This window comes from Nostoc sp. DedQUE04 (assembly GCF_034530995.1).
In the GTDB taxonomy this organism is placed as follows: Bacteria; Cyanobacteriota; Cyanobacteriia; order Cyanobacteriales; family Nostocaceae; genus Nostoc.
Genome location: NZ_JAVRCA010000005.1, coordinates 173,015 through 217,915, shown reverse-complemented (window position 1 = coordinate 217,915; position 44,901 = coordinate 173,015). Strand labels below are relative to the sequence as shown.

The window sequence follows — 44,901 nt, the reverse complement described above, 5'->3', positions numbered from 1 at the left end:
CATCCACGAGTATCAAAGACTCATCCACGAGTATCAAAGACTCATCCACGAGTATCAAAGACTCATCCACGAGTATTAAAGACTCATCCACGAGTATTAAAGACTCATCCACGAGTATTAAAGACTCATCCACGAGTATCAAAGACTCATCGCCAATGCCCCATGCCCCATGCCCCATGCCCCATGCCCAATCCCCAATCCCCAATCCCCAATCCCCAATGCCCCATTCCCAAAATTTAATCTATGCCAATTACTACTGATTCTCCCTCGCCCCGTATTCCATCTGGAACTCGTGACTCGCGCAAACATACCCCCAAAACAGATATGCGGGGACTTTATCAAAGAGCAATTAGTGAGTCATTTGTCAAGCTCGATCCGCGAATTACTGTTAGAAACCCAGTGATGTTTGTTGTTTGGGTGGGGACAATTGTCACCTTGCTTGTTACCCTTAACCCAAATCTGTTTGGCACAATCCAGGCTGATGTCAATCAACAACGCCTCTTAAACGGGTTGATTACCTTTATTCTCTTTTTCACCCTCGTTTTTGCCAACTTTGCGGAAGCTGTAGCTGAAGGACGCGGTAAAGCACAAGCTGATTCACTGCGATCGACGCGATCGGATACTGTTGCCAACAAAATCCTCCCCGATGGTTCGATAGTAAAAGTCAATTCTACGGAACTGCGACGGGGCGATTTAGTAAAAGTCAGTGCCAATAATATGATTCCCGCCGATGGGGATGTTATTAAAGGCATCGGCTCGGTGGATGAGTCGGCAATCACTGGAGAATCTGCCCCGGTACTAAAGCAACCAGGTACAGATATTGCCAGTTCGGTGACAGGCGGTACACGCCTACTCTCCGACGAGTTGACAATTCGCATTAGTGCCGATCCCGGTCAAGGCTTTATCGATCGCATGATTGCCTTGGTAGAAGGAGCAGAACGCAGCAAAACTCCGAACGAGATTGCTTTGACGGTATTGTTGGCTGTGTTAACGCAGGTATTCTTGATTGTGGTAGCGACAATGCCTCCCTTCGTCGGCTACATCGCCAGCTTTATCAGTACAGCCTTTGGAGTTGAGGCGGGGAACAGTTTGCGGGCGGGTGCTAGCGTTGCTATTCTCATCTCGCTTTTGGTAGCATTAATTCCCACAACTATCGGTGGTTTACTCAGTGCGATCGGTATTGCCGGGATGGATCGGGTTGCTCAATTTAACGTTATTGCAACCTCTGGCCGAGCGGTAGAAGCTTGCGGTGACATCAACACCTTGGTGCTGGATAAGACAGGCACGATCACCTTGGGGAACCGAATGGCTGACGAGTTTATTCCTCTGGATAATCACTCAATCATAGATGTGGCGCGAGTCTCCCTAGCTGCTAGCTTGTTTGACGAAACGCCAGAAGGCAAGTCAATCGTAGTTTTAGCAGAAAAATCTCAGGCTGGGGTAGACTTTAATATTGATAAAGCCGAAGGTGTAGAATTTTCCGCCAAAACCCGGATGAGTGGTACGAATCTACCCGATGGCAAACAAATTCGCAAAGGTGCAGTGGATGCCATTAAAGGATTTGTCCGTTCCCGTGGCGGTAACGTTCCTGATGATATAGATGCAGCTTATGAGCGAGTTTCCCGATTAGGCGGTACACCCTTAGCTGTTTGCCAAGATGACAAAATTTATGGTGTCATCTACCTGAAAGATATTGTCAAACCTGGTTTGCGGGAACGATTTGACCAACTCCGCCGCATGGGTGTTCGCACGATCATGCTCACAGGTGACAATCGAATTACCGCTTCGGTGATTGCCGAGGAAGCTGGGGTGGATGATTTCATTGCCGAAGCAACTCCAGAAGACAAAATTGAGGTGATTCGCTCGGAACAATCTCAGGGTAAACTGGTGGCAATGACCGGGGATGGTACGAACGATGCGCCTGCTTTGGCTCAAGCAAACGTGGGTGTGGCGATGAATTCGGGGACGCAAGCTGCCAAAGAAGCTGCTAACATGGTGGACTTAGATTCAGATCCCACGAAGCTAATTGACTTAGTAACCATCGGTAAACAACTGCTAATTACTCGTGGAGCGTTGACAACATTTTCCATCGCTAACGATATTGCCAAGTATTTTGCGATCATTCCGACAATCTTTGCTGCTGCTGGAATCGGCGCACTGAATATTATGGGATTAAAGAGTGCCCAATCTGCGATCGTCTCGGCGCTGATTTACAATGCTTTGATTATTCCAGCACTAATTCCGCTAGCACTCAGAGGGGTGAAGTTTTTACCTTTAACAGCAGATCAACTGCTACGTCGTAACATCTTTATCTTTGGTCTTGGCGGTATCGTTGCTCCCTTCATTGCCATCAAACTGATAGATATAATCCTACCTTTGTCTTAATTTACTATGAAATTTATTCAGATCCGCCGCACTATTCTTGCATCCCAAGTATTAGAAGAAATAACTGAAATCTGGTGTCAATGGCGTAGACAAAAGCTGCCACTGTATTTGTTCTTGGCGATGTGTTTCAACCTAGTGGTTGCACCTATGGTTTATGCCGCTACTAATGAACAACTTTCCCGCAGTCAATCTTGGGGATTGGGGTTGTTAGGACTGGTGACACTGGGACTTTCCATCTATTTATTTTTTGTAATGTTTGTACCGGAGAAATTCTAATGAGTTTTGCACGCGAAGCCGGTAGAGCTGTTCGTTCTACCTTGGTACTCTGGGTTATTGGAGCGATTATTTATCCTTTTGCGATGATTGCCATTGGGCAGATTGCGTTTCCGTTTCAAGCAAACGGTAGTCTACTGAAAAATAGCGTCGGTCAAGTTGTCGGTTCTGCTTTGATTGGTCAACCTTTTAGTAGCGATCGCTATTTTAACAGCCGTCCCAGTACCACCAGCTACAGCACAGCCGATCCCAAAAAGGACGATGCGGGAGTTTTGAGAACTGGGGTTTCTGGCGCTAGTAACTTGGCTCCCAGTAATCCTGCATTAATGGAACGGATTAAAGGTAAAGATGACCCAGACCCCAGTAAAAAAGTTGAAGGTGACTTCAATCGTTTGAAAAAAGCAGGTGTGCAGCCGACTGGCGATTTAGTTTATACTTCCGGTTCCAGCCTTGACCCGCATATTACCCCGGAAGCTGCGATCGCACAAGTTGCACGAGTAGCCAAGGCGCGAGGAGTTCAACCGAACCAACTCGAAACTTTAATTTCCCAAAACACCGATGGTCGCTTTCTCGGCATCTTTGGCGAACCTGGAGTTAATGTGTTGAAGCTGAATTTAGCTCTAGATAAGATTAAGGGATAAAGGCTTGAGAGAGTGCTGCTGATTCTTGCTATGCCTTCTATTCAAAATAGTTATCTATAGTAATCCTTAATGATTACTTCAAATCTAAATGTTAGATTCTCGGCTTAATTTAATAAGTCGAGAATCTAATTTTTATTAGGTATATATAAAACCTATATCTCTAAACATATACCTGATTAGCTAATTAATAAACATATACTCTATTTATTTAATACATTTTATATATCTTCAAAATATATCTCTGCAACAGCAGATTTTCCTCGTAAAGTATTGGACAATACTATTAGAGTTAAAAAACATTTTGTGCTGAAAAATAAAAAAACTTTAGAACCAAGTCTGTTTGGTGTTTTTATCGAAGATAATAGCGTTTACTGTGGCATTCATTTAAGTAATATTAAATTACCGAGTAAATGCATTTTTCTAGGAGTTTTAAGAGAAACTCAAGTTATTTCAGTAACAGATAATCCTAGTATTTTCGCTGGAGATTACATTTTAGCAATAGCAACCCATCCGATGATGGTTCCCGCTCTCAAAGTGACTCTTAAAAAAATCCATTCTGTTTACTATTCCTTCAATAGTTGCTTATTGGAAGCTCGACTAAGAGAAAGTCAATCTGTTAATTCAAATTACCCAGACCTATCAAGTACTTTCAATTCCACATATTATTAGACAGATGAACATTTCTCGAATAAAGGCAGAAGGCAGTTCGAGCTTGCAGCAAGAGTAAGAAGATATATTTTTGCCTCCTGCCTCTTTAACTTTACTGAATCTGAGTTCGACTAGCTAAAGGTTTTTAATATGCATACTTCGGAGCTTTTCCGACTTTATGTATCCGCTCAAAAAAGCGTTCATCAGTCTACCCTGATTGAAGCTAACCTGTCTAAGACAACACATAGTGATACCAAACCACATAACGGGGACATTCCCTTTGTAGCAGTGTTTTTGGCTCACATTTCCTTTATGATTGTTTGGGCAATTGTTGTTTTTCTAGTTTCATCTGTCTGCAAAGCACTAGAAGATCCCCCAGAAAATGCGGCGCAAGATAAAGATGAAATAGTAAGCATTAAACATTTAGAGCAACATAACTGTAAAAAATGCCAATTTTTTAACAATAACTATTTTCTAAAGTGTGCAGTACATCCTACCACTGCTCTAACGAAACAAGCACTCAATTGTTCTGACTACAGCCCTAAATAGGTGAATTTATGCCTATGCTGCTAATCTCCAGTATGCAAATTTGCAGTGGCAGATATTCTGGAAGCAGTTAGCCTGAAAACTTTCAAACTTTGTTTAAAGGTTAGAAAGTTCATTTGAAAAACCCAAACAAATTTTATGAAACAAAAAGAAACAGTATTTGTTATTCCAACTCATAGACTGAGAGATGTAGCACAAACTATCGAAAAGTATGATGAGAATTTCTGGGCAAATGGTCATGCTTTAAAAATTATCGTTTTTGACGATTCTAGCATTGCCAATCACGAGAAATATTATCCACTTTTAGAGCAGACTAAGACAGTCAATGATGTGTTTTATGTTGGGCCACAACAGAAAGAGCAATTTATTACATTTTTAAACGAAAGACTGCGCGATCGCAAACTAGAATCACTAGTCAAAAACTTATTCCGACCTAGTTATGGCGGAAATCGCAACTTCACACTCATGTATACTCTTGGTCATTTAATGGTTAGTGCAGATGACGATATGCGTCCAGATGCATTAATTGAAACTAGCCCAGAATCTTTATCTGGTGATGAAATATGCCGAGGAAAATTAATTAAATCTAATCAACAAGGTGGCTTCGTTCATAAATCTTTTGATTTACTCACGGCTTTTGGTGATGTTTTAGGTCAAAAAGCCAGTCATGTACCAGAAAACTTCGAGGCTGGAGAATTGGTACTTGATACAGCAATGGATTTAGAAACCAATACAACTAAAGGTTACTTTCGAGAAAACAGCCTTTTATTACAACAGGGGAGAGTCTTGAATAATGCGATCGTTAAGATTGCCCAAACTTTTCGCACAGGAACTAATGATATTGATACCCTTGATTTTATTCACATGTATCTCAATGATGAAAACCAAATTAGTCCCAATGACCTAAATGATTTTTATATTCTTACCAATTTTCGACCCGTTATTACTAACAAAAACTGGAGAATGGATTGTGGAGTTGCTGGATATGATAATCAGCTAGGTTTACCACCCTTTTTTCCAACTCGCCTCAGATTTGAGGATTATATCTACAGGATTTGGATACAGCAAGAAGGGATTGCAGCTGCACACGTTGATGCTGTTCAAAACCATATTAGAAATAACTATATGCGTAATCCTCTAGCTAGCGAACTATTTAATGAAGAAATATGTAGCTTGCTGAAAAAGAAGATTAAAAACAGTGTTTATCATCTTGACGATTTGGGAATCAAGTTTGATTACTCAGGCGAAGTCACTTTACAAGATTCTGAGGAAATCTTGGAAAAAATCTCTGCTATTCACAGGCAGGTAGTCAAAGCCTCAATCTCTACCCAGAATGAAGAACGCAAGCAGTCACTTCAATTATTTGCTGAGAATTTATCGAGAGTCTTCTATGGATTTGAACCAGACTTTTTTCAGCAAAATGTTTCCAGAATTATCGATGATGTTATTAGCCAATTTCACGGCTCTCTAGAAATATGGCCAACTCTAGTAGAAATCTGTTACTTTTACAAAGATAAAAAGGATTTACCACAAATCAGGGTTAAAAACAAGAAGGTAAAGTCTAGAAATGGGACAAAATCGAGCGAAATTCTTGTATAAATGTGACCTTTGGCAAACAAGCCATCATTCATCCAGTAAAGTTTTCTGAAACCCTTTCTTTTTGAAGATGTGCCTATAGAACTTAAGCCAGATCCCCGGCTTCTTGAAGAAGTCGGGGATCTAATTTTTCACGAATGATTTAGGATTGCTATATGTGCTAGTTAAGTAACTATGTATGCAAACGCTAATTATTGATAACTATGACTCTTATACATTTAATCTTTACCAGATGATTGCCGAGGTAAATGGGGAACTACCTTTAGTAATTTATAACGATCGCCTTAACTGGGATGAATTAAAAGAAATTGCATTTGACAACATTGTGATTTCACCTGGCCCCGGTCGTCCAGAGAGATCGGAAGATTTTGGAGTCTGTCGGCAAATAATTGAGAATGTGGATGTACCCTTGCTGGGAGTTTGTCTGGGACATCAAGGACTTGGCTACCTATATGGTGGAAAAGTAATTCATGCACCGGAAGTTCGACACGGCAGACTCAGTAAAATTTATCATAATAATTCAGAATTATTTCAAGGTATTCCTAATCAGTTTTCTGTGGTGCGTTATCATTCATTATTAGTTGCTGATCAACTACCTGAATGTTTAGAAAAAATTGCTTGGACTGAAGAAGGATTGGTGATGGGATTGCGTCATCGGCATTTACCTTTTTGGGGTGTGCAGTTTCACCCAGAGTCTATCTGTACAGAATATGGGCAAAGATTATTAGAAAACTTTCGAGATATTACGCAGCAATTTACAGAGAAATCGTCAATAAGTCCAGAAAAACAGTATCGGATTCGATATGGATCTGTTACTCCTACTGTAGATAAACCCTGCCTTCGCGCAGCGTCTCGTAGAGAAGAACAGGAAGATAAGTTTGAATTGTATACGCGCAAGTTAGATATCTGCCCAAATACAGAACAAATATTTGTGCAGTTGTTTGAGAATGCCCCCAATGCTTTTTGGTTAGATAGCAGCCGTGTGGAACTTGGTCTATCTCGCTTCTCGTTTATGGGTGATGGCAGCGGAGTAAACAGTCTGTTGGTGCGATACCATACCCAAACGCAAGAACTTACGATCGCACAATCAGATACCGTGACTCATCGCACCGAAAGTATTTTTGAGTATTTGAAGCGAGAAATAAACTGCCGATTTTGTCAATCTGATGAGTTACCTTTTGATTTTAACTGTGGATTTGTTGGCTATTTTGGCTATGAACTTAAGGCGGAGTGTGGATCGTCATTGGTGCATTCTTCATCATTACCTGATGCAATTTTCTTACTTGCCGATCGCATGATTGCGATCGATCATCAAGAACAGTGTATTTATTTGCTGCAATTAATCAAAAAAGGACAAACAGAACAAGTAGAAACTTGGTTTGATACTATTCAACAACAACTCGAAACTCTAGATCCTCTTTTTTCTCTTATACCCCAAGAAAATTGTCAGCCAGTTAACTTCCGTTTGAGCCGCACTTATCAAAATTACATCCAAGATATTCAGCAGTGCTTGAACGAAATTCACGAAGGGGAAACTTATCAAGTTTGCCTGACTAATCAGCTGCACACCGATGCAACCCCCGATCCATTGACGTTCTATCGGACATTACGTAAAATCAATCCGGCTCCTTATTCTGCATTTTTACGCTTTGGTGAAATTGCGATCGCCTGCTCATCTCCAGAAAGGTTTTTACGGATCGATCGCCAAGGTTGGGTAGAAACTAAACCGATCAAGGGAACCCTACCACGAGGAGAAACCCCCGAAGCCGATTTCGTCCTCCGTGAGAAGCTACGCAACAGCGAAAAAGACCGAGCTGAAAATCTGATGATTGTCGATCTCTTGCGCAATGATTTGGGACGAGTTTGTGAAGTTGGTAGCATCCACGTCCCAAAATTAATGGATGTGGAAACATACTCAACAGTACATCAGTTGGTAACAACGATACGCGGGCGATTACGTTCGGATTTACAAGCGGTGGATTGCGTGCAAGCTGCATTTCCCGGAGGATCGATGACTGGTGCGCCGAAAATCCGCACCATGCAAATTATCGATCGCTTAGAACAAGAGGCGCGGGGAATCTATTCAGGTGCGATCGGCTTTTTGGGGTTGAATGGTTCAGCCGATTTAAATATTGTGATTCGGACTGCTGTTTTGACTCCCAGTCAAACCTCCATTGGTATTGGTGGCGGAATTATAGCCCTTTCTGAGCCAGAGATGGAGTTTCAGGAAACGCTGCTGAAAGCCAAAGCCTTAATTGACGCTCTGCTTCTGACGATGCACGGAACATCTGAACCAGAAATGTATCCCATTTTGGGATTAGAAGCAACAACTGCCGATAGTTATGAAAAATTATCTGCCTAAATTAGGGGCTTAATCAAGCATTGAGATGTCTTTGGGGTCGCTATCCCAACACAAAACTGGCTACTATTAAAGATTATTTGCCGTTGGTAAAGATTTTTGATACTGATTTTCAAACTGTAAAGACGCGTTAGTGCAGCTGTAAGAAGTAAAATTTTGTGTCTTTACTAAAGATTTGAGGCTTAACTGAACGGTATTGATTAATCTGACTTCGGCAGGTTGGAGGTTCAAAATAATTAATAATCAATAATTACTAATTTGTCATCAAAACCTCATATATAAATACACTTTCTTGATTGAGGAATGAATTTAAAGACAAAAAGTAACTACCGCAGATCGGGATTAAAAACAAGAAGCTAAAGCCCATAAATAGCACAAAATCGAGCGAACTTACCCGATCAACTCAACCTTTGGCAAATAAGCCATTTGCAAAACGTGACGATTCCTTATCTGTAAAAAATTTCTTAGATATATAGCTTAATTAACAACAATCTGATAAGATTCCGAACAAGTAGAATAATCACTTATTCTCTTTTTCTTGAACCAACTGATTTTGGCTATTTTTTGGGAAAGGAAAATAAAAATGTCTCATCTATTGTGGAAAACTCTGGTACTAAGTCCAGTAGTTTTGGGAGTGACGGTGTTGGTTTCCGCTAAGGCTATAGCTGCTGCCGAAGTAGCAAGTTCTTCTGAAGATACAAAGCCAATAGCTGCTAGTGCTTCATCAATATTCATTCAAACAGAGCAACCAAAAGTTAATCAGCAATTGCTTGCCCAAAAGGCTGATGAAAATAAGGTTTTAGAAGAGGTTAATCGCTACAACAACGAAGGCAAGAACCAGAATTCATTGTCTCAAGTCACATCAGTTTCTCAATTTTCTGATGTACAGCCGACTGATTGGGCATTCCAAGCTTTGCAATCCTTGGTTGAGCGCTACGGTTGTATTGCTGGATACCCAAATTCTACTTACCGTGGCAATCGGGCACTGACTCGTTATGAGTTTGCCGCTGGTTTGAATGCTTGTTTAGATCGAGTTAATGAACTAATTGCCACAGCAACAGCTGACTTGGTGACAAAACAGGATTTGGCGACTCTCCAGCGTTTGCAGGAGGAATTCTCAGCAGAACTGGCAACTCTACGCGGTCGAGTAGATTCTCTAGAAGCACGGACTGCGGAACTAGAAGCTAATCAGTTTTCTACTACCACAAAATTGGTGGGTGAAGCTATTTTTGCTGTTAGTGATATTTTTGGCAATAACACTGGCGATGCGAATAATACTGTCTTCCAAGATCGGGTACGTTTAGACTTGCAAACCAGCTTCACGGGTAAAGACGTTTTACACACCCGTCTTGCAGCCGGTAATGCACTATCCTTTACACAAGTAGGAAATGATGGTGTTGGAATCAATACTTCTGAAGGTATACAAACTTTTCAAATCGGCGCCACTGGTAACAACAGTGTGATTATCGACTGGCTGGCGTATTACGTACCAATAGGTCCAGCCCAAGTCTACTTTGCGGGCACCGGAGGTATTCATAGCGATTATGTTGCCACTAATAACCCTTACTTTGAAGACTATGATGGCGGTAATGGTGCTTTGTCTACCTTTGCTTCTGAAAGTCCGATTTATCGCATTGGTGGTGGTGCTGGTGCGGCACTGACTTTACCGTTTGGTAAGGGTGGCAGCTTTTTCAAACCAAGTTCGCTGACTATCGGCTATTTGGCATCAAATGCTGCTAATTCCGTGGCAAATCAAGGTTTATTAGAGGGTAACTATGCAGCCTTGGGACAGTTGAACTTTAGTGTTGGCGATCGCTTATCTATAGCTGCTACCTATGTTCACGGTTATCATGGTGCTGGAAGTGGTAATTTATTCGATCTAGGTGGTGGTTTGGGTAGTACTATCCGCGTTGTAGGTACTAATCAAGCTAATACTCTAAGTACCTTAAACGGATCTTCCAGTAACTCTTACGGTATAGAAGCAGCTTTTAGACCCAGCGACAAACTGTCAGTCAGTGGCTTCGTTTCTTACCACGATATCACAGGCTTTGGTGCTGGTGATGATTATCAAGCTTGGAGTTACGGTCTTGGAGTGGCCTTACCTGACCTCGGTAAAAAGGGTAACGTTTTAGGGATTTTTGCTGGTGCAGAACCTTATGCCCGTAACCGAGGCGGAGTTTTTGCTGGTACTGGTAATGATATACCTTATCACTTTGAAGGCTTTTACAAGTATCGCGTGTCAGATAATATCTCAATCACCCCTGGCGTAATCTGGTTGACCTCTCCTGGTCAAAACAGCAACAACGATGATGCAATTATCGGTACGCTGAGAACAACTTTCACCTTCTAAAGGTTTACGCAATTTGCTTTAGGGACGCATAACTATGCGTCCCTTTGAACTTCCGCCTTACGGTATTAGATTGAGGGCGTTCATAATTCATATCATGTCCGCCAAATTACCCATAATAAAAGAACCCCACCCCCCAACCCCTCCCCGCCTGCGGGGCTACGGTGTATACACAAGTCTTTCTCACCCCCTCTAACTCCCCGATGCCTTGGGGGAGAACCGGGAACCGGATATTTCCCCCAAGGCATCGGGCTACAGTGTACACACAAGTCTGAAATAGCTTACTCATCTGGGTTTTTGCGTCACTTTTACCCCACCCTAACCCTCCCCTTGCAAAGGGGAGGGAACCGGATCTTTAATCTCCCCCCTTTGCAAGGGGGGATTAAGGGGGGTAAATCCGAGGTTTGCGCTTCATTACCAAGATGTGTGTACACAGAAGCCCCGCCTGCGGGGAGGGGAGACAAAGCACAGCTTTGGCGGGGTGGCTTCTTCGGGTTTAATAAGCAATCAAGCGGACATGATATCACGCCTGATATGAATTATGAATTATAAATTTCCGGGTTGACACAATTAGCCAAGCGATCGCCCCTTAATCCTGCGATTAAATTAGCGATCGCCATTGAAGCCATTTTTGAGCGCGTTTGACGGCTGGCGCTGCCAATATGCGGTGCAATAATTAAATTTTCTAAGGTTAACAACAGGCTATCGCTGGGAATCGGTTCGGGTTCAGTGACATCGACAGCCGCAGCCGCGATTTGACCGCTTGCAAGGGCGCGATACAGAGAATCTGGATCTACAATCGTTCCCCGCGCCGTGTTAATCAAAATAGCCGATCGCTTCATCAATTCAAATTGGCGATCGCTAATTAAATGATAAGTATCATCAGCCGATGGTGTGTGCAGTGTCACAAAGTCTGATTCTTGCAGTAAGTGTTCTAACGTAGCAAACTCCACACCTAAAGATTGTTCTAACTCTGGGCTGCATCGTTGCCTACTCGTATACAATATCTGCATTTCAAATCCTTTGGCACGACGAGCAACTGCTTGTCCAATCCGCCCAAAACCAACAATCCCCAAGGTAGCGCCCGTAACATTTGTCCCCAATAACAAATCTGGTTCCCAAGTCTGCCACAAACCTGCACGAGTAAATCGATCTGCCTCCACTAGTCGCCGTGCAGCTGCCATTAGTAATGCCCAGGCAAAATCTGCGGTAGCATCGGTTAACACCCCAGGAGTATTACCGACGGGAATTTGTCGTGCCGTAGCGGCGGCAATGTCAATGTTATCGTAACCCACCGCCATTTGACTGATAACTTTGAGTTTCCCAGACTCGATGAGTTGGCGATCGATTTGGTCAGTCAGCAGACATAGCAATCCATCTATTTCTTTGACTTTTTCTAGTAAAATTTCGTAGGGAGGGGGTTGGCGTTCTGGCCAAACTTCCACCATCGCGAGCGATCGCAGTTGCTCTAATTCGATGGGTAGGCGACGAGTAACGAAGACTTTAGCTTGAAGCATAATTCTTGAACCTTTTATCTCCTCAAAGAGATATATTACTGGTTCATTTTGTCTTTGCTTAGTCTACCCTGAATATAGATGTTTATCCGTGGTGCTGTAGTACCAATTTATGACTAACTCAACTCCAATGGATGACGAGAAAAAGCTCCCCAAGAAGAAAGGTAAGTCGCTTCCTCCCAAGCTGATTATCTGGCTAGGAAAGTTTGTTTGGACGACTATGTGGCAGATAATGATGTCAAACCTAGCTCCTCGCAATCAGTCGGGAGCATATATTCGTCCTAATAGCCAGTTTCGCAAGTTCATTGGTACAGAATCAGGGAATCCACACCCACCAGCAACGGGGCGCTACAAACTCTATGTTGGGCTGGGCTGTCCTTGGGCGCATCGAACTTTGGTTGTGCGATCGCTCAAAAAACTCGAAGCGGTAATATCAGTATGTATCGTCTCTCCTTCGCCCATTGAAGGCGGTTGGATATTCAACGATGAAGTTGAAGGTTGTCGCACACTGGCTGAATTTTATCAAAAGGCAGAACCGGGCTACAGTGGACGCTCTACAGTACCAGTATTATGGGATAACCAAACAAAAGCGATCGTCAATAATGAGAGTTCAGAGATTATCGTTATGCTGAACTCTGAGTTTAACGAATTTGCCAACAATCCGACGCTAAATCTTTACCCAGAAGAACTTCAAGAGAAAATTGACTGGTGGAATGAAAAGATTTATCACGCGGTAAATAACGGTGTGTATCGCTGTGGCTTTGCCCAGACTCAAGAAGCATACAATCAAGCCTGTAATGAACTGTTCGCAACTCTCGATGAGATTGAACTTGCATTGCAGACTAATCGCTATCTCTGCGGTGAACATCTGACACTTGCAGATGTGCGGTTATTTACGACATTATTTCGGTTTGATAGTGCCTACTATGGGCTGTTTAAATGCAATCGGCAGCGAATTCGAGACTATCAGAATCTCGGAGCTTATCTGCGTGATTTGTATCAGCTTCCGGGTGTGGCTGACACTTGTGACGTAGAAACTGTGAAGCGGGACTACTACGGAAACCTATTCCCACTCAACCCCGGCGGAATTATTCCCAACGGGCCTGATATGTCTTATCTTAATCAACCACACGATCGCGATCGCATAGGCAGAGTGAATGCTTCATGAACCAGATTAATCGAGTTGCAATTGTCGGTGGAACTCATGGCAATGAGTTTACAGGAGCCTACCTAATCCAGAAATTTGCTCAGTTTCCCGATTTAATTACTAGACCAAGTTTTGAGACAGTCACTCTGTTGGCAAATCCTCATGCTTTTGCCGCCGGAAGACGATACGTAGAGAAAGATTTAAATCGCTGTTTTCTCAAGCAAGATTTACAAAATCCGACTTTGAATAGTTACGAAGAGTTGCAAGCTAAATCAATTCAGAATACCCTAGTATTAAATAGGGACAAACAAGCCGATTTCATCTTAGATTTGCACAGCAGTACAGCTAATATGGGTCTGACAATTATTCTTGATAACAGTCATCCTTTAAACTTAAAATTAGCTGCTTATCTGAGCCAGATTAATCCTTTAGTTAGAGTTTATCGCTGCTCTTTTAAATCAATTGCAGAAAACCCATTTGTAAATTCTCTGTGCGAATTAGGCTTTGCATTCGAGGTTGGCCCAATTGCCCAAGGACTTTTAAAAGCAACGCTGTTCAAACAAACAGAGGAACTTGTTCGCGCCCTTCTGGACTACCTAGAACAATTTAACCAGGGTAAAATTCCATCAAATAATGAAACGTTGATTCTCTATGACCACTTATCAGTTGTGGACTACCCAAAAAAACCGGATGGTACAATCTTTGGGATGATTCATCCAGAGCTTCAGGATAAAGATTATCAAGCCTTGAACCCAGGAGATCCAATTTTTATAACTTTTGACGATAAAACAATTGTTTATGAGGGAACATCTACTGTTTGGCCAATTTTTATTAATGAGGCAGCTTACTACGAAAAGGGAATTGCCATGTGTTTAACCCAGAGGCAGCAAATCAACATCTAAGATGTGGATAAAGTTTTTAGATAATTGCTTTTGCTCGAAGCGATGATAAAAATTGAAGATCAAAATTATTAATAACTTCATATATCTAGCGCAATTACTAAAAACTATTTATGTAAGTATATATATCTTAGTTATAATATATTAACGATCGGTAATTAAGGATCGGGGTAAAAAGTTGTCAAAAGGTTTGATAAAATCGATATTAAAGGAGCGTTGAGAAACTATTATCTAATTCATCGGTAATATTTTTTAGAAAAGCAAATATAAATCTAACCCACTAATCTAGGCAACGTCTATGAAATACTGCTTTGAAAGTAACTTTTTGTTTTAAAAAGGAGGAAATGCAAACATTCAGGCTTGAGATTTCTTCTAAACTCAGCCCTGAGTTGAACTATGGAACTTGACTGATAAAATTCAAATTTAACAATATAATTTACGTTTAAAATTGTCTAAATACTTGAACTCATAATGAAAATTAAGCAAAAAAGAAACAAACCAATAGCCAGTCTTTCTTTAGATTTAGATAATATTTGGTCTTATTTAAAAAATCAGGGCGCTCCGGGTTGGCAGACTTATCCTTCTTACTTGGATATCGCAGTACCTCGTTTCTTAGATATTCTCAAGCAATGGGATTTGACAATCACAGTATTCATTGTCGGTCAAGATGCAGCGCTAGAAAAGAATACCAAAGCAATACAAGCGATCGCTAGCGCCGGTCACGAAATTGGCAATCATTCATTTTATCACGATCCTTGGCTACATCTGTATTCAGAGAATGAGATTGAAGAAGAGGTGGCACTCGCCGAAGAACATATCAAGCGCGTCACTCATCAACATCCTATCGGCTTTCGGGGACCAGGATACAGTTTTTCTCCAGCAGTATTGAAAGTCTTAGCACGACGAGGATACGAATATGATGCTTCGACTTTTCCGACATTTTTGGGGCCGATAGCACGAGCATATTATTTAATAACTTGTAAATTGAGCAAAGAAGAACGTAAAAAACGGGAAGCGCTGTTTGGCGGTTTTAAAGAGGGTTTGCAGCCTCTAAAACCTTACCAGTGGAAACTAGATAAGGATAAACTGACTGAGATTCCCGTTACTACCATGCCAATTTTTAAAGTGCCAATTCACTTCAGTTACATAATGTTTCTGAGTACATTTTCTTCGGAAGTGGCGTTATTCTACCTACGAATTGCCCTATGGCTGTGTAAAGTTACACGCGTCCAGCCTTCTTTGCTACTCCATCCTACAGACTTTGTAAGTCAAGAAGATGTACCAGAACTCTCATTCTTTCCAGGTATGAGTGTCCCTACTTATAAAAAGCTGGCAATAGTGAACAAAAGTTTAGAAATGATATCCAGTCAATTTAATGTTTTGACTGTTGGACAACACGCTAAATTTGCAGCCGATGCCCTTAAATTACCTGTATTAGTGCCTCAAAAGAGGTAAAAATATCATCTATGCGATTTACTAACAAGAATTCAGAACTCAGGAGTTAGAATTCAGTTGTCGTAGGGGTACAGCATTGCTCATTGGTGTCAACTTCAGCTAAAAGCTAGTTTTAGGCTGGCTTTGGCCCTAAGTTACAATGAGTATTGCTGTGCCCCTACCGCATGGTATATTTACCTGAAAATAGCATCTATTGCACAACAAAATCTGATGCACTCAGAGTTGGCGCACCAGTAACAGTTGCAAATAGACCGCCACTACCAAAACCAGCCGCACTGCCATTTTGATTGTAAAATAACTGTCCATTCACAGCGTCGTAGATAATTTTCGCTGTGCTAGTTTCCCCATTAGAAATGATTTGAAAATCACTCTTGTTACTAAAACCTGTTCCAGCAGTTGAAGTAATAGCACTAAAAGTAATTTTATCTAGGACAATTTTATCACCTTGAGAACTGTTAAAGTCACTAATGGCATCTACACCAACAGCAGTCAGGCCAAAAACTGCATCAGTGTTGTAAACGAAACAGTCCGCGCCAGCACCACCGACAAGAGTATCATTGCCAGCACCACCGACGAGAGTATCATTGCCATCACCGCCTCGCAATAAGTCATTCCCACTCAAGCCATAGATAATGTCATTACCCCCCTGAGCATTAATCACATCCTTAGAGTTTTCAAAACCTGTGATGCTGTTATTCAGGTCATTGAGGAATGTGACTGTGTTTTTGTTAAACAAGCTAGTTTGAGTAGAGTTGGCATCGAAGACATCAAAGCTATCGGCGATGTTAGTTTGCCCATCAAATAGGATATTGCCAATCGCAGGTGTTGCTCCAGAAGCAGGCAGATTATCGAGGGTTTCTAATTTGAAGTTTTGCAGAGTGACTTTGGTAGATGCCACATTTTCAAAGGTAACTTCTAAGTTGTTAGCATTTTGAGTTAATTGCAGATTTTGGGCAGTTAAATCACTACCTGTAAATTGCAAGGTGTCAACATTGGCGATCGCTGCTGCTGTTGGATTTGTGCCTTTACCAACGCCACCAAAATCGGTGATGGTGTCATTACCATCGCCAGGGCGAAATACAAATGTATCTTGACGGCTGTTGCCTGTCGGATTAAGGGTGCCGCCACTGCCCAGATTCGTCCCCCCAAAAACTACATAGCTTTCCCCAACAGTACCTTTGCCGTTGGTGTTGGGACCCGTTGCCCCAATAATCAGGTCGTCAATGCCATCATTGTTGATGTCCCCCGCATTACTAACTGAGTCGCCTGAGAAGTCAGCTTCTGCAATGCCGTTAATTGTAAAGCCATTAGTGCCATTCAAATCAGAGAGGTTGAGGTCAGAAAGGTTTAGGGTGCCGCCACTGCCCAGATTCGTTCCCCCAAACACTACATAGGTTTGCCCAGCAGAACTTTTGTCGTTAGGGGAGGCTATTGGTGTCCCAAAAATCAGGTCGTCAATGCCATCGTTGTTAATGTCCCCCGCATTACTAGCTGATAAGTTTACTAAGGCGTTAATTATAATAAAGCCATTAGTGCCATTCAAATCAAAGAGGTTGAAGGTGCCGCCACTGCCCAGATTCGTTCCCCCAAAAACTACATAGCTTTGCCCAGCATCAGCTTCAGCTCCAATAATCAGGTCATCAATGCCATCGTTGTTAATGTCCCCCGCATTGCTGACTAAGTCGCCTAAATTGTCATATTCAGCAATGCCGTTAATTATAAAGCCATTAGTGCCATTCAAGGAGGAAAGGTTTAAGGTGCCGCCACTGCCCAGATTCGTTCCTCCAAACACCACATAGCTTTGCCCAGCAAGATAGTTGCCGTTGGGGGAGGCATTAGATGCGCCAATAATCAGGTCGTCAATGCCATCGTTGTTGATGTCCCCCGCATTGCTGACTGAGAAACCTGATGCGTCACCTGCTGCAATGCCGTTAATCAAAAAGCCATTAGTGCCATCCAAGTCAGAGAGGTTGAAGGTACCGCCACTGCCCAGATTTGTTCCCCCAAACACTACATAGCTTTGCCCAACAAAATCTTTGCCGTTGCGGTCGGCAGAATATGCGCCAATAATCAGGTCGTCAATGCCATCGTTGTTGATGTCCCCCGCATTGCTGACTGAGAAACCTGATGCGTCACCTGCTGCAATGCCGTTAATTATAAAGCCATTAGTGCCATTCAAATCAGAGGGGTTGAAGGTGCCGCCACTGCCCAGATTTGTTCCCCCAAAAACTACATAGGTTTGCCCAGCAGAATCTTTGCCGTTGGGGGAGGCATTAGATGCGCCAATAATCAGGTCGTCAATGCCATCGTTGTTGATGTCCCCCGCATTGCTGACTGAGAAACCTGATGCGTCACCTGCTGCAATGCCGTTAATCAAAAAGCCATTAGTGCCATCCAAATCAGAGAGGTTGAAGGTGCCGCCACTGCCCAGATTCGTCCCTCCAAAAACCACATAGCTTTGCCCAACATTATCTTTGTTGTAGGGGTCGGCATATCGTGCCCCAATAATCAGGTCGTCAATGCCATCGTTGTTGATGTCCCCCGCATTGCTGACTAAGAAGCTTAAGTTGAAACCTACTACAATGCCGCCATTAATTATAAAGCCATTCGTGCCATTCAAGTCAGAGAGGTTGAAGGAAGAGTTGGCAGCCGCACTACCGACAAGGGTATCATTGCCTACACCACCAACAAGGGTATCATTGCCTGCACCACCTCTCAAAAGGTCATTGCCACTCTTGCCGTCGATGATGTCGTCACCCCCCTGACCATTAATCACATCATTAGAGTTATCAAAACCCGTGATGTTATTGTTGAGTTCATTGAGGAAAGTCACCGTGTTCTTGTTGAATGGCGTAGTTTGAGTAGAGTTAGCATCGAACACATCAAAGCTGTCGGCGATGTTGGTTTGCCCATCAAATAGGATATTGCCAATCGCAGGTGTTGCTCCAGAAGTTGGCAGGTTATCGAGGTTTTCTAATTTGAAGTTTTGCAGAGTGACTTTGGTAGATGCCACATTTTCAAAGGTAACTTCTAAGTTGTTAGCATTTTGAGTTAATTGCAGATTTTGGGCAGTTAAACCCGAACCTGTAAATTGCAAGGTGTCAACATTTGCAATGACTTCTGCTGAAGGATTTGTACCTTTCCCAACGCCAGCAAAATCGGTGATGGTGTCATTGCCATCACCAAGGTTAATAATAAATTTATCTTGACCGCCGTTGCCTGTTAGGGTATCGTCTCCAGTTAACCCATCGATAATATTGTTGCTAGGTGTGCTAAATAAGTTATCTGCATCGGGAGTTCCAGTCAGGTTAAAAGAGGTGTTGCTACTGGCAATATTCGTCCCTCCGAACACCACATAGCTTTGTCCAGCACTAGAGTTGCCGTTGCGATTGGCATCATATGCCCTAATAATCAGGTCGTCAATGCCATCGTTGTTGATGTCCCCCGCATTGCTGACTGAGATGCCTGATGTGTCACCTGCTGCAATGCCATTAATGAAAAAGCCATTAGTGCCATTCAAGTCAGAGAGGTTGAGGGTGCCGCCACTGCCCAGATTCGTCCCTCCAAACACCACATAGCTTTGCCCAGCATCATATTTGCCGTTGGGGGAGGCAGAATATGCGCCAATAATCAGGTCGTCAATGCCATCGTTGTTGATGTCCCCCGCATTGCTGACTGAGGAGCCTGAGTAGTCATCTTCTGCTATGCCGTTGATTATGAAGCCATTAGTGCCATTCAAGAAGGCGAGGTTGAAAATGCCGCCACTGCCCAGATTCGTTCCCCCAAACACCACGTAGCTTTGCCCAGCAAGACTGATACCATTGGGGTTGGCACCACCTGCCCCAATAATCAGGTCGTCAATGCCATCACCATTGATGTCCCCCGCATTGCTAACTGAGGAGCCTGAGTTGTCACGTTCTGCAATGCCGTTAATCAAAAAGCCATCACTGCCATTCAAATCAGAGAGGTAGAGGCTACCATCACTGCCCAGATTCGTCCCCCCAAACACTACATAGGTTTGCCCAGCATTATTTTTGCCGTTGGCGGTGGCACCAGGTGCCCCAATAATCAGGTCGTCAATGCCATCGTTGTTGATGTCCCCCGCATTGCTAACTGAGGAGCCTGGGAAGTCACGTTCTGCAATGCCGTTAATCAAAAAGCCATTACTGCCATTCAAATCAGAGAGGTTGAGGCTGCCATCACTGCCCAGATTCGTCCCTCCAAACACCACATAGCTTTCCCTAGCTTCAGAATTGCCGTTGGGGGACGTACCATATGTCCCAATAATCAGGTCGTCAACGCCATCGTTGTTGATGTCCCCCGCATTGCTGACTGAGTTGCCTAAGAAGTCACCTGTTGCAATGCCGTTAATTATAAAGCCATTAGTGCCATCCAAAGAGGAGAGGTTGAAGATGCCGCTACTGCCGAGATTCCTCCCTCCAAACACCACATAGCTTTGCCCAGCAGCACTAATACCGTTGGGGGAGGCATTTCGTGCCCCAATAATCAGGTCGTCAATGCCATCGTTGTTGATGTCCCCCGCATTGCTGACTGAGAAGCCTAAAAAGTCACCTGCTGCAATGCCGTTAATCAAAAAGCCGTTAATGCCATTCAAATCAGAGAGGTTGAGGGTGCCGCCACTGCCCAGATTCGTTCTCCCAAACACTACATAGCTTTGCCCAGCATCATATTTGCCGTTGGGGTCGGCAGAATATGCGCCAATAATCAGGTCGTCAATGCCATCGTTGTTGATGTCCCCTGCATTGCTGACTGAGATGCCTGTTGGAATGCCGTTAATGAAAAAGCCATTAGTACCATTCAAATCAGAGAGGTTCAGCAGGTTGAATGATGAATTAGCCATGATTTTTTCCTGTGTTTATTTTTTGTTAGTCAGCGAGTGAACTTTAAGGTTCTACGCTTGAAGTTCGCGTTCTAAGTAGGGGCATCCATCTATATGCCCCGACATTTGCACAACAAAATCTGATGTGGTAAGACTGAGCCTACTATTAAAAGCTGCAAATTAACCGCTATTTCCACAATCAGGTAGGCTTTGGGTTTGTAGAATAATCGCTGATTAATTAATTTGTACAGTGCGTCAGTCCTAGTAATATCCAGCAGCTAAAGCACAGTGAGATTCTCAGGAATTTTACTGAACCAATAGAACATTAAATATTACTAATATATACATAAATATTGTCAGGATGCTGAATATGTCAGATATGCCGCTTCAATGCAGAAATTTGAAAGAGCAGGTTGAATCTATATTACAACTATTACAACAAGAACCAACGCTACGTTCCCAAGATATTACACCTGTACGAACTTCTTTAAGTAAAGCGATTTCTCCAAAGTTTGAAATTGTGTTTGCAGGTGCGTTTAGTGCCGGTAAATCAATGCTAATCAATGCACTCTTAGAAAGAGAATTACTCTACAGCGCAGAGGGACACGCTACAGGTACAGAATGCAAAATCGAGTATGCAGAAGTAGATAAAGAACGTGTTGTTTTGACATTTTTAAGTGAAGCAGAAATTCGAGAACAAGCAGTTTCTTTGTGTCAGCAACTAGGATTTAAAACAGTGCCTAATATCAACCAAGCTGAAGTAATTAACCTGCTACGTCAAGGTTCTGAAGCGATTATTCAACAGGAGGGTGGTGAGAGTCAATCAGAACGTGCAAAACAGGCGAAGGCGTTAATGTTGTTGCTAGAGGGATATATCGCAAATAGCGATCGCATCAGCACGGTAACTAATGCTACATATTCAATGGAGCAATTTAACTTTTCCAATCTCAAGGAAGCTGCTGGATATGCGCGTCGTGGTAGTAATAGTGCCGTATTGAAGCGGATAGAATATTACTGTAATCATCCTTTACTACAAGATGGCAATGTCATTATTGACACACCTGGCATAGATGCGCCAGTAGAGAAAGACGCACAACTCACTTATGCCAAAATTCAACATCCTGATACTTCGGCGGTGGTGTGTGTGCTAAAACCTGCTTCGGCGGGTGAGATGACAAAAGAAGAAACAGAACTTTTAGAATTAATGCGGGAGAATGGGGGAGTACGCGATCGCGTTTTCTATGTCTTCAACCGGATCGATGAAACTTGGTATAATACTCAGCTACGGCAACGATTAGACGATTTAATTAGTGGGCAATTTGCCAATTTTAGGAAGGTTTATAAAACCAGTGGATTATTAGGATTTTATGGCAGTCAGATTAAACAAGCAAGTCCACAAGATAGATTTGGTTTAGATTCTGTTTTTGCAGAAAGTATTAAAGGTTTAGATGGTAAAGAAGAAACTCCACAATTTGTCTATGCGTTTAACAACTACTGTGTAAATTCAGGAAAGTTATCTTCCAGTAAATTCCGTGTTTCTGTGAACGGCTTTGAAACTCCAAATCAAAATTATGTGCGGATTCTGGGAGATTGGGAAAATGAATTGATTGAAAAGCTAATTCAAGATAGTGGAACTGAAGAATTTCGCACAGCTATTACTCGTTATCTTACCGAAGAAAAGCGTCCCCAATTATTTAAAAATCTTGCTGATGATTTAGAAGATGTTTGTATTAAGCTCAAAAAACATTATCAGAGTGTCCAACGCGATTTAGATAGTCAGCCCCAAGAAATTGAGACGATGAAGGCGCAAGAGTTGCAACACCTAAATCAGCAACTACAGCAAATTGGGAGAGAATTTAACGAGCATATCAAAGAAGAAGTTAACCATGTAATTAATAATTCTTGTGATGCTTTTGAAGCAGATTTTAAGCAATTGCAATCACGAATGATTCGCCGCTTAGATGAATTGCTAGATACTTTTTCGGTAGCTTCTGCTTATCAACGTGCAACCATCAGCCATCCTCGCAATGCTACTGCACCTTTAATTGCTATTTTAGTAGAGGCATTTTATTACTTAGCAAATCAATTAGAAGATATTTTGGTTGAATCTTCTCAGCAAATAGTTGCAAATTATTTTCAGCGGTTGATTGAAAAGATTCGCAAGTCAGAATATTATCGCCAACTATATCGTTTATTAGATAATGATGGTGGTATTGAACAAGAGATCAGAATTTTAGAAAAAGGAGTTGCTCAAGCATTATTTAGTGCAGCTAGTGTGGAGTGCGATCGCTTTGTACGAGAAAGTCCTAGATTTTACGATGAAGGCACTTTTTCTATATATCAATTTCGCCAAACTTTATCACAAACTTCTCAAGGTTATGACGCTGAAAGTATCGTGGAAGCAGAACCAGCCATTAGGCAATTGTTGAAGTTAGATTTTGAACCAAAAGTTTCCCAAACTATTCGCAAATCTTTCCGTCAAACCATTAATCAAACCCTGAAAAGTCAGTTATTGCCAATGGCAGAACAGCAAGCAGATGAAATTTTGCAACAATATCCACAGGCACGTGCTTATTTAGAGAAAATATTAGAACAAGAAGCCGAAGAAAAAATTGCAAATAATCGCCGCTTGTTGAATATTGTTGAAGAAAATATTGCAGGATATAATTCGGCAGTTTCTAATATTAATAGTTGTTTACAGGCGATGCAATTATACGATCGTCTTTTGCCTGTCATTGGTGATTCATTTGCTACTGATGCTAAGTTCGCTAATAATGGATTTGTGATTTCAGATATGGTACAAAAGGTTTAATTTTATAGCAAGGGACTGGGGACTGGGGACTGGGGACTGGGGACTGGGTGAAAAGCCTTTTTGTGTCTAAGTTTTATCGTCTGTTGATGTCCTAACCACCAAGGCTTGTGCTATACATATCGCAATCCTATTTAATTTGTGAAAATTCGCGGTATCCAGATCCCCGGCTTCGTAAAAGTTGTCGGGGATCTAACTTTTTAGAATCCTAATCCCCAACAAAATAGTTATGAATATCAAGCGTCGGGAATTTCTTACAACCTGTGGGCTGGCTACGTTAGCCACTCAAATACCAACACTTACCGCCCAAGGTAAGCCATCTCTAAACACCATCCGCAAGCCGTCCCGCCTACAACCTGGCGATACCGTAGGGTTGATTTCTCCTGCGGGTATCGTTGACGCTAAAGACATTGAAGCAGCGCAGAAATCAATTTCACAGTTAGGGTTAAAAGTCAAGCTGGGGAAGCATATTTTAGATCGTTACGGCTATTTAGCGGGTAAAGACGGCGATCGCGCCCAGGATGTAAACTTGATGTTTAGCGATCGCACCATCAAAGCAATTATTCCTATGCGTGGTGGTTGGGGCTGCAATCGCATTTTACCTTTACTCAATTACTCGCTAATCCGCTCCCATCCAAAAATTATCATCGGGTATAGCGATATTACAACGTTGTTGTTGGCAATTAATGCCCGTAGTCAAATGGTTACTTTTCATGGGCCAGTTGCTACGTCTACCTGGAATCAATTTACAGTCGATTACTTCAAGCGCATCCTATTTAATGGTGAAGCGGTGACTATGCAAAATCTCAACCCTAGCGAAGTGCGGCTGGAGATAATCGCACCGGGAAAGGCGAGGGGTAAACTGGTGGGTGGAAACTTGTCAGTTCTATCAGCGATGGTAGGTTCACCTTACCTACCTACTTGGAACAAAAGCATTCTCTTTGTCGAAGAAGTTGACGAGGATGTTTATCGTATAGATAGGATGCTGACGCAATTAAAAACTGCTGGGATACTTAATCAAATTGCTGGCTTTATCTTTGGGCAATGCACTAAATGTAGTCTTGGAGATGAACCGTCATTTACATTAATGCAAGTATTGCAACAACACATACTTCCTTTAGGTATTCCTGCTTGGTACGGTTCAATGATTGGTCATATTAAGGATAAATTTACCTTGCCAATCGGTGTGGAAGTAGAAATAAATGCCGAACTTGGGACAATACGAATGTTAGAGGCAGCTGTTAGCCTTGTGTGAATGAGGCAGGAGGTTGGAATAAAAAATAGTGGCTCACATTTTATCTAAATTGCAAGCCACTAAATTGGAGATTTTGGTGTTCTTGACTATCTGTGCAAAAACCTGAAAACTCTTTCGCTCCCTTGCAGTCTTAATGATAAGTCTTTAACCGGACATGATATTACTTATGACGACCAAACCATTTAGAGGCGATCGCTCCTAAAGCTGCTCCTACCATTGGATTACTGAGAAACTTAAGAATCGCTGGTTGTTCAGCCATCACTTCGTGGAAAATGTCAGGATGGCTATGATATGTGAAAGATGCCACCTTACTGAGGTCATCTGCACTCATGTGGTTAGGGTTGTGGGTAGAAAGCCCCAAATCTCGCTCCAGATGGCGCTCGTCTAGACCTCTTTGCTTTAAGTGCTTGAAAAATGCCCGTGCAACATCATCCCGTTCGTTAGGCTTAATCTGAGCGATCGCCTTCTGCAATTCTGGCTCCAGCTGGCTTGGTGGAATGCTGTTATGGTTGAAAGACCGACCAAATAATTGACGACGTTCTTCGTGAGATGAACGCTGGGCAAAATCGTCAAAATTTTGGTATTCCTGAGTTGGGTCAGATGAAACATCATCTAAAGACTCTGTATTACCATGAGCCAACTCGTTGAGAATTTCGCGTTTATACTTGTCACTGCTGCTCATTTTAAATGTCTCCTTTTTTTACTTGCAATCAACTGAATTAACTCAGATTTTCTCCAAAAAATGAGTCCCTATTTATACTCAACTTGCTGAGATTGCACATCATACTGAGCCGTCAAAATCAGTTTTTTGTCTGGTGCATACATCAAAACTTTTAAGTCTTGATTGGGGAAATTTTTGTGAAAACCTTGGAGTAAGGATTTTGCTAATGGTCGCACTTCGGTCGGACGAACTTGAGGCGCAATCACGACACCTAACTTATTGTTGTCACGTACATAAGCATCTTGGACAATTCCTTTGGCTGTGCTGACAACCCAGTTCCCAAAATCTTGACCCTGTACACTGTTACCGCGTGACAACAAGGCATAGTCGGCACTATAACTAGTTCCAGACGGTAATTGAGTTGGTTGTTTAGCTTGAACAGTACCACTACAGGCGGCAGTCGTTGTTAGTACTAATACCAAGGCTAAAGCTGTTAAAACCCGACGAAACTGTTGAATTATTTTCAATTTAACCACCTCATCTAAACTAATGACTCTTTTGGAATATCAATCTTGTGAAAGTAATTTTGAGTAGAAGTAGATAGAAAATCCACTCCTACTAACTCAAAAACAATGACCTTTGTAGTTTAAGTAGGTTAACAAGTGGTGGGGGTTTAAATTGCATAGCTTCTATCAAGCAGGGCGAATAGAACGCCTAAATCTAAATCTAAATCCCCGTCACAAAAGGTAATTGCGTTAGCGACGTAGGAGCGTCATCGCGTTAGCGTAGCGGGGCGAAGCCCATTGCGAATTGTTTTAACCTCGGTCAATTTTATTCTCTATTCGAGTTCCATCAGTATCAACATCTAATTCTTCGCGTCGAATGGTTTCTTGAGCTTCAACGGTTTCTTTGTCTACAACTTTCTGCACTTTGACTTCTTCGCGCAAAAAAGCTTCCTTTCGGATGTCTGGAACTTCTTCATAGAGGTCTATATGCGCTACCTCGCCCTCGGAAAAGTCAGTCGCTTCAGCAGACACAACTTTGCCTGTGTCTTGAGAAGTCACTCGCTCAATCACGACTCGCTCTTTTTCCACCGGAACAGCAACTTTTGCAGTTTCAGTTTCAACATGCTTACTAATCGATACTTCCCCACTTTTCCGGCGCTGTTTATTAGCAACTAACCTTTCTTGGTAAAGTTTGAAGGTTTGATCTTCGTGAGCGCTAACATCATACAGATCCGCGTCGTCTGCGTAGGTGTAGCTGTCAGGACTGGGAGTAGTGCGGCCAACTGTCGATCCAAGCGTAGCTGAACTTTCTACAGACGGTGTGCGATATCTTCCACGCACCTGTTCTTCATAGTCGTAGTCAAGCGTTGTATGCTCTTGATATTCAGGTAAATTTTCCGCTTGCTCTCTTGTTATACCAACGACATATACACGGTTTGCTGTAGAGTCAATACGCGATTTACCTACTGGTAGTAAGATTTTCTTGCCAAAAATCCAAAAGCCTATGTCAACAATTAAATAGCGGAATGCTCCTTGGTCATCTAGTACAGCATCATTTACTGTGCCAATTTTCTCATCAGTTCCTTGAACATACACACCCATTCCTTTGATATCGTTACCTTCAAGAGTATTAAGGTAGTCTTGATCGAATTCACTTATTTTTTGGAGTGGCATTATTTTATTCCTTAAAATTTTGCTGTGTCTTTTTATAAATTACACAATTTAGTTTAAATACATCTTCTCTCCGAAGATTGACTTAAATTATCTGGATATTTAATCAATCGAAGTAATTAAATATATTTTTATAGCCCATAAGTATGATATAAAACAATATTTTAGTATTGGTGTATTACTAATTATAAAAATAATTTAAACTAATTTTTGTAAATAATGTGACTAGTTTCTAGCATTTATGTGACTAGTTTCTAGCAGTAAATTTCAAAACTAAAATTAGCTAAATCAATACATACTATCAAACCTAGCTAGTTTGATATATTTATTAACACCTTACACTTAAATTAAATATCCTCACATTATTAAAGATTTATTTGCTTAAGTTGTAATACTTGTTCCATCCCTCTTCTATAAGACAAAATCTATGCCAAAAGATTGATGAGAAGGAAATTTAAAAATGCCTAAATATTATTAAAGTCCTAACAAATTTGCCAATCAATATTTAGCTGTGCCGCTAAGGATTAAGAAATCTAGTTGCAAAGCAAGTGTTGCAAAAATTGATAATAATAAAGTGTAAACTTTAAAACTGCTCTCATTGCAGAAAATCAGGAGATAATTATGGACACAGAGTTACAGCAAGATCAGTACGTCGATACTGCCTCCCAAAACCAGATAAAAGCACTTAAAGGTTCAGAGTCTGGAAACCTGGCAATGTTGCCACCCGCCTCGGAAAATGAAGAACAATGGCAAAAAATAGGTAGACAGATTTCTATATTTTTGGCAAAAATACCTGAGTACATAGGTAGCTTCTACCAAGAATACAAATTGCTGATTATCAGCTTTGCGTTGCTTGTGATAACAGTTACGGCGCTAAGAATTTTTCTAGCGGTACTCAACGCCATAAATGATATTCCCCTAGTTTCTCCATTTCTCCAATTAATTGGACTTGGTTACACAATTTGGTTTACTTCCCGCTATTTGCTCAAAAATTCGACTCGGCAAGAACTAGCAGAAGAAATTCGCTTGCTTAAAAAACAAATTTTAGGCAGAGAAGAATCAGAGACTTTAAGCTAACTAAAGTATCGTGGCGGATACAGTGTATCTGAACTTTTGGTCAAGTAAAAAGCTGAATTTTGCTTGACCATTGTATAAAACTGTAAACTCTTATACCATATCAGCTAAATTAGCCGGAAAAGAAAATGTATGATCGAGACAAATAGATTAGCTTCGCTGACAACAACAGTATTTCTTTCAACATTGCTAACAATCCCTCTGCTTTCTAGCTGCGGCGGAGGTTCCCAAAATGCTACGCAACCTCCAATTGACGATACTGTTGGGAGAAATTTAAATAATCGCGCCCCCGTAAATCAACCCCAAGCTAAAAGGGGATTAAGTACAGGGCAGAAAGTGGCAATCTTGGCAGGAGCTGCTGGACTTTACTACCTCTACAATCAACGAAAGAATGCCCAAGGAACGGGAGCGCAGGGGAAACACTACCTTTCTAAGAATGGGCGTGTTTACTATCGAGATGCTCAAAATCGCCCTGTCTGGGTAACACCGCCACAAGAGGGCATTCGTGTTCCAGAGGAGGAGGCACAACAATACCGGGACTTTCAAGGATATAACAACAGTCCCACAGGGCGAGACTTAAGGGGTTTGGGTGCAGGTACTGTTCCGACAAATTAATTTTTTTACAGATTATAAATAGATGGCGTTTAACCGTCATCCTATTTTTTAATAGAAACTTTTTTTGGATTTAAAGTTAATAATACTCATAAGTATAATATTAAGTATTATACTTTTTCACAAAAGTTTCTTTTAAAATTTTATACGAGTATATAAAAATCTTATTTAATTGTTGAAAATATTTTGACCTCTAATTTTTGTACAACAGGGTTTTGAGTCTCAGGATGCTTTCAAAATTCAAACCGGAGTTTTATATACTAATAGTTATACTTTTATCAAAGTAAGAGTAACCTTTGATAGATGATTTTTAAAAAATATAACAATTAATATATTGAAAGTAATTACTTTACCGTTGATAGTTTAGTAAAATCACAGTTTAGGAGTCACAAATGAATTTATTAGAAAAAATATTTGGTGGCGGTGAGGTTCCAGAAAATGACTACCGCAATTTTGTCAATCGCTATGAGCAAGGTTTACCTCATGAGGGATACTCAGATGAAGAAGTTTTAAACCGTTATCAGCAAGTATCTAGACAGTTACCTCCAGACCTTTATCAGGAATCTGCACAAGAAGCCTTTAGTCGGATGTCACCACAAGAGCGGATGCAATTTGGTCGCTCTCTTCAACAGCAGACGCGCTCTTCAAACTTGAATTTTCCCGATCTAAACCAAGATGGTATAGACGATCGCTTTCAAGACCCAAATTATCTTGCTCAAACGACAGGCCGGGTTCACCAGCAACAACCAGATATACTCAGTCAAATTATGAGTGGTGCTGCGGGGAGCTTTATGGGTGGTCAAGGTGGTAACATTATGAGCAATCCATTAGCGAAGGGAGCGATGGCTGGTATCGCCGCCCTAGCTATGAAAAAGTTGATGCAAAGAGGCAACCAAGGAAATTACGGGCAGTATGGTAACGTCCGCCCAGCTAGCCAAGACCCCTACGGCGATCCGGCGGATTACGGGCAGTATGGTAACGTCCGCCCAGCTAGCCAAGACCCCTACGGCGATCCGGCGGATTACGGACAGTATGGTAACGTCCGTCCAGCTAGCCAAGACCCCTACGGCGATCCGGCTGACCAACAGTACCGCTAGTAACCTGAAGCAGCAAAGCTGCAATTCGTAATTACAATCAGTGAAAGCTTGAACTCATCACTGATAATTATGGTCAAGTAAAAATCAAATTTTTTTACTTGACCACTTTTTATTAGATTAGTATCACTTAGTAGAAAATCTCTTGGATTGTTGGCGATCGTTTAAAGCGACTCAAAGCGGCTGAGAGTTATATTCTAGCAAGGTCAATTAGAAGAAACTCAGGCTTTATTTATTTCATCATTGTAAATTACCTACATGAGCAGCAAATTGGTAGTAGGAAAATGAAACACTTAGCAAAAACATTATATATTAAACTTCTGCATCTATTTCACCAGGTCATGGGAATTACTATTTCCCGTAATCCAAATCAAAAAGAAACTAACGTTGCTCTTGATGAAGAATTTTTAGAAGACCCAACTACTCAATCATCAAAGCAAATTACTCTTCAAGACAGAGTTAATAAATCTGAGCAAAACTTAGAATTAAATTACCAGGATTCAGCAAAACCTCGGCAATTCAAAAAAGCTTCTTTATTTCCTGATAATAAGACTAATATTGCTGCATTGTCGCTAGTTTTGTATGGAGTTGCCGAAGTATTATCTCAAAAAATGAATCTGTCATGGAAAGGTCAAGTAAATAAGACTTTTAGTTATGAAAGAGAAGCTGAAACTGGAAAAGGAAAAATCTTTTACTATGTGACAGATAATCCCGAAACTCCACAACCAGAAACTCTGGCAGAAGAGGCAGCTTTAGTTGTTATAAACGAATTCGATCCAAGGGCGTGTGCTATTCACCTGATTTACTGTGCCTTAGTAGCTAGCCTAGATAAACCTTGGTCAGGTAATTTTGTAATTGATGATAAGCAACTACTTGAATACACAGGGCTTGTTAAACGCAGGGATTTATGCAAGCATGAAAAATTGAGTATTTTGTACTCCTTGTTACGCCAACCTGCTCAAGTACTAGCTTGTATTGCATCGCCTAAACAGGGTAAAGTAGGAGCTTTTACTGTTGCTGATTTAAAGATTTGGGACATCAGCATAATACGAGATTTTGAAACAGATAAAACTGGCAATAACAAGCTAGTAGGTTTAAAGGTAATAGGTCAAGCTGGAGTATGGACAAAATACTTCCTCAATAAATCTAAATATCACTACCACACTGGAATTATTACCAAGAAAACCGTACAGAAACTATTTAGTATTGGTAAACAAAATGCTGGCGCGGCTAGAATGCTAGTTTGGCTAACCTTCCAAATCAAACCGGAATTCCAGGATTGTGTAATGGGGAAGACTCTGATGGAGATTGCTTACGGTGCAGACAAAGTGTCAACAGCAGAGCAAGACAGACAGCTTAGACGGCAAATGGCTGATGATTTGGAAACTGACTTGAAAGTTGTCAAAGAAGCTGGATGGCAAGCAGAACTCGAAACAGGCCCAGCTTGGTTAACAAGCAGCAAAACTGCTAAAAGACCTATAGGTTACTGGAATCAAATACTCAATTCTAGATGGCGTTTTCATTTACCAGCAGAAGTACAGGAACGCTTGACTGTGGACTCGAATCAACTGAGTGCAAACAATATCCAGCCTCTATCAGGTAATGTCATTAGAGGAGCGAGAAAAGCAAAAGGTTGGTCTAGAGCATTTTTCGCTACAACGATGGAGAAAAGCGTTTCCTGGGTTGATGCAGTCGAGACGGGTACACGTCAGGTTTCTCAAAAGGACTTGCCTAAGTTGCTCAATACATTGGAACTACACCTTAACAGGTATTGATTTCAACTAAACTTTTCTTGTTTCTCTGAGGTAATTATTGCTACGTATTATTACTCGTTGCAACTGTGTCGGGAGGAACGTTAAGTTTTTCCATGACGTGAAAAGTTAGTGTTTATCTAAGGTTTCGGCAAAAGGCAGTATTCGTCATGCTTCCTGCCTCTGTTGTTAATATTTTGATAGACAGTATGCATTTCTCCTCGCTATGTTACGCCTAACAGAAGTAAAGCTCCCGCTCGATCATCCTGAAGATGCCATCAAGACTGCCATCCTCAAAAAGCTGCAAATCACAGACGAAGATTTGATCAGCTATTCCATCTTCAAGCGTAGCTACGATGCCCGTAAGAAAGGAGAGATTACCCTTGTTTATATTCTGGATGTAGAAACGACTCAGGAAACTCATCTACTCAAGCGCCTGAAAAAAGATCCTCATGTGATGATCGCGCCAGACATGAGTTATCGCCCAGTGGCACAAGCACCAAGCAATTTGGCGATTCGCCCCATCGTGATTGGTACTGGGCCTTGTGGCTTATTTGCAGGTTTGATGCTGGCACAAATGGGCTTTTGTCCGATCGTTTTAGAACGTGGCAAACAAGTCCGCGATCGCACTGCTGATACTTTTGGCTTTTGGAAGAAAAAATCAGATTTCAACCCAGAATCTAATGCCCAGTTTGGCGAAGGTGGGGCGGGTACATTTTCCGATGGCAAACTCTACAGTCAAGTCAAAGATCCTCAGCATTATGGACGCAAGGTACTAACCGAACTCGTCAATGCGGGAGCCTCACCAGAAATTCTTTATATCAACAAACCGCATATCGGCACTTTCAAACTGGTGGGAATCGTCCAAAGTATGCGTGCCAAAATCGAATCCCTCGGCGGTGAAATTCGCTTTCAAAGCCTAGTGGAAGATATCAACATCGAAAATGGACAGGTGCGTGGAGTCACCCTCGCCAGTGGGGAATATATCGCCAGCGATTATGTGGTTCTGGCGGTAGGTCATAGCGCCCGTGATACCTTCCAAATGCTATTTAATCGTGGAGTTTACATAGAGCAGAAACCATTTTCTATCGGCTTTCGAGTCGAACATCCCCAGTATCTCATTGACCAATGTCGTTTCGGCGCTCAGGCGGGTCATAAGCTTTTAGGTGCTGCCGATTACAAACTGGTTCACCACTGCCAAAATGGTCGTTCCGTCTATAGTTTTTGTATGTGTCCGGGGGGCTTGGTGGTTGCAGCTACATCAGAACCGGGGCGAGTCGTCACCAATGGGATGAGCCAATACTCTCGCAATGAACGCAATGCCAATAGTGCGATCGTTGTGGGTATCACACCTGAAGATTATCCGGGGAATGCTTTGGCGGGAATTGACTTTCAACGGCGCTTGGAAGAACGAGCATTTGAATTGGGCGGTGGAACTTATGAAGCTCCAGGGCAGTTGGTGGGAGACTTTCTCAACCATCGCCCCTCTACAGCATTTGGCACAGTTAAACCGTCTTATACACCTGGGGTACATTTGGGTGATTTGAGTGAGAGTTTACCAGATTATGCGATCGCAGCCATTCGTGAAGCACTTCCCGCTTTTGACAAACAAATTAAAGGATTTGCAATGGACGATGCCGTGTTGACTGGGGTGGAAACCCGCACGTCATCACCGATTCGGATTAAACGCAAAGAGGATTATCAAAGTTTAAATACCGTCGGTCTTTATCCAGCTGGTGAAGGCGCGGGATATGCAGGGGGAATTCTCTCGGCTGGTATCGATGGTATCAAGGTAGCGGAGGCGATGGCTTTAAGTATTTTGAAGAATTGCAATTAGTAAAATCTAAAATAGTGAATGCGATGCCTACAGTGATAAACTACGCAATCTCAGCATCCGATTTTGAGTTGAAAGGAAGTTTCTAAATGAACGTGAGTTCGATGAACCTCTCCCCAACCCCTCTTTGAGGCACAGAGGGGCAGAAATATTTTTAGTTGACAACGAAAAAATTAGGGTTTCAAAGCCTCTCTCCCTGTGGGGGAGAGGAATGGAAGTGGGGTTTTTAGAGCCGTCGAACTCACGTTAAATGAAGTTGTATTGCAAATACTATTACAACAATTAACAACTTAATTTCAGTCGAACTTTATCCAGCAAATAGACATATACCTGCTTCTACAATTAATTAGCTTACTGAGTATAGATATTCCTTATTTGTACAGAAATGACTTCTATATTGTACTAGCCCTAATATCTTTTTTGAGTCAATGCATTAAGTGCATTTATAATAGCTTGATTTAACTATTGATAAGTTCTGGCAGCTTGCGAACGTAATACGAATTATTTAGCCTTGGGTGTTTTTATTATTATTTGTACCCCCTGAACGTTTACAATTAATTTCATCGCAACCTAACTAATGCCTCACACATTTACAGGTGTAAATTTGCATGTAAACTCCCCATTCACAGGGAACATTAATTTCATGGCAATAGAATTATAGTAATAATGAACAAATTCAAATATTTTTCCATCTTATTTTTATCTATCGTTTTGATGGACGGAGCGACTATAAAGATTTCTGCCCAAGCTGCTGGAACTAAAGTTTTAGTAACGGCTCAAAACGAATCTCTCAACAAATCTGATATTGACAAAGTTATCGCTTTTTACGAATGGGTCTTTTCAGGAAAATTCACTAGCGAGCAGCGTAATGAATATCAGTCAATAAAATTAAATGAGTTTCGCAAAGACCCAGATGGAACTAGAAAAAGCATTGACAATCTAATTTCCAATTATACACAAGCTCTTGCTAAGACCGAAGAGGAACAAAGCCGGATTCGGCAGGCATTTAACGGAGAATTTGTAGGGCAATTACGAAATTTACCGAATGATGCGGAAGCTAAACTTTTGCTGTCTGTTTACGATAGCGCTCACGCGGGCGAAACTGCTTCAAATGATACTGATGATTCATCTGGTAGCGTTGGAGAGATTTCGTCGTTAGTTGGAAAATGGGTTTGGACGCGTACCGGAAACAGTGCTATAAGTACGAATGGTACATATATCGGATCGAACGGTTCGCGTTTCACTTATCAATTTTTGCCGAACGGAACGGTCGAATTTACAGGAATAATGAACGTAATGAACGGCAGCTGCAACCAGCAAATTTTCCAATCTCGAAAAGGAAAAGCCAGTCTGAGCGGCAGTACGATGACAATTAACTGGTCTCCAGCAACTTTCACTCGTGACTTTTCGTGCGACAGAGCGAATAACTACACGAAAACTTTGCCTGCGGAAAACGAAACTTATCAGGTGAAATTCAAAACCGATCTAGGTCAGAAACAGCTTTGTCTGATCGGCAAGGATGAAACCTGTTTCAGCCCGACAAATTAGGCCAAATGACAAACCCAGCTTTATTTGTTTACTCAAGCAGCTAGATTTGAACGCACCACCAACTAAGCTTGCGGCTCATGTCAATTTTAATATCAAGCCCCACCTAGATACTTTCGAGGTAGGGCTTTTATTTTTATGTCTGGAGTCGATATGCAATCATGTATCAAACGCAATGGCGTACACGCCCTTTCCGGTGGCGATCGCAGTGTAGAATTTATCCGATTGTTAAAGCTGGTTCTTCACAGAAGTTAAATAGGGCTGATTCTGTTTCTGATTCATCTTCAAATACAGCAGAGATGTACCATTCACAGGGCGAATCATTCGTATATTCAGCCCAAGCAATTGTTACTGTTTCACCCGATGGAATCCCTGAGTCACTCAAGGTAAATGAAGCCCACTCTTCATCATCGACAGATACCCACAACTCTGTAATTGCTTGTTCGGTATCATTGGTAACGGTAAAGGTGAATTGGTCTGACATAAATAGCCTTGCCTTTTAGCTATAAATAAATTGCAGGTTGTCAGTCACCGATTATACTGCCACTTTTTTAAAGCGTTGTCATGCAAACTCCCACAATATAGATTCAGGAATAGTTTCAATCTTTTTTTGACTAAATTTAATTTTGTTAAAGAGTATTAAAAATATCACAGGTAAGACGCGATGAATCGCCGTCTCTACAATAATTTATCGCGTCTTTACGATCTAACAGAAATAGTTGAGAGCGATCGCTTCCCCAAATAGGCGCAGTCAGGGCGTTTCACAGGCTGTCCCTAACTTCTTCGAGCAACTTCTCTAAAAGGGACATGTTAATTCTAATATCAAGCTGCACTTAGATACTTTCGAGGTAGGGCTTTTATTTTTATGTCTGGAGTCAATATGCAATCATGTATCAAGCGCGATGGCGTACACGCCCTTTCCGGTGGCGATCGCAGTGCAGAATTTATTTGATTGTTAAATCTGGTTCTTTACAGAAGTTAAATAAGGCTGACTCAGTTTCTGATTCATCTTCAAATACAGCAGAGATGTACCATTCACAAGGCGAACCATTCGTATATTCAGCCCAAGCAATTGTTGCTGTTTCACCTGCTGGAATCCCTAACTCACCCAAGTTAAACGAAGCCCACTCTTTATCATCTACAGATACCCACAACTCTGTAATTGCCAATTCAGTTTTATTGGTAACGGTAAAGGTGAATTGGTCTGACATAAATAGCCTTGCCTTCTAACGATAAATAAATTGCAGATTGTCAGTCATTGATTATACTGCCACTTGTTTCAAAAGTTGTTACACTAACTGCTAAAATATAGACTTATACATAGTTTCAAGTTTGTTTGACTTAATTTAAATTTGTTAAAAAGTATTAAAAATATCACCGATTCAGATTGAGTTTATCGAGATAGCCAATGCCATGCAACAGCAGATTTAGGTCGCGGTTCTTACAAACTCCAATAATACAGCACATCCCCAGTGTCACAAAATTTTCAGGCAATGTATTTTTTACTCAGCAGAAGTAGTTGAGAGCGATCGCCTTTAACATACTACAAACCGACAATTTTCTTAATACAACTCATATTTCATTAACTGACAAGGCAGCGTTCCGTTGTACACCGCAATTCGCTGGGATGATTTTAGTCCAATCGATTGAGACAGTTCCTTGTTGCCACTGAGGACAAAGGCAGTCCAGCCTTTGAAGCGTTGTTTCAGCACATCGCCTAAAAGTTTGTAAAATGCTCCTAGATCGCGATCTCGCCCCAGGCGTTCGCCATAAGGTGGATTGCAGAATAAAATCCCACTATCTGCGGGGGCGACAACATCGGCAAGTTCCATTTGAGAAAACCATACATGGTTATCAACGCCGCAATTTTGAGCATTGTTAATCGCTTGCTCAATTATATTTTCATCGCGATCGCTTCCCCAAATAGGTGCGCTCAGGCTATCAAGTTGGCTGTCTTTAGCTTCTTGGAGGAGTTTTTCTAAAAGGGGCAGGTCAAAATCGAGCCAATTTTCAAATCCAAAGGATTCGCGAAACAGTCCTGGTGCGATATTTAGTGCCTTTAAGCAAGCTTCCAGAGGTAAAGTGCCAGATCCACACAGAGGATCGTAGAACATCTGGTTTGGTTGCCAACTTGAAAGTTGAATCAGGGCAGCAGCCAGAGATTCCTTGAGAGGGGCTACTCCCACCGCCGGACGGTAGCCTCGGCGATGCAGACTATTTCCCGAACTGTCGAGTTTAACGGTACAAAAGTCGCGTTCAATATGAACATTAACCCGCACATCTGGTTCATGAAGCTCTACATTTGAACGTTCACCCAGATTTTCTTTTTGTTGATCGACGATCGCATTTTTCACCTGAAGAGATGTGAAGTGGCTGTGGTTGAGGCGATCGTTTTTGCCCGTGACATTCACCGCCAGCGTCATATCTGGCGTGAGATAGTTTTGCCAATCGATAGTTTGGATACCGCGATAGAGATCCTTGGCATCAAGGCATGGAAACTCATCGATATTCACCAAGATTCGGAACGGCAGCCTAGCCCAGAGATTGACGCGATAAAGTAAAGTGCGATCGCCCTCAAAGGCTACACCGCAAAACCCCGGCTCTACGGAATGGGCACCCAGTTGCTCTAACTCCTGAGCCGCAAGGGTTTCTAATCCGCGAGCAACCGTTGCAAAATACTGATTCATCCTCTAATCCAAAGCATTATTTTCAGTGCTTACCCATTGACGCACTTTAGCTTAACTTATATCTTGTAACATTCTCTCTCGTTAAGTCTGCGATTATAACCTGAGTAGGGTAGAGGCAGTAGTCAGGACACAGCAAATATTTTTTCAAAGAGATTATATTTTCTTCAGTTTAAGGACTATCTTAAATCAATTAACCCTGCTAATATCAAGCTGAAATAGCATTCAGGCACTTTGCAATACAACCCATCAATAAAAATAGTCAGAGGGAAAAACTGTGAGTTTAGTATCTGATATTATTCTGCTGCAAGACTTAACATCGTCATCTGACGAGAATTTAGTCCAGCTGAAAACCGTACTTCCGGCGACAGTAAATCGCTTAACCAACCCGGCATTAGCAAATATATTTGGTGATGACCTGAAATTTGGTATTGCCTCTTTCAAGGATAAGCCACTTGCGCCTTTTGGAGGTTACGCTGACTATGTATATCAACCAGAAGTCACTTTGACAAATAATGTCACAACAATTAAAGACAAAATCTTTAACTTTCAAGCTTTTGGTGGCAATGATGGGCCAGAATCACAATTATTTGCACTCTTGTTCGCAGCTTTAAATAGCGGCAGTCTTGGTTACAGAGTAGGTTCATTTCGTGTTATTCTAATAGCCACCGATGGTACTTATCACGTTGCCGGCGATCGCGCAGCAGTTCTTCCAAGTGATACTATTGCCAATAATGGAGATGGAATAGCTGATGCTTTTGAAGATTATCCACAGGTCGGACAAGTAAAAACTGCGCTAGAAGCAAATAACATTATTCCAATTTTTCTAACTACAAGTAATGTTGCAGCCAATTACGAGACACTAGTTACCCAGCTTGGTCGAGGTGGTGTACTAACTCTTGGTTCTACAAGTGAAAATCTTGCTGATGTCATAAAAGAGGCAGTTGCTCGAGCTAGAAATGCGATCGGTACTGATGTCACTACAACCAAGGGAGACGATACCTTTAGTAGAGCGGATTTTTCGGCTGGCGATAAAGTTATTTTTGCTGGGGATGGTGATGACAGTATTTCGCTTTCTGGGGTTATTGGTAATCATTACATTGATGGGGGGGCAGGTTCTGACATCCTTTTTGGTGGAACTGGTGCAGACAAAATAGATGGGGGTAGTGGTGACGACAACCTTCTGGGGGGCAGAGGTGATGATATTCTTTTTGGCAGTAGTGGAAAAGATATTCTGAGCGGGAATCAAGGGAACGATTACCTACAGGGAGATAGTGGGGACGACTTACTAGAAGGAGGCGCTGGTTCAGATAAGTTTGCATTTGCAACAGGATCGAAGTTTAATATTAGGGAACTCGGAGTTGATGTTATTAGTGACTTCAATCCTGAGCAAGACAAGATCCAACTATCTAAATCTACCTTTACAGCTCTAAGTAACTCGGTTTTTCCGACTCAATTAGATTCCGCAGACTTTGCCACAGTGACAAACGATACTTTAGCTGCAAGTAGTAGTGCAGCGATCGTTTATAATAGCGCAAATGGTAGTCTATTTTATAACCCTAATGGTTCGGCGGATGATTTTGCTGAGATTAATTCCGGGGGTAAATTTGCACAATTGGATGCTACCTCTTTTCCTGCTCTAACTACCGCTAGTTTTGAGGTAGTTTTTTAAGGTTTGTGTTTGATTTAGAGTTCTGCATTTTGTAACCCATCTACCTGAAAACTGCTTTCACAAAAAAAGAGGCGATCGCCAGGAGCAAATTAAACGTTATATTTTCAAGATGCCTCTGCTTACCTCAATAGACTACTATCTATTTGAACTATTTTAAAAAGTGAGAGCCTCCCAGATAAACAAATTGAACTAAGATTAATCTATATTTTTCTAAAATCAATCATTGTCTGCCGATAAGTATCTGGCAAACCTGTATCAAAACACTTGCCTTTAACAACATATCCTGTCATTCCCTCTTCCTGACGCAATTGTTCAAGACAAGATGTTAACTGAAATTCACCTCGTTCTCGGAAATTTTGGTTGATATGTTCTGCGAGAAAGTCAAAAATTTTCGGCGTTAGTAAATATAAGCCAAATATACATAAAAAATTATTTTCTGACATTCCTTCTACACGTAAATGCTGTTGTGCATACTCAATAGTCGGTTTCTCATACAGTTGTCTAACTGACAAAATCGAGTTTAACTCTTGCCAAACTCCTGTTACACACCCAGCTTGATGAATAATTTCTGCTGGCATTGTAGTTAAGCCAACAACGTTTTGATTAACTTGTTCGTAAACATCTAAAACTTGACTAGCACAAGACTTTTCAATGTCAGATGCATAAATGTGGTCGCCCAACATGAGCAAAAACGGTTCATTTTGTACCCAATCCTTGGCACAAAATACTGCATGACCATAGCCTAATTGTTCCTCTTGTAACAGAATGGTAATTCTGCTACCTAAATCTTCGAGATATCGGCTATATTCTTGATTTTGTGGTGAAAGTTTCTCTAAAAGCTCTTTTTTGGGTGGGTTTTTCAAGAAATCTGCAAATATTTCTTTGTCATCTGGCTGCACCACAATCCCTACTTCTGTAATTCCAGCACTAATTGCCTCTTCAATAATTGCAAGAATCACAGGTTTTGCCCTACCATCTCGATCGATAATCGGGAAAAGTTCTTTTTTGACAACTTTAGTAGCTGGAAACAAACGAGTACCGAAACCAGCTACCGGAATTACAGCTTTTCTAACTTTATTTTTTTGCATAAACAGTTCGTCAGCCCAACTTCTCAAACAATTCTGCCAATACCACATTAGAAAACAAAAACCCTTGGGGATCGATCAAACGCAATCTTCCCTGTGCAACTTCCACCCAACCTTTTTCAAAATACAATTGCAAACACCGACAAATCTCCTCCACCTTCTCTTCGCCAAACGCCTCTACCAACGCCGCCAAACTCAAACCTTCTGCCAAACGCAACCCCAACATTAACGTTTCTAACAATACTTCCTTTGGGGGGGTTACATCACAATCAATTACACCGCCAGCTTGTACCCACTGGTAATACTCTTTAGTTTTGCGCGGACGAGTGAAGCGTTTCCCCTGAACATAACTCGCCGCACCCATGCCAAAGCCATAATAAGGACGGTTTTCCCAATACACTCGATTATGGCGACACTGATAACCAGGTTGAGCGTAATTGGAAATTTCATAATGCTCATAACCTGCACTAGTTAAAACCTGCTGCCCCATCTGGTACATTTTGACTGTGGCTTCATCCGTAGGCAAAGGAGTATCGCCAGGTTTGTAATAACGACCAAAGGCTGTACCTGGTTCGATGGTAAGATCGTAAATGGAAATGTGAGTGGGTACTATCGCCACGGCTTTTTCTAAGGAATCTTGCCATTGATCTAAAGACTGATGCGGCAACCCAGAAATTAAGTCTAAGCTAAATACGGGAATCTCGACTTGGTGGATTAGTTCCACAGCTGCAAAAATATCTTCAACTGAGTGCGATCGCCCCGCCCTTTGCAATAATTCTGATTGAAAGGCTTGTACGCCCAAACTTACCCGGTTCACGCCTGCATTGCGATAGCCTGCTATGTGGGCTAAATCAAAGGTACCTGGGTCAATTTCCATAGAAATCTCTGCCCCAGACGCAATCCCAAAATGCTTCTGTAGCTCTGTCAGTATTCGTTGTAGCTGCTCTACTGAGAGCAACGAAGGAGTACCACCACCGAAGAAAATTGTCTTCAGAGGTTGACCAAATGCTGGTGTAATGGCAATTTCTTGACATAGCACCTCAACATATTGGGAGATAGTACCAGATGTTTCGCCCCGCAAGCGATCGCCCACAACAGATACCGGGAAATCACAATAAAAACAGCGCCGTCTGCAAAAGGGAATATGCACATAAGCAGAACTCGCAATTCCAGAAATACTAAATGTTTTACTCATTTTGAGAAAAGTTTTAAGTGAATCCAACTGCGAATTAGAGACAATGAAAATGAGATAAGAATTCAGGAGTCAGGAGTCAAAAGCCAGAATAATTGTCAAATCAAGCGTGTAATGACTTCTTGATTTTATTAAACTTATTAAGTTTAGGTATCAAAGTCTTCTTAATTCTGACTTTTAGATTCTGGATTCTGAATTCTTACAAAATAAGTAGTTTATTTACAAGTTTTTGTCTTTTTACAACAAAACAATGAAAAATATTAAGATAAAAACCTTTAGTTATAATAATTGCAGATATTGTCAGCCTAAAACCTTAGTGTAAGTCAATGTTGATAGGTTTATCTTACCGATAAAATAAAAAATACTTAACTTTATCGGTTAACACAGTTACAGGAAAACAAGACAACCATGCTTGACGCCATTATTATTTTCTCATTTATCCTAGCAGCGTCGGGAATAGGGTTCTACAGCATTGAACTACTACCCAATGGGGCGCTAGATCAGGTAACGAATCTAGAAGCTTTACGCTTAGTTGTTGCCGTCTTTGCCGCTATTATTGGTGGTGCGATCGGGCTGAGTTTCCAGACGACATATCGTCGCCTAGAATCACAAGTCAAAGAAATGCCTCTGGAAGCGATTTTAACTCGTGCCATTGGCTTAGTGATTGGGCTATTACTAGCCAACCTGATGCTAGCCCCACTATTTTTGCTCCCGATCCCGGCGGATTTTGGATTTATTAAGCCATTGGTGGCAGTTGTCGGTAGTATCATCCTCTCCGTCACTGGCATGAATTTGGCAGACACCCACGGGCGAGGCTTATTGCGGTTCATTAATCCCAACACCGTTGAATCGATGGTAGTGGAAGGAACATTAAAACCAGCCAATACCAAAGTTCTAGATACTAGCTGTATTATTGATGGTCGTATTGAAGCCTTACTAGAAACAGGGTTTTTAGAAGGGCAAATTCTCGTACCGCAGTTTGTCTTGCAAGAACTCCAACAAGTAGCGGATGCTAGCAAAGACCAAAAGCGGGTGCGGGGAAGGAGAGGACTAGAAATTCTCAATCGTATTAAGGAAGATTATCCCGATCGCATCCTGATTAATACAATTGACTACGAAGATATTCCCACAGTGGATGCCAAGTTAGTACGCTTCGCCCAAGAAATTAGCGGCACACTGCTAACCAACGACTACAACTTGTCTAAAGTCGCCAGTGTTCAAAAAGTACCTGTTTTGAATGTGAATGATTTAGTGAATGCTGTCCGTCCCAGTTATTTACCTGGCGACAACCTGGATTTAAAAATCCTCAAGGAAGGTAAAGAACCCAGTCAAGGCATTGGCTACTTAGATGACGGCACAATGGTAGTTGTTGAAGAAGGTAGCAGTTATGTGGGTGGTGAACTGCGAGTAGTAGTTACCAGTGCTTTGCAAACTACAGCAGGAAGAATGATTTTTGCCAAACCCCAAGCTTCAGCATTGGCGTGAAACAATGGGATGTTCAATTCAAGTGACACTTGGTAATCGGTGTAGGTTGACTGCACCGATTATTTATTGATTGGACTCACTTGCCTGTAAATACTGTAACTGCTCAATTGATAACCCTGTGACTCTGCCAATCTGTTCTAATGGCATACCAGTACTAAATAGATTTTTTGCCACTTCAAGTAAAGCTTCAGCCTTGCCTTCAGCCTTACCTTCTGCCTTACCTTCGGCCTTACCTTCAGCCTTGCCTTCAGCTTTACCTTCTTGTAGAATGTCTTGATAAATCGCTGACTCGCGCATAATATCTGACCTCAAAACTCGTTTAATAACCTCTTTATCTAATACTAAACCAGCTAAAATCGCTGTAGAAGCAGCAATATTACTTTGAGTTCTTAATTCTGTAATCCCGTTAATTTCCCGTGCAACTTCGGTAAGTATAACTTCTGGATCGATTGTATTGCTTAAGACCGCTAAAGGTAAGAGTCCAGGTGTTCTCAAAAATACTTCTGTAGGTTGTTCCCAAAGTCTGATAACTGCAAATTCATGTCGTGTCCCAGGAATTGTAAATGTATTTTGTTGCACCAAATTTGAATTTGTTTGCTTGAGGTAAATTACAACTTGATGCATTGCTTTGTCTGGAAAGCGGCGATATGCTCGTAATCGATAGTCAATCATCCGAAAAGGAATTTCTGCATCGACTTGGGTTTGAAATTCCAAATGCAATATGCTTTGCTCCGACTGCAACAGAATTAGAGCATCAGCCCGAATCGGTTCGAGAGATAATTCTTTTGGACTTAGTTCTGTTAAATTAATAGATTCGCCTAATAACCATGTAGCGAAGTCACTGGAGAAGTTCTCAACTAAAAACTTGCAGATATTGTCAAACATCTGAATTAGTGTAGTTGGTGCAGATGGGTTCGCATGATGCTAGAAACCTATCTAATACATTGTTTGTATATTGTGTACGACTATATGTCCATAATTCTATCAAACTAAAGTCTGCGGCTACACAAACAGAGTTATAGATTAGCAGGCTAATTATCTTATGGTCATTTACACAAACATCATATAACTAAAAGTGACTTTTATTTTAGGGTTGATTTGTTGATTGCGTACATACCAAGTTTCGCAGCGTCGTTTTTTATAATTTATACGGCTTAAAGGTGCTAAGAGCGCAAAAGCGTTAATCCCAAAATATACAGTTGCAGTATTGATTATTCCTATACCAAAACCTGCAACCGATCTCGATCTGGTAGACGACTACGAACTACTGCTATATATTTTGTAAATGGGACAGGATGCTTAACATACGATAATAGTGCTATGCCTTTGTAGTTAAAAATTTTAATAAACCACGAAGGCTTTAAAAAATCACAAAGCCGACTTTTGCAACACAACCGTATTTGATGGCTAAATCAATTGTTTCAACAAAACGGCTCGGCAGTCAGTTAATCCACTGGTTGCTTGAAGAAAACCGACAAGAGAAAAAAGGGCCTTACCGCAAGGAAGAAGCACATCGCCAGCATTCTTGGTGGCAGGTGATGTGCTTAACTGGTGTAGATTATTTCTCTACCCTTGGTTATCAACCTGGGATTGCAGCACTGGCTGCTGGCGCTCTTTCTCCTATAGCTACCTTGATTCTGGTTTTGCTGACGCTGTTTGGAGCGTTGCCAATCTATCGACGCATTGCTGCCGAAAGCCCTCATGGTGAAGGGTCGATCGCAATGTTAGAGCATTTACTTTCCTGGTGGCAAGGCAAATTACTTGTACTGTGCTTACTTGGGTTTGTGGCAACTGACTTTATTATTACTATTACTTTGTCAGC

At 41.6% G+C, this 44,901-nt stretch carries 34 protein-coding genes and 1 pseudogene (1 of these 35 running past the window's edge); 24 read left to right on the top strand and 11 right to left on the bottom strand.

Annotated features, from left to right (window positions below):
- From RM049_RS05555 to RM049_RS05515, 9 genes and pseudogenes are all read left to right on the top strand, one after another.
- A pseudogene (locus RM049_RS05555) lies at window positions 1–240 on the top strand (hypothetical protein); the annotation flags it as partial.
- Between the two features lie 3 nt (window positions 241–243).
- Window positions 244–2,385, top strand: a complete 2,142-nt coding sequence (gene kdpB / locus RM049_RS05550; protein ID WP_322703460.1) for a potassium-transporting ATPase subunit KdpB — start codon at window positions 244–246, stop codon at window positions 2,383–2,385.
- 6 nt (window positions 2,386–2,391) lie between these two features.
- Window positions 2,392–2,661 carry a potassium-transporting ATPase subunit F gene (locus RM049_RS05545; protein WP_322679437.1) on the top strand — a complete coding sequence of 90 codons (270 nt, stop codon included), beginning with the start codon at window positions 2,392–2,394 and terminating at the stop codon, window positions 2,659–2,661.
- Window positions 2,661–3,299 carry a K(+)-transporting ATPase subunit C gene (gene kdpC / locus RM049_RS05540; protein ID WP_322703459.1) on the top strand — a complete coding sequence of 213 codons (639 nt, stop codon included), beginning with the start codon at window positions 2,661–2,663 and terminating at the stop codon, window positions 3,297–3,299. The genes RM049_RS05545 and kdpC overlap by 1 nt, the downstream gene beginning before the upstream one ends.
- 270 nt (window positions 3,300–3,569) lie before the next feature.
- On the top strand, window positions 3,570–3,968 hold the full coding sequence (locus RM049_RS05535; protein WP_322703458.1) for a TrkA C-terminal domain-containing protein: 399 nt from the start codon (window positions 3,570–3,572) through the stop codon (window positions 3,966–3,968).
- 129 nt (window positions 3,969–4,097) lie between these two features.
- A complete protein-coding gene (locus RM049_RS05530; RefSeq protein ID WP_322703457.1) occupies window positions 4,098–4,496 on the top strand; it encodes a hypothetical protein in 399 nt (132 codons plus the stop codon).
- Between the two features lie 135 nt (window positions 4,497–4,631).
- Window positions 4,632–6,092: a hypothetical protein gene (locus RM049_RS05525; protein ID WP_322703456.1), complete on the top strand. Its 1,461-nt coding sequence runs from the start codon at window positions 4,632–4,634 to the stop codon at window positions 6,090–6,092.
- Window positions 6,093–6,267: 175 nt separating this feature from the next.
- On the top strand, window positions 6,268–8,451 hold the full coding sequence (pabB, locus tag RM049_RS05520; RefSeq protein WP_322703455.1) for an aminodeoxychorismate synthase component I: 2,184 nt from the start codon (window positions 6,268–6,270) through the stop codon (window positions 8,449–8,451).
- A 580-nt stretch (window positions 8,452–9,031) separates the two neighbouring features.
- Window positions 9,032–10,798, top strand: a complete 1,767-nt coding sequence (locus RM049_RS05515; RefSeq protein WP_322682352.1) for an iron uptake porin — start codon at window positions 9,032–9,034, stop codon at window positions 10,796–10,798.
- A 536-nt stretch (window positions 10,799–11,334) separates the two neighbouring features.
- On the opposite strand, the gene RM049_RS05510 is transcribed toward RM049_RS05515, so the two are convergent.
- Entirely contained in the window at window positions 11,335–12,312 is a 978-nt protein-coding gene (locus tag RM049_RS05510; protein WP_322703454.1) for a D-glycerate dehydrogenase, read from the bottom strand.
- A 109-nt stretch (window positions 12,313–12,421) separates the two neighbouring features.
- On the opposite strand from RM049_RS05510, the gene RM049_RS05505 reads away from it, so the two are divergent.
- The 3 genes from RM049_RS05505 to RM049_RS05495 all read left to right on the top strand — a co-directional run bounded on the left by RM049_RS05505 (window position 12,422) and on the right by RM049_RS05495 (window position 15,810).
- Window positions 12,422–13,477 carry a glutathione S-transferase family protein gene (locus RM049_RS05505; RefSeq protein WP_322703453.1) on the top strand — a complete coding sequence of 352 codons (1,056 nt, stop codon included), beginning with the start codon at window positions 12,422–12,424 and terminating at the stop codon, window positions 13,475–13,477.
- Complete coding sequence (locus RM049_RS05500) at window positions 13,474–14,358, top strand: aspartoacylase (protein WP_322703452.1); 885 nt, start codon at window positions 13,474–13,476, stop codon at window positions 14,356–14,358. The genes RM049_RS05505 and RM049_RS05500 overlap by 4 nt, the downstream gene beginning before the upstream one ends.
- 468 nt (window positions 14,359–14,826) lie before the next feature.
- Window positions 14,827–15,810: a polysaccharide deacetylase family protein gene (locus tag RM049_RS05495; RefSeq protein WP_322703451.1), complete on the top strand. Its 984-nt coding sequence runs from the start codon at window positions 14,827–14,829 to the stop codon at window positions 15,808–15,810.
- A 190-nt stretch (window positions 15,811–16,000) separates the two neighbouring features.
- On the opposite strand, the gene RM049_RS05490 is transcribed toward RM049_RS05495, so the two are convergent.
- Window positions 16,001–20,671 carry a hypothetical protein gene (locus tag RM049_RS05490; protein ID WP_322703450.1) on the bottom strand — a complete coding sequence of 1,557 codons (4,671 nt, stop codon included), beginning with the start codon at window positions 20,669–20,671 and terminating at the stop codon, window positions 16,001–16,003.
- A gap of 349 nt (window positions 20,672–21,020) precedes the next feature.
- On the opposite strand from RM049_RS05490, the gene RM049_RS05485 reads away from it, so the two are divergent.
- On the top strand, window positions 21,021–23,462 hold the full coding sequence (locus RM049_RS05485) for a dynamin-like GTPase family protein (RefSeq protein ID WP_322703449.1): 2,442 nt from the start codon (window positions 21,021–21,023) through the stop codon (window positions 23,460–23,462).
- Between the two features lie 226 nt (window positions 23,463–23,688).
- Window positions 23,689–24,714 (top strand): LD-carboxypeptidase, encoded by a 1,026-nt coding sequence (locus RM049_RS05480; RefSeq protein WP_322703448.1) that lies wholly within the window; start codon window positions 23,689–23,691, stop codon window positions 24,712–24,714.
- Window positions 24,715–24,874: 160 nt separating this feature from the next.
- On the opposite strand, the gene RM049_RS05475 is transcribed toward RM049_RS05480, so the two are convergent.
- The 3 genes from RM049_RS05475 to RM049_RS05465 form a co-directional block, all read right to left on the bottom strand.
- Window positions 24,875–25,396 carry a hypothetical protein gene (locus RM049_RS05475; RefSeq protein WP_322703447.1) on the bottom strand — a complete coding sequence of 174 codons (522 nt, stop codon included), beginning with the start codon at window positions 25,394–25,396 and terminating at the stop codon, window positions 24,875–24,877.
- Window positions 25,397–25,464: 68 nt separating this feature from the next.
- Window positions 25,465–25,902 (bottom strand): hypothetical protein, encoded by a 438-nt coding sequence (locus tag RM049_RS05470; protein ID WP_322703446.1) that lies wholly within the window; start codon window positions 25,900–25,902, stop codon window positions 25,465–25,467.
- Window positions 25,903–26,190: 288 nt separating this feature from the next.
- The gene (locus RM049_RS05465; protein WP_322703445.1) at window positions 26,191–27,054 is read right to left on the bottom strand and encodes a DUF2382 domain-containing protein; all 864 of its coding nucleotides are present in this window, start codon (window positions 27,052–27,054) and stop codon (window positions 26,191–26,193) included.
- 618 nt (window positions 27,055–27,672) lie between these two features.
- Here RM049_RS05465 and RM049_RS05460 point away from each other — a divergent pair.
- From RM049_RS05460 to RM049_RS05430, 7 genes are all read left to right on the top strand, one after another.
- Window positions 27,673–28,128 (top strand): CAAD domain-containing protein, encoded by a 456-nt coding sequence (locus RM049_RS05460; protein ID WP_322675420.1) that lies wholly within the window; start codon window positions 27,673–27,675, stop codon window positions 28,126–28,128.
- Window positions 28,129–28,257: 129 nt separating this feature from the next.
- Window positions 28,258–28,740, top strand: coding sequence for a hypothetical protein (locus RM049_RS05455; protein WP_322703444.1), 483 nt, complete (start codon window positions 28,258–28,260; stop codon window positions 28,738–28,740).
- A gap of 389 nt (window positions 28,741–29,129) precedes the next feature.
- Window positions 29,130–29,834 carry a hypothetical protein gene (locus RM049_RS05450; RefSeq protein ID WP_322703443.1) on the top strand — a complete coding sequence of 235 codons (705 nt, stop codon included), beginning with the start codon at window positions 29,130–29,132 and terminating at the stop codon, window positions 29,832–29,834.
- 281 nt (window positions 29,835–30,115) lie between these two features.
- Window positions 30,116–31,606, top strand: a complete 1,491-nt coding sequence (locus tag RM049_RS05445) for a helix-turn-helix transcriptional regulator (protein WP_322703442.1) — start codon at window positions 30,116–30,118, stop codon at window positions 31,604–31,606.
- Window positions 31,607–31,808: 202 nt separating this feature from the next.
- On the top strand, window positions 31,809–33,419 hold the full coding sequence (locus RM049_RS05440; RefSeq protein ID WP_322703441.1) for an NAD(P)/FAD-dependent oxidoreductase: 1,611 nt from the start codon (window positions 31,809–31,811) through the stop codon (window positions 33,417–33,419).
- Window positions 33,420–34,082: 663 nt separating this feature from the next.
- A complete protein-coding gene (locus RM049_RS05435; RefSeq protein WP_322703440.1) occupies window positions 34,083–34,964 on the top strand; it encodes a hypothetical protein in 882 nt (293 codons plus the stop codon).
- The gene (locus RM049_RS05430; protein WP_322703439.1) at window positions 34,936–35,175 is read left to right on the top strand and encodes a hypothetical protein; all 240 of its coding nucleotides are present in this window, start codon (window positions 34,936–34,938) and stop codon (window positions 35,173–35,175) included. Before RM049_RS05435 ends, RM049_RS05430 begins: the two co-directional genes overlap by 29 nt.
- Window positions 35,176–35,178: 3 nt before the next feature.
- On the opposite strand, the gene RM049_RS05425 is transcribed toward RM049_RS05430, so the two are convergent.
- The 3 genes from RM049_RS05425 to RM049_RS05415 all read right to left on the bottom strand — a co-directional run bounded on the left by RM049_RS05425 (window position 35,179) and on the right by RM049_RS05415 (window position 37,648).
- Complete coding sequence (locus RM049_RS05425; RefSeq protein WP_322675413.1) at window positions 35,179–35,445, bottom strand: hypothetical protein; 267 nt, start codon at window positions 35,443–35,445, stop codon at window positions 35,179–35,181.
- Window positions 35,446–35,905: 460 nt separating this feature from the next.
- Window positions 35,906–36,172, bottom strand: a complete 267-nt coding sequence (locus tag RM049_RS05420; protein ID WP_322683440.1) for a hypothetical protein — start codon at window positions 36,170–36,172, stop codon at window positions 35,906–35,908.
- Between the two features lie 351 nt (window positions 36,173–36,523).
- Window positions 36,524–37,648 carry a THUMP domain-containing class I SAM-dependent RNA methyltransferase gene (locus RM049_RS05415; RefSeq protein ID WP_322702308.1) on the bottom strand — a complete coding sequence of 375 codons (1,125 nt, stop codon included), beginning with the start codon at window positions 37,646–37,648 and terminating at the stop codon, window positions 36,524–36,526.
- A 274-nt stretch (window positions 37,649–37,922) separates the two neighbouring features.
- On the opposite strand from RM049_RS05415, the gene RM049_RS05410 reads away from it, so the two are divergent.
- Window positions 37,923–39,317, top strand: coding sequence for a hypothetical protein (locus RM049_RS05410; protein WP_322703438.1), 1,395 nt, complete (start codon window positions 37,923–37,925; stop codon window positions 39,315–39,317).
- A 200-nt stretch (window positions 39,318–39,517) separates the two neighbouring features.
- On the opposite strand, the gene RM049_RS05405 is transcribed toward RM049_RS05410, so the two are convergent.
- Both RM049_RS05405 and hemW read right to left on the bottom strand, forming a co-directional pair.
- Window positions 39,518–40,405 (bottom strand): UTP--glucose-1-phosphate uridylyltransferase, encoded by an 888-nt coding sequence (locus RM049_RS05405; protein ID WP_322689177.1) that lies wholly within the window; start codon window positions 40,403–40,405, stop codon window positions 39,518–39,520.
- A gap of 10 nt (window positions 40,406–40,415) precedes the next feature.
- Entirely contained in the window at window positions 40,416–41,597 is a 1,182-nt protein-coding gene (hemW, locus tag RM049_RS05400; RefSeq protein ID WP_322689178.1) for a radical SAM family heme chaperone HemW, read from the bottom strand.
- A 405-nt stretch (window positions 41,598–42,002) separates the two neighbouring features.
- Between hemW and RM049_RS05395 the strand changes: the two genes are divergently transcribed.
- Complete coding sequence (locus RM049_RS05395; RefSeq protein ID WP_322675407.1) at window positions 42,003–43,079, top strand: PIN/TRAM domain-containing protein; 1,077 nt, start codon at window positions 42,003–42,005, stop codon at window positions 43,077–43,079.
- 63 nt (window positions 43,080–43,142) lie between these two features.
- Here RM049_RS05395 and RM049_RS05390 read toward each other — a convergent pair whose 3' ends face one another.
- Window positions 43,143–43,964 (bottom strand): Rpn family recombination-promoting nuclease/putative transposase, encoded by an 822-nt coding sequence (locus RM049_RS05390; RefSeq protein ID WP_322703437.1) that lies wholly within the window; start codon window positions 43,962–43,964, stop codon window positions 43,143–43,145.
- A gap of 518 nt (window positions 43,965–44,482) precedes the next feature.
- On the opposite strand from RM049_RS05390, the gene RM049_RS05385 reads away from it, so the two are divergent.
- A protein-coding gene (locus tag RM049_RS05385; RefSeq protein ID WP_322703436.1) for an amino acid transporter crosses the window boundary here: on the top strand, window positions 44,483–44,901 show its 5' portion. Its footprint extends 1,528 nt past the window's final position; the window shows 419 of its 1,947 coding nt (coding positions 1–419); the start codon lies at window positions 44,483–44,485; its stop codon lies beyond the right edge, outside the window.

Excerpts from the sequence above, each read along its gene's own strand:
- kdpB (WP_322703460.1), top strand. The coding sequence starts at position 244 with ATGCCAATTACTACTGATTCTCCCTCGCCCCGTATTCCATCTGGAACT.
- RM049_RS05545 (WP_322679437.1), top strand. The coding sequence starts at position 2,392 with ATGAAATTTATTCAGATCCGCCGCACTATTCTTGCATCCCAAGTATTA.
- kdpC (WP_322703459.1), top strand. The coding sequence starts at position 2,661 with ATGAGTTTTGCACGCGAAGCCGGTAGAGCTGTTCGTTCTACCTTGGTA.
- RM049_RS05530 (WP_322703457.1), top strand. The coding sequence starts at position 4,098 with ATGCATACTTCGGAGCTTTTCCGACTTTATGTATCCGCTCAAAAAAGC.
- RM049_RS05525 (WP_322703456.1), top strand. The coding sequence starts at position 4,632 with ATGAAACAAAAAGAAACAGTATTTGTTATTCCAACTCATAGACTGAGA.
- pabB (WP_322703455.1), top strand. The coding sequence starts at position 6,268 with ATGCAAACGCTAATTATTGATAACTATGACTCTTATACATTTAATCTT.
- RM049_RS05515 (WP_322682352.1), top strand. The coding sequence starts at position 9,032 with ATGTCTCATCTATTGTGGAAAACTCTGGTACTAAGTCCAGTAGTTTTG.
- RM049_RS05510 (WP_322703454.1), bottom strand. The coding sequence starts at position 12,312 with ATGCTTCAAGCTAAAGTCTTCGTTACTCGTCGCCTACCCATCGAATTA.
- RM049_RS05505 (WP_322703453.1), top strand. The coding sequence starts at position 12,422 with ATGACTAACTCAACTCCAATGGATGACGAGAAAAAGCTCCCCAAGAAG.
- RM049_RS05500 (WP_322703452.1), top strand. The coding sequence starts at position 13,474 with ATGAACCAGATTAATCGAGTTGCAATTGTCGGTGGAACTCATGGCAAT.
- RM049_RS05495 (WP_322703451.1), top strand. The coding sequence starts at position 14,827 with ATGAAAATTAAGCAAAAAAGAAACAAACCAATAGCCAGTCTTTCTTTA.
- RM049_RS05490 (WP_322703450.1), bottom strand. The coding sequence starts at position 20,671 with ATGGCTAATTCATCATTCAACCTGCTGAACCTCTCTGATTTGAATGGT.
- RM049_RS05485 (WP_322703449.1), top strand. The coding sequence starts at position 21,021 with ATGTCAGATATGCCGCTTCAATGCAGAAATTTGAAAGAGCAGGTTGAA.
- RM049_RS05480 (WP_322703448.1), top strand. The coding sequence starts at position 23,689 with ATGAATATCAAGCGTCGGGAATTTCTTACAACCTGTGGGCTGGCTACG.
- RM049_RS05475 (WP_322703447.1), bottom strand. The coding sequence starts at position 25,396 with ATGAGCAGCAGTGACAAGTATAAACGCGAAATTCTCAACGAGTTGGCT.
- RM049_RS05465 (WP_322703445.1), bottom strand. The coding sequence starts at position 27,054 with ATGCCACTCCAAAAAATAAGTGAATTCGATCAAGACTACCTTAATACT.
- RM049_RS05460 (WP_322675420.1), top strand. The coding sequence starts at position 27,673 with ATGGACACAGAGTTACAGCAAGATCAGTACGTCGATACTGCCTCCCAA.
- RM049_RS05455 (WP_322703444.1), top strand. The coding sequence starts at position 28,258 with ATGATCGAGACAAATAGATTAGCTTCGCTGACAACAACAGTATTTCTT.
- RM049_RS05450 (WP_322703443.1), top strand. The coding sequence starts at position 29,130 with ATGAATTTATTAGAAAAAATATTTGGTGGCGGTGAGGTTCCAGAAAAT.
- RM049_RS05445 (WP_322703442.1), top strand. The coding sequence starts at position 30,116 with ATGAAACACTTAGCAAAAACATTATATATTAAACTTCTGCATCTATTT.
- RM049_RS05440 (WP_322703441.1), top strand. The coding sequence starts at position 31,809 with ATGTTACGCCTAACAGAAGTAAAGCTCCCGCTCGATCATCCTGAAGAT.
- RM049_RS05435 (WP_322703440.1), top strand. The coding sequence starts at position 34,083 with ATGAACAAATTCAAATATTTTTCCATCTTATTTTTATCTATCGTTTTG.
- RM049_RS05430 (WP_322703439.1), top strand. The coding sequence starts at position 34,936 with ATGAAACCTGTTTCAGCCCGACAAATTAGGCCAAATGACAAACCCAGC.
- RM049_RS05425 (WP_322675413.1), bottom strand. The coding sequence starts at position 35,445 with ATGTCAGACCAATTCACCTTTACCGTTACCAATGATACCGAACAAGCA.
- RM049_RS05420 (WP_322683440.1), bottom strand. The coding sequence starts at position 36,172 with ATGTCAGACCAATTCACCTTTACCGTTACCAATAAAACTGAATTGGCA.
- RM049_RS05415 (WP_322702308.1), bottom strand. The coding sequence starts at position 37,648 with ATGAATCAGTATTTTGCAACGGTTGCTCGCGGATTAGAAACCCTTGCG.
- RM049_RS05405 (WP_322689177.1), bottom strand. The coding sequence starts at position 40,405 with ATGCAAAAAAATAAAGTTAGAAAAGCTGTAATTCCGGTAGCTGGTTTC.
- hemW (WP_322689178.1), bottom strand. The coding sequence starts at position 41,597 with ATGAGTAAAACATTTAGTATTTCTGGAATTGCGAGTTCTGCTTATGTG.
- RM049_RS05395 (WP_322675407.1), top strand. The coding sequence starts at position 42,003 with ATGCTTGACGCCATTATTATTTTCTCATTTATCCTAGCAGCGTCGGGA.
- RM049_RS05390 (WP_322703437.1), bottom strand. The coding sequence starts at position 43,964 with ATGTTTGACAATATCTGCAAGTTTTTAGTTGAGAACTTCTCCAGTGAC.